We start from the raw sequence: 57,671 nt of genomic DNA, 5'->3' as shown, positions 1-57,671 counted from the left end.
AACGGAGGATTTTCTTACGGTAGACAGGGTCGTGGGGACCAACCGGTTTCATGTCCAGCTGGTAGTGCCTGCGATTATTGGCCCTGGCATAGTTAAAGGAGGCACCGTTGACCTGACCATTTAAGGTCGGAGTCTCATCCAAAATCAAGGCAAAGTTCCCCTTTTCATCCAAAATAAACTCACTGTGAAAATGGATGAGGACCTTGATGTTGAGGGGCAGGCTCTGTGTTAATTTTTCCCTGCGAAAGAGTTGCTTGTTGTGGAGGCGGGCAGATTGCCGCAACTGGTAACTCCGGCGTGGCAAAGTAGACAGATAGCTAGTCAAGGCCTGCCAGTCTGATTTCCCCTGCCCGTAGTGCCTGCGGACCCAATCCGCCTGCTGGTAGGAAATCAAGTAACGGAGCTGGTGAACCTGCTTAGGTAGGCTCTCATCAGGGTAAGCTAAGTCAACTAGCCGAGCAAACTCCCGCCAAAAGGCATGATGCGGAGGCAGATTTTGGTCCATCTGTCCCATTAACCAGGTCAGGTGCTTCTGCTCCAATTCCTCTGGAAATTCAAGACTGGCAATAATCTGGTCCACCAACTGAGCAGAGCTTGCCTGGTCCAAGTTTCTTCTCATTTCCTTCAAAGTCTCCGCACAGGCTTGGCTGGCAAAGGTCAACTGGTCTAGTCTCTTAGCTTGAAGAGGAATGCTACAGGTCCGACACTTACGCCAGGGTAAGAAGGGCAGACAGATAAGGACTGCCAATAATAAGACCTGCCAGATCATGATGAACCACACAGCCAATCATAAATTTCTTGGACCGTTCCCAGGGCAAAAAGCTCCTGCTGGACGACCATTTTCTTCAGGTCTTGGTAAATCTGACTGTCCGAAATCTCCCGCTTCTGGGCATCCTTATTAACCCTCATCACCCCATCTGAAATGGTGACAAACTCCAATTCCTGGAAAATCTGAATCATCTTGACCAGCAAGCTGTCCTTAATTTTCAGATAAGCAGCCAAATCCTTGAGTTTATAACGCACATCAAACTCATCAAACTGGTAAATGGTCTTATAGAGCTTGGCAAATTGCTCCCGACTCCCGTATCCATCCAAATAATAGGGCTTGGCTATCTCATTTTTGAAGTAGATAGCCTCGAATTGATGTTCTTGGAAATAGCTGCGCAGTCTTTCTAAATCCTCTGGCAAGCTAGCTAGAGCAACGACAGGCGAACTCGTCTGCTCTGCCATGTCCACCAGAGGAACGCCAGCAGGAATCGGAAGCTGTTTACTGCGAATGTTATAGAGCTGAACACCGTCCACACGCGCGTCCACCAGCATGAGTTGCAGGCTGGTATTACCATTCCATTTGTTGACAGAAAGGGTCACAGCCAGCTCCAGATCCTTGGCCTGAGAAAATTCCAGAGCAAGATTGCCCTTGCCAAAGGCAACGACGTCAAATCCGGCTGCTCCCTTACTAATCCGGAGCTTAAGGTGGGCATTGTTTTGCCCCATAGTCCGGGCAGACTCAACCTGAAAATCCTTGACATAAAAGACCGGTTTTTTGTTGTCCATGCCGTAGGGAGCCAGCTTGTCAAAGGATTTTAAAGTATCCAGGGTCAATTCCTCTAGGTCAAGCTCCTCATCAATAACTAGTGCAGATTTCTGAGACAAGTCCAGTTTATTCTCTTCGATAAAGGTTGCTAAAGTGTTCGCCAGCTGGTCTAATTTATCCACTTCCAGCGTCATTCCAGCAGCTCCAGCGTGACCGCCAAAGGCGATAAAGAGGTCCTGGTGGTCCTTGAGAGCTTGGAAAATATCAACAGCCTCCGGTGACCGGGCAGAGCCCTTGGCCCGCCCTGCCTCAATGGACAGGACAATGACCAGCTGGCCCAGCTCTTCCAAGAGACGGCCTGCAACGATCCCCAGCACACCAGGATTCCAGCCTTCCTTGGCTAGTACCTGTACAGGCCGACTGGTGTCTATCATGGTCTTGGCCTCATCGTAAATAGCCTGGACAATATCCTTGCGTTCCACATTTTTAGCATCAATCATTAGGGCAATTTCATGGGCCTCTTCATCGTCAAAGCCAGTCAAGAGTTCAAGGGCTGGATTGGGGTCATCCAGGCGGCCCAGGGCATTGAGGCGGGGGGCAATTTGAAAACCGACCGTTTCTTCATCAAGGCTATCGAGCTCAATCCCAGCAATCTTCATCAATTCTTGTAGGCCAGCCCGCTCAGTTTGTTTGAGCAGAGAGAGGCCGTATTTGACCATAACCCTATTTTCATCGGTCAGGCTGACCATATCGGCTATGGTTCCAATTGCGACTAGGTCCAATAGGTCTGCATGAACCGTCTCCAAAAGAGCGCATGCCAATTTGAAGGCGACGCCACAGCCAGCCAGGTGCTTAAAGGGATAGTTGCCTTCGGGATGCTCTGGATGAACAATGACATAAGCAGCCGGTAAAGTCGCCTGAAGGGAATGGTGGTCCGTCACAATCACATCAACACCCATCTCTTGGGCATAGGCAATAGCTTCATGACCCGCTACGCCATTGTCAACCGTAACAATGAGAGAAATCCCCTGCTGCTCAATAAAATACTTGTAGACAGACTGGTTGGGGCCATAGCCATCGGTAAAGCGGTTGGGCAGGTAGACCTGGACCTCCGCCCCTAACTCCTCCAAGGTCTCCTTCAAAATCGAAGCCGATGTCATGCCGTCCGCATCGTAATCACCGTAGATCAGAATCTGCTCGTAGTCCTCAATGGCCCGACGAATCCGCTCAACGGCCTTGTCCATGTCATGCAGTAGATAAGGATTATGCAGGTCTTCAAGGCTGGGCTGCAAAAATTTCTGCAAATCCTCTGCTGTCTGGATGCCCCGCTCGTAGAGGAGCTTGGCTGCGATAGGGTCCAGCCCTTCTTTCTTTGCCAATTTGACAAATGTTTCATCAGAAAAACCGGTCATCAATTGCCAGTCATATTGTGGTTTAATCACACTTTTTTCTCCTTAGCATCTATCTTTCCATTATACCATGTTCAAAGGAAAAAACGACAGGGAAAATCTGTCGTTTTCTATAATAAGGGGGCAATAATGCGCATAATGGCTCCGGCCAGTCGTTTGTTCCACGAATAGGTTGTGATAAAGGGCAGGAGCTTGATTTGCTGGGATTTCTTGAAGGACTGGTCAAAGTCTTCCTTGATTGCTGCTAGAACACCTGAATGGTTGTAGATATAAAGACCACACTCGAAGTTTAGATAGAAAGAACGGAAATCCATGTTGACCGTCCCCACCGTTGCCTTTTTGTCATCCACCAAGACCACCTTAGAATGGACAAAACCTGGCTGGTATTCGTAAATTTCGATGCCTGATTCTAGGTAGGTCGGAAAATCTGTCCGAGCAGCCAACATGGCTGATTTTTTATCATAGATATGAGGCAGGAGTAACTTGACCTTGACGCCGCGTTTAGCCGCGTAGGTTAGATTGTCAATCATCTCGTCATCCAAGACCAGGTAGGGCGTCATGATGTAAATGTAATCTGTCGCAGACTGAATCATGTCCAGATAGACACGCTTGGCCACCTCATCTCCATCAAAGGGATTTTCTCCGTAGGGCAGGAAGAAACCTTCGCCATCAATGGTCTCTGTCTCCAAGTCCTTGTGGGATTTGAGGTACTTGAGGTCCTCAGTCTCCCCTTTTTCGTCATAGTTCCACATCTGCAGGAACATGAGGGTAAAGTTGGCAACCGCCTCCCCCCTAATCATGATAGCAGCATCCTTCCAGTAGCCAAACCGAACGATTTTATTGATATATTCGTCCGCAATATTGACCCCACCTGTAAAGGCGACTGTTCCGTCAATGATGGCAATTTTGCGGTGATCGCGGTTGTTTTGAATAGTGGAAAGGGCCGGGATAATCTGCGAGAATACCTTGGCCTTGATTCCAAAGGTCCGCAGCTGCTTATAGTAGGAATAGGGCAGATTGGTCAGAGAATTGGTCCCGTCGTACATAAAGCGCACTTCCACTCCCTGCTCTGCTTTTTCCTTCAAAACGGCCAGAATAGAGTCCCACATATAGCCCTGGTCCACAATGAAGTATTCCATGAAAATGTAGTTTTCTGCCTTTTTCAATTCCTCCAAAAGAGCTTCAAACTTGGCCTCTCCACTGGAAAAATACACCGCATCCGTATTAGTATGCAGGGCATAGCCGACATAGTCACTCATATAGTTGGCTAGCTTGAGCTGCTCCTTATCCTCCTTGGCCAGTGCCTTCATGACCTTGTCAGAAGTGCTGGAGAATTCGCGCAAGCGCTCAGCCTGTTTATAGAAATTCTTCCGATAACGCCTCGTTTCAATATTGGACTGGAGAATGAAATAAAAGAGGGCTCCAAAAATGGGAATGCCACTGACACAGATAATCCAGGTCAGCTTAAAACTAGTAGTCATTGGACGATTGATAATGGAAATGGCCACCAGAATAGAAAAAATCTGCATAATGGACCAAAATGCCGGCATATAATTGGTCGCCTCAACCACAAACCAAAAAATCAGAAAGACCGTCAGAGCAAGCAGGCTAATGACAATAAAAGTCCTCGAATAAATAATCTTCCACAGTTTTTCCATAGTCGTCTCCTAAATCTTTATACCAGTATATCACAAATCCCCTAGATTGAAAATACTAAGGGAAAAGAAGGACTGACTTACCCAGCCTGATTGGGCACGTTTTTCATACCTACCGCTGGGTTGGTATGGCTACACGAAATATGACAATCGTCAAAATAATCAGAATATATAACGGATTCGACGCTTGATGCACATTCTAGGTCTACGTTCCATTATCAGAAGAGCCAAGGGGTAGTGTACTAAGACTAGCTTTGTCAATGTAGAGGACAACATTCTCAATCGTAATTTTACAGCTACTGCTCCCAATCAGAAATGGTGTACAGATGTGACTTTCTTGAAGTACGGCTTCAGCTGTAAAGCCTATTTGAGTGCTATTAAGGACCTATACGACGGCTCAATTGTCGCATATGTGGTTGGTCTGTTTAATAATAACGAATTGGTATTGGAAACACTTCGTAAAGTACAAAAAGCTAATCCTAATACGACACCATTAATTCACAGCGACCGAGGCTCGCAATATACTTCGAAAGATTATTACCGTTTAACTACCCAGTATCAGATGACCCGCTCCATGTCTCGTGTTGGTAAGTGTATTGACAAGGCACCAATGGAAAGTTTCTTTGGGCACTTTAAGACGGAGTGCAATGATTTGAAGAAATATAAGACTTTTGAGGAGCTAGTTTCAGATATTGATGCCTACATCTATTTTTACAATCATCAACGTTTTCAAAAGCGCAACAACGACCTTGCCCCTCTTGAAATGAGGAACAAGGCCGTCGCCTAATCTTTTATTATTTCATTGTCCACTTGACAGGGAGCTGTTCAAATCTCTAGTATAAGAAGCAATTTCTTCTTCGGTGTCCGCGTCCACAAAGGTTAGCCGATCAAGGTTGGCGATTGACTCAAAAATCGAATCACGATTTTTCTCTAATTCTTGCCCAGCAGAAGCAGAAGGGTTTGAAACCTTTAGGAAAACACGCAATCCATAAGGTCTTTCATCAGACTGAATCTCTATATGGTCATACTGATAAGCCGTTGGATAATCTTGTAAACTGGCAATTTTAACTACCTTGTTATTGTCACCGACATATTCTGTTCGATAGTCTTCGATCGATTCGCCACTATCTTTAGCCGTGGACTGGCAAGCTGTTAAGCTGAAGATCGATAAGCCAGCTACTAGAAAAACAAATAATCGCATACCTCTCATGTGACGCTCCTCCATTTTTTGTTATACAAATATATTTTACACAAAAACGATGGAAAGCAAGGATTAGGCTCCATAACTATGACCGCTTTACAGACAAATTAGCCAGATAATCTGGGCCAAATTGGGACAGGCGATTGCGGCTGTCTTTGGATTCATATAAATCAATCATGGCAAAACCAGCTCGTAATTGTCCAGCAATTTGTTCTTCTAAGGTGTGGCTAAATTCATAGCCATATTCTGGATTGATGCTGACCTGGCCAGCTTCTTCTAATTTCCGTGAATTGAAAGGCAGGCTATATTTGGGAACCAAAGTCTCTTCTGGACGATCCCAAACATCATCCCCGTCAAATATGTAAATCCAAGGGTTCATGTAGCCCACCATGAGTAGTCCACCCTTTTTCAAAACCCGATAAGATTCCTGCCACATATTTGTCAAATCTTCGATGTAAACATTTGAAACTGGACAAAAGATGATGTCAAAACTCTCGTCTTCAAAAGGAAAGGCTTGTGTCATACCTGCCTGGACCGTTTGCAAATCCAGATTTTCCCGCTCCGCAACCAAGCAATCCTTATCCAGCTGTTCCTTGGAAAAGTCCATAATGGTCGTTTTGTAACCATGAGCCGCAAAAATTGGTCCCTGTTGACCACCACCGCATGCTAGACCCAGCAATTTCTTGCCTTGGGCTTTTTCAAACCAGTCAAGCGGTACTGTCTTTCCAACCGTCAAAGAAACGGATAAGGGCTTATCTTTGGCAACAAGAAATTCCTCATGACTGAGCGGAATCGTATAGCCATTTCCTTGTCGAGCTGAAACCCGATTCCAACGTTCTTGATTGTAGTTTACATAATCTGTCATTTTTTTCCTCGCTTGAGGCCTAGCCAATATGACCTCGTTCTGTTTTTTTCATGATTTCCCCCCTTTACTATGCTCATTCTATTATGGCATAAAGAAAGAGAAAAAGCTACCTATCGATAGCTTTTAGTCTACGTCAAGTCGTTAAAATCCCAGACATCGTCAACCCAACCTTCATAGAAATCAGGCTCATGGCAGACCATGAGAATTGAGCCCTTGTAGGCTTGAAGGGCACGTTTGAGTTCGTCCTTGGCATCCACATCCAAGTGGTTGGTCGGCTCGTCAAGAACCAGGACATTGTTTTCACGGTTCATAAGCAAGCAGAAACGAACTTTTGCCTGCTCACCACCCGAAAGAACTTGAATCTGGCTTTCGATATGCTTGGAAGTCAGACCGCAACGAGCCAAGGCAGCTCTTACTTCTGCTTGGTTGAGGGCTGGAAAGGCATCCCAAACAGCTTCCAGAGGGGTCTGACGATTTCCACCAGCAACTTCCTGTTCAAAATAACCGAGTTCTAGATACTCCCCACGCTCCACAGAACCACCGAGCGGTGGGATAATACCTAGAAGACTCTTGAGCAGTGTTGACTTACCGATACCGTTGGCACCAACAATGGCAATCTTTTGGTTGCGTTCAAAGGTTAAATTGAGCGGTTTACGCGTCAAGACACGGTCGTAACCAATCTCTAAATCAGTCGTCTGGAAAATAAAGCGGCTTGGTGTCCGAGCCATCTTGAAATCAAAGCTCGGTTTTGGTTTTTCAGCTTGGAGCTCGATAATTTCCATCTTGTCCAATTTCTTCTGGCGGGACATGGCCATATTCCGTGTGGCCACACGGGCCTTATTGCGGTTTACAAAATCCTGCAAATCTGCAATTTCCTTCTGCTGACGCTCGTAAGCTGCTTCTAACTGGGCTCGTTTCATAGCGTGTACTTCTTGGAACTGGTAATAGTCACCTGTGTAACGGGTCAATAGCTGATTTTCCACATGGTAGACAATGTTAATCACGTCATTCAAGAATGGAATGTCGTGCGAAATTAAGACAAAGGCATTTTCATAGTTCTGCAAGTAGCGTTTGAGCCAGTCAATATGCTCTGCATCCAAGTAGTTGGTCGGCTCGTCAAGGAGCAGGATATCTGGCTTTTCCAGAAGCAATTTAGCCAAAAGAATCTTGGTCCGCTGGCCACCGGAAAGTTCAGTCACATCCTTGTCCATGCCATAGTCCATGACACCAAGAGCACGCGCTACTTCGTCAATTTTTGCGTCCAGCGTATAGAAATCACGACTTTCCAGACGGTCTTGTAGCTCCCCGACTTCCTCCATGAGGGCATCCATATCCGCTCCCTCATCCGCCATGGACATGTAGATATCATTGATACGCGCCTCTGTCTTGAAGAGCTCATCAAAGGCTGTCCGCAAGACATCACGGACCGAATTACCTTTTTCTAGCTTGGCATGCTGGTCCAAATAGCCTGCGGTCACATAGCGAGACCACTCCACCTTACCTTCATCTGGCTGGAGCTGACCGGTCACGATGGACATGAAGGTCGATTTCCCTTCACCGTTGGCACCGATAAGTCCGATATGCTCACCCTTGAGCAGGCGGAAGGAGACATTCTCAAAAATGGCGCGGTCACCAAACCCATGACTTAAATTTTTTACTTCTAAAATACTCATATTTCCTCACAACATCAAAGAACTGGAGTAACCAAACTCCAGTTTTTACTTTTATTCTCGCAGTCTTGAGTGGAACTTCTTCGCCTATCAGCTGTGAAATTCCTACTCAACCTTGCGGGGGTTAGACAACGAAATCAAACTCTACGAGTTACTGATTTCTGTCTAACTCCCAATCTCTGCACGGACCACATCTGCAATGGTATCTACATAGTAGTCCACTTCTGCATCCGTTGGCGCCTCAGCCATGACACGGAGGAGCGGCTCGGTACCGCTGGGACGGACAAGAATACGGCCGTTGCCTGCCATTTCAGCCTCCATTTTCTCGATAATAGCTGCTATAGCTGGTACTTCCATAGCCTTATCCTTCATGCTGTTTTCCACACGGATATTGACCAATTTCTGTGGATAGATAGTAACTTCTGCTGCCAATTCAGACAGTGTTTTGCCTGTTTCTTTCATGACTTTTGTCAATTGCACAGCGGTCAGCTGGCCGTCTCCTGTGGTGTTATAATCCATCAGAATAACATGTCCTGACTGCTCACCGCCGACATTGTAGCCACCCTTGCGCATTTCCTCCACCACATAACGGTCGCCAACTGCGGTTACAGCTTTTTCTATGCCTTCACGCTCCAAAGCCTTATGGAAACCAAGGTTGGACATCACAGTTGTCACAATAGTATTTCTAGCTAGCAATCCCTTATCTGCCAAATATTTGCCAACGATGTACATGATACGGTCGCCATCAACCAAGTCACCATTTTCATCGACAGCAATTAAGCGGTCACTATCACCATCAAAGGCAAGACCAATCTGGCTACCTGTCTCCTTGACCAATTCCTGCAGCTGATCTGGGTGGGTCGAACCAACGCCTTCGTTGATGTTGAGACCGTCTGGCTGCTCGGCCATAACCGTCAGGTCTGCCCCTAAGTCAACAAAGATTTGGCGGGCTGAAGTCGCCGCAGCACCATTTGCTGTATCGAGGGCAACTTTCATGCCTTCTAGGTCAACACCTGTGGACACCAAGAATTGTTGGTACTTGCGCAAGCCTTCTGGATAGTCGACTACGTCGCCCAAACCTTTGGCAGACGGGCGAGGAAGTGTGTCCTCTTCAGCATCCAAGAGCGCTTCGATTTCTGCTTCCAAGGCATCGTCCAATTTGAAACCGTCACCTGCGAAGAACTTGATACCGTTGTCTTGGGCTGGATTGTGACTGGCAGAAATCATAACTCCAGCACTCGCTTTTTCCGTACGTACTAGATAAGCGACGCCAGGTGTTGCCAGAACACCCAGCTTGTAAACGTGAATCCCTACTGATAGAAGTCCGGCTACCAGTGCAGCTTCCAACATCTGTCCAGAAATACGCGTATCACGCGCCACAAAGACACGTGGCGTATCCGTTTCGTGTTGACTGAGAACATAGCCACCAAAACGACCCAACTTGAAAGCCAACTCTGGTGTCAATTCTACGTTTGCTTCACCACGGACACCGTCCGTACCAAAATATTTACCCATTTTTCAATTTCCTCAATATGTATTTGATTTATTTCGTTTCTTTTACAGTTACTTGAATATTTGTCGTTCGTTCTGACAGAACAACCGGCAATACATTGCCGTCGGCGTCAACAGCCTGAATGGTTGCCTTGCCACTGTAGTCCTTGTCAAGCTCTGCCAAGTCCATGACCACTGCTTCTATGTGGTCGATTTGTGCCAAGGTATCGGCATCAGACGTGACCTTAACCGAGTCTAGGGTCACAGACACCTTGTCTATAGCATAACCTGTTTTGAGCTGATTGCTATAAACCTTTCCTTCAACTGTATAACTCCGGCTAACCTTGTAGCCAATTTTCACCTTCATCTCAGCCGGAGAAAGAGTGGCATTCAAACCAGAAGGCAGGTTGGTCACCTGCAGCTCTACCGCCCGTTGACCAATCTCAAGATTATTTAAATCTGCTGTTACATGGAAGGTCCTGGTCAGTGGATCAGATTCCCGTTGCAAAATAACCCGGTCTGAGCCAGTCAACTCTACCGTCACACTGGGCGAAAAGCCTGAAATAAAATATTTATCACTGTCATAGCTAATATCAATCGGCACATTGGCTAGTGTATAAGTGTAGGTTTCTGACTCTTTCTGCGTTGTTGCACTAGTAGCGACTAAATTATTCTTATAATTGGTAGTGGTAGCATAGAAGAAGAGCAACAAAGACAGGAGGATAGACAGGACCAAATGTCCAATTTGCTTATATTTTTCGTGCATCATCGTCCACCTAACCTCCTCAACCAAGATTTTTTGGCCGCAACTGTCGGCACAAATAGGTCACGCAATTCCTGCTCAAATTCTTCCAGGCTCAGATTATGCCTGAAAATACCATTATGGGCCGTCGAGATGCCACCTGTTTCCTCTGAAACCACGAAAACAAAGGCATCAGAAGCCTCTGAAAGGCCGATAGCAGCCCTGTGTCGCGTACCAAATTCTTTTGAAATACCCGCACTTTCCGTCAATGGCAAGTAGGCACATGCCACAGCTACCTTTTCGTCTTTAATAATGACAGCACCGTCATGCAGAGGGGTATTGGGAATAAAGATATTGATGAGCAATTCCCGCGAAACATCCGCATCCAGAGGAATGCCTGTTGACTTGTACTCTTGCAAGGTTTGGGTCCTCTCGACAGCTACCAGGGCTCCGATTTTTCGAGGAGACATGTAGGCAACTGCCTGGACATAGGCCTGAACCAGGCTTTCTTCTGTGCTAAGATTGGCAGAAGAAAACAGCTGGGTGGTTCGACCCAATTTTTCCAATACTGAACGTAATTCCGGAGCAAAAATGATAACCGCTGCGATTACCCCATAGGTGATAACCTGGTTCATGAGCCAAGAAATAGTCTGAAGCCCAAGCAAGCTTGCAACAAGCTGGGCGACAATGAACAGGAATACCCCTCGAATAAGGGTCATAATCTTGGTCCCTGCGATCGCCTTGCTAAAATTATAAATCAAATAGAGAACGATACTAATATCGATGAGATGCAAGGCTGCAGTCCAAGGACTGGCTATCAAACTTGACCAATACCCAACATCAAATAATTGGTTTAAGTTTAACATGGATTCCTCAATACTTTCTTTCTTATTTTCTTTTTCAAATGGAAACTAGTATTTCTATTGTACCATATTTTTCGGTCTCTTCCCGTGATTAGCTACGCCCTGTCTCTGACTATTCTCCATTCTAGAAAATCCCGACACTTTGTGTTACAATAAATCCATGAAAATAAGTACATTACTCGGCATTGCCGCAGGAAAAACCAGCCAGTTTGTTCTCAACAACCTCGGACGTGGAACCACTCTTCCCGGCAAAATTGCCTTAACATTCGACAAAGATATTTTAGATAGTTTGGCCAAGGACTACGAAATTGTCGTCGTCACTGGAACCAACGGAAAAACCCTGACCACTGCTCTAACGGTCGGTATTTTGGAAGAAGCTTTTGGGGCGGTCACAACCAATACCAGCGGTGCCAATATGATTACAGGTATTACAGCGACTTTTCTGTCTGCCAAGAAAAATAAAAAGGGCAAGAAAATTGCGGTGCTAGAAATCGACGAGGCCAGCCTCAGCAAGGTCACAGACTATATCAAGCCAAGTCTGATTGTCTTTACCAATATTTTCCGTGACCAGATGGACCGCTATGGTGAGATTTATACGACCTACCAGATGATTTTGGATGGTGCTGCAAAAGCTCCTCAGGCAACCATTTTAGCAAACGGAGATAGTCCCCTCTTCAACTCGACGGCAGTGGTCAATCCGGTCAAGTATTACGGATTCGCGACTCAAGAACACGAACCGCGTCTGGCCCACTACAATACCGAAGGTGTTCTCTGCCCACATTGCCATCACATTATCCAGTATAAGCTCAATACCTACGCCAATCTGGGTAGCTATATCTGCCTCAATTGTGGATTTAAGCGACCTGAGCTGGACTATAAATTGACAGAACTCAAGGGCATTACCAATACTTCTTCGACCTTTGTCATTGACGGGCAGGATTACAAAATCAATATCGGTGGTCTTTACAATATTTACAACGCTCTGGCTGCCGTCAGCGTTGCGGAGTTCTTCGGTGTCGCTCCTGAAACTATCAAGGCAGGATTTGACAAGTCCAAGGCTGTTTTCGGTCGGCAGGAAACCTTCAAGGTCGGCGATAAAGATTGTACCCTTGTCCTCATTAAAAATCCAGTCGGTGCTACTCAGGCTATCGAAATGATGAAATTAGCTCCATACGATTTCAGCCTATCCGTCCTGCTCAACGCCAACTATGCAGACGGCATTGATACCAGCTGGATTTGGGATGCTGATTTTGAGCAAATCAATCAGATGGATATCCCTCAGATTTTTGCCGGTGGTGTTCGCGCCTCAGAAATCGCCCGTCGTCTGCGGGTCACTGGCTATCCAGAGGAGCACATTACGGAAACCAAAAAACTGGAAGATATTTTGACCTTGATTGAGCAGTCCAGCAGTAAACACGCCTATATTTTGGCGACCTATACGGCTATGTTGGAATTCCGTGATTTGCTAGCCCAACGCCAAGCTGTCGGAAAGGAGATGAAATAATGGTCTACACTTCATTGAAAAGTCCTGAAAAAGACTATGCCTACGACCTCAATATTGCCCATCTCTACGGCGATTTGATGAATACCTACGGTGATAATGGCAATATTCTCATGCTCAAATACGTGGCTGAAAAGTTGGGAGCCCGAGTTCAGGTGGACATCGTTTCTTTGACAGATGATTTTGACAAGGACTTCTATGACATTGCCTTCTTCGGTGGTGGTCAGGACTACGAGCAATCTATTCTGGCCAGTGATTTGCCTAATAAAAAAGAGAACTTGACCGATTTCATTGAAAATGACGGCGTCATGTTGGCCATCTGTGGCGGTTTCCAACTCTTGGGTCAATATTATATCGAGGCCAGTGGTCGTCGGATTGACGGACTGGGCATTCTGGGACATTATACCCTCAACCAGACCAATAACCGCTACATTGGTGATATCAAAATCCACAATGAAGAATTTGACGAAACCTACTACGGTTTTGAAAATCACCAAGGTCGAACTTTCCTTGCCGACAATCAAAAACCGCTGGGCAAGGTCATCTACGGCAATGGCAATAATAAGGAGGACGGCGGCGAAGGCCTACACTATAAAAACACCTTCGGCAGCTACTTCCACGGACCAATCTTATCCCGCAATGCCAACCTGGCCTACCGCCTGGTCACTACTGCCCTCCGTAAAAAATATGGACAAGACATCCAACTTGCCAGCTACGCTGACATCCTCAGTAAAGAAGTCGCTGAAGAATACGGCGATGTAAAGAGCAAGGCAGAATTTGAGAAATAAAGCAAAACCGCTTCTGAAATCAGAGGCGGTTTTCATCTCGCCAAAAAATCGGCTCTATAATTTCTGTAGTGGGTAAAACCACCGTGGAGATTATGGAGCTTTTTAAGTATATACAAAAAGTCCCATATGACCTATAATGAAAAGCAACCAAACTCACATTAGAAAGGCTCATATGGAACAACTAAATTTTATCACAAATTTTCTCAGAATTAAAGACAAAAATATCCTTATCACTGATGAATATGATATGGGAACTCACTTAGAACTACATGGTCACTTGGATTACACAGCCCCTAAATGTCCTTCTTGTAAGGGACAAATGGCTAAATACGATTTCCAAAAAGCCTCCAAAATCCCCTACCTAGAAACTGCTGGTTATCCACTCCTCATCCGCCTTAAAAAGCGTCGGTTCAAGTGTAAAGATTGCGGAAAAATGGCTGTCGCTGAAACTCCTCTTGTCAAGAAGAACCACCAAATCTCTGTCGCTGTTAACCAGAAAATCGCCCAGTTACTCATCGAAAATCAAGCAATGACACATATTGCACACAGGCTATCTATCTCAACATCATCAGTTAGTCGAAAGCTTAATGAGTTCAAGTTTGAAACAGATTGGAATATCTTACCTGAGGTGATGAGCTGGGATGAATATGGCTTTAAGAAGGGGAAGATGAGCTTTATCGCACAAGATTTCAACTCCCTAAACGTCATTACTATCCTTGACGGAAGAACTCAAGCAACCATCCGAAACCACTTTCTACGCTATCCTAGAAAGGTTAGAAACCGCGTTAAAGTCATCACTATGGACATGTATAGCCCATACTACCAATTGGCTAAACAGCTTTTTCCGCATGCCAAAATCGTCCTTGATCGCTTTCATATCGTACAACACCTTAGCCGTGCTATGAACCGTGTCCGTATTCAAATTATGAATCAATTCGACAGAAAATCGCACGAATACCGTGCTTTGAAACGCTACTGGAAATTGATACAACAAGATAGCCGTAAAATCAATGATAAACGATTTTATCGCCCTATGTTTCGCATGCATTTGACTAATAAGGAAATCCTAGAAAAACTACTGTCTTTTTCAGAGGAACTACGACAACACTATCAACTCTATCAATTTCTCTTGTTCCATTTCCAAGAGAAAAACTCAGATCATTTCTTCAGTCTCATCGAACAGGAAATAGCCACTGTTAATCCTATTTTCCAGACGGTATTTAAGACATTTCTAAAGGATAAAGACAAGGTTTTGAATGCCCTAGAATTGCCTTATTCCAACGCCAAACTGGAAGCTACCAATAATCTCATCAAAGTCATTAAGAGAAATGCCTTTGGTTTCAGGAACTTTGAAAACTTTAAAAAACGAATTTTGATTGCTTTGAACATAAAGAAAGAGAGAACGAAGTTCGTCCTCTCTAGGTGTTAGCTTTTCATCTACCCACTACAGTTGACAAAGAGCCAAAAAATCCCCCCTTGTCATATACAAGAGGGGATTTCAGATAGTCTAATGACTTCCTAACCTGGAGAACAAGTAAATTTCTTTACAACCACGTAGAGATTTCTTGAGGTAATATGCAGGTAGGTTGGTAAGGGACTATCTTATTCTTCATCTTCTTCGCGTTTTCTTACCATTGCTGCTGCACCTGCTGCCATGAGCAAGAATGCGGCCATGCTGATGAGGCTAGAGCTTGCCTCCTCACCTGTATTTGGCAATACTTTACCAGAAGAAGTTGAAGCTGATGTTGTTGTCGAACCTGCTGTAGTTCCACTTGTTGTTGTGCTAGCAACGGTTGAGTTATCACTTGTTGATGATGTTCCTCCCGCTGGGCGAACAAGATCCTTACCTGGAATCACATCTGTCGAACCATCTGGGTACTTGATAGTAGCTGTACCGTCTTTATCAACGGTGATGGTTGTGCCATCTGGAAGGTTTGGATTAGATTCTTTAATCGCATCTTCTACAGCTTTCTTCTCGTCGTCTGTCAGGTTGTTTGGATCCTTAGCTGGAACCTTGTCAGTTGGAACTACTGGAGTAGTCTGATCTGCATCTGTTGCTGGACGAACAAGATCCTTACCTGGAATCACATCTGTCGAGCCATCTGGGTACTTGATGGTAGCTGTACCGTCTTTATCAACGGTGATGGTTGTGCCATCTGGAAGGTTTGGATTTGCTTCCTTGATCGCATCTTCTACAGCTTTCTTCTCGTCATCTGTCAGGTTGTTTGGATCCTTAGCTGGAACCTTGTCAGTTGGAACTACTGGAGTAGTCTGATCTGCATCTGTTGCTGGACGAACAAGATCCTTACCTGGAATCACATCTGTCGAGCCATCTGGGTACTTGATGGTAGCTGTACCGTCTTTATCAACGGTGATGGTTGTGCCATCTGGAAGGTTTGGATTAGATTCTTTAATCGCATCTTCTACAGCTTTCTTCTCGTCGTCTGTCAGGTTGTTTGGATCCTTAGCTGGAACCTTATCAGTTGGAACTACTGGAGTAGTCTTATCTGCATCAGTGGCTGGACGAACAAGATCCTTACCTGGAATCACATCTGTCGAGCCATCTGGGTACTTGATGGTAGCTGTACCGTCTTTATCAACGGTGATGGTTGTGCCATCTGGAAGGGTTGGATTCGCTTCCTTGATCGCATCTTCTACAGCTTTCTTCTCGTCGTCTGTCAAGTTATTGACGTCACCTACAGGAACCTTGTCAGTTGGAACTACTGGTGTAGTCTTATCTGCATCAGTTGCTGGACGAACAAGGTCTGAACCTGGGATAGTGTCTGTTGAACCATCTGGGTAAGTGAGCGTTGCGTTACCTTGAGGGTCTACCGCAATCACTGTACCTGCTGGAAGGTCTGGGTTAGCTTCGCGGATTGCCGCTTCAACCGCATCACGTTCTGCTGGTGTCAAGTTGTTCACATCGTCAACTGGCACTTTCTCAGAAGGAAGAGCTACATCGTAGTCGTCTGAGATTGGAGTAGTCGCTGTTACCTTAACTGGTACAGATACTTCATCCTTAGATCCGTCTGGGTAAGTTACCACTACAACCGCTGTGTAATCGCCTGCCTTATCAGTCGCTGGCTTGCTTACAACTGCCGCAGTTGTGCCTTCTGGAAGGCCTGTCAAGTCAACCTTGTCAAGGATGGCATCGTCTTTCAACTCTGCACCTTGAGCCACTTCAACTGTACCTGTTACCTTCGGTGTATTGGCTTCTGCCTGGCTTGAACCGTCGCCTGTTACGTTGATGGTAACAGCCACTTCGTCTTTCGAACCATCTGGGTAAGTCACTACAACTGTCGCTGACTTCGCACCTGCAGTAGTGGTATCAACTGGCAACTTGAAGCTGTAAGTTGTACCTGCTGGCAATTCAGAAGCGTTCGCGATAGAAGCCTTGGCATCTGGTGTACCGTTGAGGGCAACAGATTGGTCTTGGCCAACTGGTGTGTACTTGCTTGCATCTGTAGCTGGTTCTGTGATCACAACTGGTACAGTCACGATATCTTTCGAACCATCTGGGTAGGTCACTTCCACAGTCGCTGTGTAGTTACCTGGTGTGTCAGTAGAAGGTTTAGAGATAACCGCTACTGTTGTACCTTCTGGAAGAGTTGAAGTATCAACCTTATCAGTGATAGCTGAGTCTGGAAGTTCTGCACCTTTCTCAGCGGTTACAGTACCGGTCACAGTTGGTGTGTACTGGTCTGCTTGGCTTTCAGGTTGACCTGCAGGAGTCTTCACGTTAACGGTTACAGGAACCTTCTCACTTGTTCCGTCTGGGTAAGTCACGACTACAACCGCTGCTTTCGTACCTGCAGTAGTGGTATCCACTGGGCTTTCGAAGGCATAAGTTGTGCCTGCAGGAAGGTCAGCTGTGTTCAAGATAGACTTAGCTGGGTCTACGCTTGCACCTTTCTCAACTTCTTGGTAAGCACCAACTGGTGTGTACTTCTCAGCCGCAGTCTTCGGACGAACGAGGTCTGAACCTGGGATGGTGTCTGTTGAACCATCTGGGTAAGTCAACGTTGCGTTACCTTGTGGGTCTACCGCAATCACTGTACCTGCTGGAAGGTCTGGGTTGGCTTCGCGGATTGCCGCTTCAACCGCATCACGTTCTGCTGGTGTCAAGTTGTTCACATCGTCAACTGGTACTTTCTCAGATGGAAGAGCTACATCGTAGCCGTCTGCGATTGGAGCAGTTTCTGTTACCTTAACTGGTACAGATACTTCATCCTTAGATCCGTCTGGGTAAGTTACCACTACAACCGCTGTGTAATCGCCTGCCTTATCAGTCGCTGGCTTGCTTACAACTGCCGCAGTTGTGCCTTCTGGAAGGCCGGTCAAGTCAACCTTGCCAAGGATGGCATCGTCTTTCAACTCTGCACCTTGAGCCACTTCAACTGTACCTGTTACCTTCGGTGTGTTGGTTTCTGCCTGGCTTGAACCGTCGCCTGTTACGTTGATCGTAACGGCCACTTCGTCCTTAGAACCATCTGGGTAAGTCACAACAACTGTCGCTGACTTGGCACCTGCAGTCGTCGTATCAACTGGCAACTTGAAGCTGTAAGTTGTACCTGCTGGCAATTCAGAAGCGTTTGCGATAGAAGCTTGAGCATCTGGTGTACCATTGAGGGCCACAGACTGGTCTTGACCAACTGGTGTGTACTTGCTTGCATCTGTAGCTGGTTCTGTGATCACAACTGGTACAGTCACGATATCTTTCGAACCATCTGGGTAGGTCACTTCCACAGTCGCTGTGTAGTTACCTGGTGTGTCAGTAGAAGGTTTAGAGATAACCGCTACTGTTGTACCTTCTGGAAGAGTTGAAGTATCAACCTTATCAGTGATAGCTGAGTCTGGAAGTTCTGCACCTTTCTCAGCTGTGACAGTACCGGTCACAGTTGGTGTGTACTGGTCTGCTTGGCTTTCAGGTTGACCTGCAGGAGTCTTCACGTTAACGGTTACAGGAACCTTCTCACTTGTTCCGTCTGGGTAAGTCACGACTACAACCGCTGCTTTCGTACCTGCAGTAGTGGTATCCACTGGGCTTTCGAAGGCATAAGTTGTGCCTGCAGGAAGGTCAGCTGTGTTCAAGATAGACTTAGCTGGGTCTACGCTTGCACCTTTCTCAACTTCTTGGTAAGCACCAACTGGTGTGTACTTCTCAGCCGCAGTCTTCGGACGAACGAGGTCTGAACCTGGGATGGTGTCTGTTGAACCATCTGGGTAAGTCAACGTTGCGTTACCTTGTGGGTCTACCGCAATCACTGTACCTGCTGGAAGGTCTGGGTTGGCTTCGCGGATTGCCGCTTCAACCGCATCACGTTCTGCTGGTGTCAAGTTGTTCACATCGTCAACTGGTACTTTCTCAGATGGAAGAGCTACATCGTAGCCGTCTGCGATTGGAGCAGTTTCTGTTACCTTAACTGGTACAGATACTTCATCCTTAGATCCGTCTGGGTAAGTTACCACTACAACCGCTGTGTAATCGCCTGCCTTATCAGTCGCTGGCTTGCTTACAACTGCCGCAGTTGTGCCTTCTGGAAGGCCGGTCAAGTCAACCTTGCCAAGGATGGCATCGTCTTTCAACTCTGCACCTTGAGCCACTTCAACTGTACCTGTTACCTTCGGTGTGTTGGTTTCTGCCTGGCTTGAACCGTCGCCTGTTACGTTGATGGTAACGGCCACTTCGTCCTTCGAACCATCTGGGTAAGTCACAACAACTGTCGCTGACTTGGCACCTGCAGTCGTCGTATCAACTGGCAACTTGAAGCTGTAAGTTGTACCTGCTGGCAATTCAGAAGCGTTTGCGATAGAAGCCTTGGCATCTGGTGTACCGTTGAGAGCCACTGATTGGTCTTGGCCAACTGGTGTGTACTTGCTTGCATCTGTAGCTGGTTCTGTAATCACAACTGGAACAGTCACGATATCTTTCGAACCATCTGGGTAGGTTACTTCCACTGTCGCTGTGTAGTTACCTGGTGTGTCAGTAGATGGCTTGTCAACCACCGCTACTGTTGTACCTTCTGGAAGAGTTGAAGTATCAACCTTGTCAGTAATAGCTGAGTCTGGAAGTTCTGCACCTTTCTCAGCGGTTACAGTACCGGTTACAGTTGGTGTGTACTGGTCTGCTTGGCTTTCAGGTTGACCTGCAGGAGTCTTCACGTTAACAGTTACAGGAACCTTCTCGCTTGTTCCATCTGGGTAAGTCACAACAACAACTGCTGCTTTCGTACCTGCAGTAGTCGTATCCACTGGGCTTTCGAAGGCGTAAGTTGTGCCTGCTGGAAGGTCAGCTGTGTTCAAGATAGACTTAGCTGGGTCTACGCTTGCACCTTTTTCAACTTCTTGGTAAGCACCAACTGGTGTATACTTCTCAGCTGCTGTCTTAGGACGAACAAGGTCTGAACCTGGGATAGTGTCTGTTGAACCATCTGGGTAAGTGAGCGTTGCGTTACCTTGAGGGTCTACCGCAATCACTGTACCTGCAGGAAGATCTGGGTTGGCTTCGCGGATAGCCGCTTCAACCGCATCACGTTCTGCTGGTGTCAAGTTGTTCACATCATCAACTGGCAATTTCTCTGCCGGAAGAGCAACATCGTAGCCCTCTGCGATTGGTGCAGTTTCTGTTACCTTAACTGGTACAGAGACTTCATCTTTCGAGCCGTCTGGGTAAGTCACAACGACAACAGCTGTGTAATCGCCTGCCTTATCTGTAGCTGGCTTGCTTACAACAGCCGCAGTAGTACCTTCTGGAAGGCCTGTCAAGTCAACCTTGTCAAGGATGGCATCGTCTTTCAACTCTGCACCTTGAGCCACTTCAACTGTACCTGTTACCTTCGGTGTATTGGCTTCTGCCTGGCTTGAACCGTCGCCTGTTACGTTGATGGTAACAGCCACTTCGTCTTTCGAACCATCTGGGTAAGTCACTACAACTGTCGCTGACTTCGCACCTGCAGTCGTCGTATCAACTGGCAACTTGAAGCTGTAAGTTGTACCTGCTGGCAATTCAGAAGCGTTCGCGATAGAAGCCTTGGCATCTGGTGTACCGTTGAGGGCAACAGATTGGTCTTGGCCAACTGGTGTGTACTTGCTTGCATCTGTAGCTGGTTCTGTGATCACAACTGGTACAGTCACGATATCTTTCGAACCATCTGGGTAGGTCACTTCCACAGTCGCTGTGTAGTTTCCTGGTGTGTCAGTAGTTGGTTTATCAATCACCGCTACTGTTGTACCTTCTGGAAGAGTTGAGGTATCAACCTTATCAGTGATAGCCGCATCTGGAAGCTCGGCACCTTTCTCAGCTGTGACAGTACCGGTCACTGTTGGGGTGTACTGGTCTGCTTGGCTTTCAGGTTGACCTGCAGGAGTCTTCACGTTAACGGTTACAGGAACCTTCTCACTTGTTCCGTCTGGGTAAGTCACGACTACAACCGCTGCTTTCGTACCTGCAGTAGTGGTATCCACTGGGCTTTCGAAGGCATAAGTTGTGCCTGCAGGAAGGTCAGCTGTGTTCAAGATAGACTTAGCTGGGTCTACGCTTGCACCTTTTTCAACTTCTTGGTAAGCACCAACTGGTGTATACTTCTCAGCTGCTGTCTTAGGTGTAACCGTCTGCTCAGGTGTCAAGTTATCAACTGAGCCATCTGGGTAAGTCACTGCTGTAGCACCATTGTCCGCAACCGTTACAGTCGTACCTGCTGGTAGGTCTGGGTTGGCTTCGCGAACGGCTGCTTCAACCGCTGCTTTCTCAGCTGGTGTCAAGTTGTACTTGTTGTCTACCTTGGTCAATTCTGGTGCAACTAGGTCAGTCTTCTCAGCTTGAGTTGGTGCAACAGTTGTAGTTGCTGGTGCACTTGGAAGTTTGCCATCTTCTGTCTGGGTAACCGTGATTGGGTCATTAGCTTCCAATGAAGCTGGAGCTGGAGCTTCCCATGTACCGTCTGGTTTCACAACTGTTGAAACGGTTGTGCCATCTGGAAGAGCGATATCAATGGTTGCACCTGGTGTACCTGTACCTGTAATGACTGGATCATCACTATCAACTGGGTTCACAGTCGGAGCATCACTGGTATCCTTTTGGGTAACCGTCTTATCTGGTGTAATCGTATCAACTGACTGATCTGGGTAAGTAATGGTTACCGTACCGTCTGGAGCTACGTCTACACGTGTACCTGCAGGAAGATCTGGGTTCGCAGCTACAACTGCATCCTTCACAGCTTCCTTCTCATCTGGAGTCAAATTCGTCAAGTCTGCAACTGGTGTCAAAGCTGGATCATTCGGTGCAACTTTGTCAGCTGTTGTATCCACAACAACCTTGTTACGGACATCACTGGTTTGCTTGTCTGGCTCGGTTTGAGTTGCCGATACTGTTTGGTTTGCGGCAAGTGGGCTAGTCAATGGAAGACTCCACTGACCTTCCTCATCAACAAGGACATCGGTGGTCGTACCATCTGGAAGGGTTACATGAACAGTGGCACCTTCTACACCAGTACCGGTAATCACAAGATCATCTGTATCAATCTTGTTAATAACTGGACGAGCAGATACGCCTTTAACCGTCACAGTAATAACCACTTCTTCGCTCGTACCGTCTGGATAGGTCACAACAACTGTTCCTACCTTATCACCTGTCGTTGTCGTATCAACTGGTGTCTTCCAAGCATAGGTTGTACCTTCTGGAAGGGCATCCTTGTTGGCAATACCGTCTGCAGCTACTGGTGAGCTATCACGGGCAACTGTCAAGTTTTGACCAGTTGGGGTGTAGGTTTGTGCTTGTGACACAACCTTGACAACAACCGCTACTTCTTCACTAGTACCATCTGGGTAGCTAACAACCACGATGGCATTCTTGTCACCTGTTGTAGTCGTATCAACGGCAGTCTTATAAGCATAGGTCGTTCCTGCTGGAAGGTCTGCTGTGTTGGCAATAGAGGCTTTGGCATCTGGTGTTTCTCTCAAACCAACGGTTTGGGTTTGACCTGTTGGGGTGTACTTCTGGGCATCTGTACGGTCGTCAATCACCGTCACATTGACCGTCACTTCATCGGTCGTGCCGTCTGGGTAAACCACCAAAACAGTCGCAGGGAAGGTACCTGTTTGAGTCGTATCAACTGGCGTCTTCCATGAGTAGGTCGTACCAGTTGGAAGGGTACTTGCATTCGTAATAGCCGTTGCAGCGTTCGGACTTGAGTTGAGACCAGTAGTGATATTTGTACCTGTTGGAGTGTACTTCTGGGCATCCGTACGGCTATCCACAACCTTAACCACTGCGGCTACTTCTTCACTGCTTCCGTCTGGGTAGCTAACTACTACAATGGCATTCTTATCGCCAACTGTTGAGGTATTGACAGCTGTCTTATAAGCATAGGTCGTTCCTGCTGGAAGAGCTGCACTGTTAGAGATAGAAGCCTTAGCATCCGGAGTCGCATTGAGTTCAACTGTCTGAGTTTGAGCGGTTGGGGTGTAGATTTGTGCTTGGTTACGGCTGTCTACAACCTTAACTGGTACAAGAACTTCATCCGTTGTTCCATCTGGGTAGGTTACCAGAACAGTACCAAGTTTATCACCCGTTGTATCTGTATTTGGAGCAATCTTCCAGCTGTAAGTTGTACCAGTTGGAAGAGTATCCTTATTGGCAATACCATCAGCAGCATTTGGAGTCATGCCAAGCTCTGTTGTGATTGGTGTTGCGGTAGGAGTGTATTTCTCATTGTCCTTACGGCTGTCCACAACCTTAACGACTACAGCTACTTCATCTGTTGTGTTATCTGGATACGTTACAACGACAATTGCATTCTTATCGCCAGTGCTTGAAGTATCTACAGGGGTCTTGTATGCATAGCGAGTAAGAATCGGCATATCTGCACTGTTGGCGATCGAAGCCTTAGCATCTGGTGTAGCATTGAGTTCAACTGTCTGAGTTTGACCTGTTGGAGTGTACTTATCTGTCTCTGTTATCAGTTTATACACATAGGTAACAGTCAAATCTGTAGCACCAGTGACACCGCTAGCAGGAGCTGAATCGTCCGCCATTTTAACAAACTCATAGTTTGGATACTGAGCTGCATCCAGTCCAGCAGTTGTATAGTTAGTGCCAAGCTTTGCATCGTCTAGGAGCAAGGACTTGGTTGTACCTGGAATCAGAGTTCCTGCTTCATCCACATATTGTACATAAACATCAGCCTTTGGAATCTCTACTGCAGAGGAGTCCGTAACAGAACCTGAAAGATTAAATGAAGTATTGTTTGTAATCGCTACTTCATCAGGATTACCTTTATTAATTGTAGAAGTTACTATTGCTCCTGAGATTGTTTTTGTATTGAAGTCAATTGTATCTGTACTTGTAAGAATGTATGGGACAGATCCAACTAAATACATATCATTTTGACTTGAGAGACTAAGAACCTCGTAAACGACACTAGTAGTAGTTGCTGATTTAACTCTCAATACGGCATCATTATTGGTAGAAATATAAGTATTATTTCCATTCAGTGTAGATAATAACTCATCCTTAGGAGTAGCTAATGCTCCTACAGAAAGTGTTGAACTCGATTTATTAAATCGAATTGGGCTACTTTCTGCAATATCAATAGTAATCGTATCTCCAACAGAAAGTGGCTGTTCTGCTGCTTGAGTTAGAGCGTACGAAACTCCGCCCTGAATTAACTTACTTGCTTCATCATATGATGCACTAAGGGGTAGTGCAGAAGCTTGAGTAAGGACAGGATCCTGAATTGGTTGACCAGGCATCGCAGTATCCTTGCTAAGTAATACGCCATCTTCATTTGAAATAGTTGACGTCAGTGTCCAAGGATTATTTGAACCAGAGGTTGCCATCTCAACATTATCTACACCGAAAGTATATCGTACGTTTGATAAACCAGCGATGGCATCCGTAAAGGTAACTCGAATTACCCCAGATTCACCTCCAAGCTGTGCAGCTTGTTGAACAGCAGGATCGGTACTAAAGGAATTATTTCTTTCACTGTTTGTAATAGTTGTAGAAATTGTACCAATTTGTACTCCTTTGTGTAGTACGGATTGACCATTTAATAAGCTAACTGGTAAGTTTGTAAAGTTATATTCAACATAGTCACCAGCTTGGGCCGGAGCATCCAGCGTCGTATTGACATGGAAAGACATTCGTGTCGACAAGTAGTAATAATTATCTGTCGATTCAATGACTGCTTCGGAACCATTAGCAATTGGTGCTGGATTAGCAGTGCTCGCCATCACAGTCTCCGCTGTACGGAGGGCTGTTGTTCCCTCAGTTGCTGGTGCTTCTTCCAAGCCTGAAAGGGCTACAGACAGGTTGTCTGTTGCTGTGTTCACCTGGTCTTGGGTCGCTGCCTGATCCGCTTCGACTGTACGAGCTTCCGTCAGACTAGCATCAAGATTAGCTACTGACTCAGCGGTCTTAGTCGTCGTATCAACAGCTGTTGCTTCTTGGATCGTCGCCTGAAGGGCTGTCTTGTCAACCGCTTGTGATGCCTCTACTACTGGTGTAGTCGCTGGAGCTACAGCTGCTTCTGGAGTTTCTTCTACGACTTGCTCTACCAAGCCTGAAAGAGCTGTTGAGAGGTCAGCTGTTGCTTGATTGACAGCCTCTTGGCTAGCAGTTGAATCCGCTAGGACTTGACGAGCTGCTTCCAAGGCACTGGTAAGGGCTGCTGCACTGTCAGCTGTCTTGGTAGATAGGTCTACCAGTTCTGCTTCCGCAACTGCCGCAGACAAAAGGCTAGTATCGACTGTAACCAGGCTACTGTCGGCTTCCTCGTCGCTTGCGGATGCTTCCTCTGTGCCAGTTCCCTGCTCTACAGCTACCACTTCTGAACTGTTGGCTGCTGTCGCAATCTCTTCGGCAGATGCTACGGGTGTACCGAAGACAACCATACCGGCTGCCACGGCTACTGATGCTGCACCGAAGTTGAACTTACGAATGGAGAAACGTAGATAGCGTTCCGTTCGTTGCTTTCTACGTACTCTGCGTGGTTGATAATTCATTGTTTTTCTTTCCTCCTATGGTTTATTTAGAACAATGGTTTGTTTTCTGGTCTTGTTCTACCTCCCACTTTTTAAAACTAATTGCATGGTGGAAGGGGTTGGGGTGAATAATCCTCAAGGTAAGTGATTCCACCATACAATCCTATCCTTAGTGTATCATGTTTACTAAAAAAAAAAAGCATTTTGGTGCTCAAAAAACAATTTAATCATCAAACTAGACCAAGAGAGTGCTAGCAGTCTATTTTGATAGAAGAAAGTAAAGAATAGAGGCCTTCATTTTGTATTCTTTTTACATATTTATTTGAAGTTTTTAGACTAGTTTGCGTCCGTTTTTCACTTCTTCGTTTTATAAAACACTGGCATTCCTAGTTTCCAAGACAAGCATAAGATATTGGTTTAACGGAGATAGCTGAAGACATTTTTCAGGAAAATAGAGGAGGAAGCAGGGGAAAATCTATTTTTCCCTTCCCCAAGTCTAAAAAATTTCTTTCTAGTTCATTGGGCAGATAAAAAGAGCCCTCCTAAAAATAGAAAACTGGGGACTCTTTTATATTCTTTATAGACTTCACTTGAACAATCGCATATAGTCGCTTTTAGTCGAGAAGAGATAGTTGATATTAACAACTAAGTTTTCTTCATCAATGTCATAGAGGACCAGATAATCTTTTTTCAAGGTTATTCCTCTTGTTGTCGTATTTTTGCTAAATTTGCGGCCATATTTTTCATCCGCATTAAAGCCAACTTCTGGAAACGTTTTGAGGATTGAAATCCCTTCGATCATATCATCTATACGCTTATTTGCAATCTTTTCAGACTGTGATAGCTCCAATATGTAAACTTTTATTGCTCTCAATTCAGCAAGGACTTCCGGAGCGTATTTGAGTTTATATTTTTGGGAACTATATACCAGTTTACACCACCAACAACATATTGTATTTATGAGAATATCAAAAAAGGCTATTTCCGTTTTGGAAGTCGCCTTTTCAATTTTAATAGTTGTTCCCTTTTGAAGAGTTGTGCTTTTTACATAATAGTTGGCAATTTTCAGGGACAGTTTTTCCACCTAAAGACCACGGTGTAATATGGTCGCCTGCTAGTTCTTTAAGAGCATACTCTCTGTTGTTTCCTTCATCCACACAATAAACGCAGTGATGGCTCTGTTCTTCATATTTTTGCTTGATGGTTTTATCATCAAAAGCTCTAAGTTGGAGATATTTGGAATCTCCGTAAATGATGTACTGATAAATCCCTTTCATTTTAGTTGTGACTTCATCATCATTTACCAACTCTGCAATTTTTTCGTTAATGACAGAAGCACTATTTTTGATGATATTGTTGTCTAACTGTCCTAATTGATACTCTTTGTAGATTGTTCCCCAATCCATCCCTTTCAAACTGTTTTGATAGCTTATAAACTTTCCACGAACCCATTCAATTATGGCAGAAAAATTTTGCCATAATTCAGAAGCATCTGCATCTCCTTGATGCTTCAACATATAATCTTCGATTGTATTTGTACTATCGTCATTATCATTTTGTGAAGCCCATTTAATAGCAGTTTGTAGATACTCTTGTCTATTCCAATTACCATTTAATAGTGGTTCTGCTTTATCGTTATTCGGATTCTCGTCAGCGAGTACAACGCCACGTCCAGTCTTTGTTGAAAATCTTTGTTTAGCATCAGAAAGCCAAGTTCCTGTATAAGCAGAGTTTCTTAATTCTTGCTCATTTAATGGTTCGCCTGCTGTATTGATAACATGAAACCATTTCATTTTTTCGGAAGCAGTTCCTTCACAAACATATATGTCTAACTCATAATCAAGAATTTGTTCTGCTAAGTCAGTTAGGTTCATCTGAAGATTTGGGAAATCTTGTTGTGGAGCACTGGATGGAAATTTACTTGATTTTACAGAGTAATTCCCCATAACATAATTACAAATAGCTAAAATACGTTGTTGACCATCGAGAACTTCATATTGTCCGTTTCCTAAATCAACCCAGTACATAATACCTAAAGGACACTCATCTAAAACGGTTTGAATTACAGCTTGTCTCTTATCTTCGTTATATACGCTATTTCTCTGATAAGAAGGACGAATATTCAAGTTACCATTATATCCTTTTACAGCGTCAGTAGTAGCACCATCATCATTATTGGTATACCCACTAGCTAAATCTCTGATAGTGAATGGCCTATCAAGTATATCTCTTAATCTTCTTACTTTCATTTTATTCTCCTTTTATCAATATCCCTTATCTTCATCACGACTAATTGGATTTAGATTTCTAACTAAAATTCTGAAATATGGAGGTTTCCCATCTATTGTTAAATCTTTATCGTCATCTCCTTTTCTGAATTTAATAATCTCGAATTCAGTTGGATTGAAATAATTGATAAAAGTTATTGGTACTCCCATTACACCATCATAATCAATTGGAATGTCTTTAACATTATCTACATTTATTGCATCGTAGTTATCGTATTTAGGGTATTTACTCTCAAACCCTTCGTAATATTTATGAGCTTTTGTTTGGTCAAATACATCACCTACATGCCATAAACCATCATGTCGTTTTTGTAAATCTAAGTTAGTAAACCAACAACCCATTATATGCTTTACTTTTTTTCCATCTTCATCCAATTTTTCATAATCAGCTCCCTCTGGAACGTACAACCAAAAGTCTGAATTCATACTTCTAGCACCAATCCAAATTTGGTTATTCTGAATAAGTGGAAAAATTTCCTTATATGTTACAGAGTTTTTGTTTCCGATAACGATAAATTTTTTTTGATGTTCCATTAATTGAGAAATATATTCTCTAAACAAACTGAACGGAGGATTAGTCACAACAATATCAGCTTCTTTCAGATAGTTTATACTGTCCTCGCTCCGGAAATCTCCAGCGGTATACTCATCATCTCCATAAATAGTTTCAATATTTCCAGCTTCCATATTGAAGTCATCGCCACCTTCATAAATCAGAGCATACGAAGGTTCGCTATCTTCTTGAAAATGTGTTGCTATCAGTTTTTTAATACCCAAACTAGCAAAATTGTTATGAAAATAACGCCAAAAATTTGATTGTGTTGGGTCATCACAATTACAGTAGATAACCTTATCTCTAAAGTGTTCTCTATAATGCCCCATTTCCTCAGCAATATCTTTATAACGAGTATAAAACTCATCGTTTTTGGCTTTTTTAGCGTTGTGGAGTGAGCCAGCCATTATGCCACCCCACTTTCGTAGGGAGCATAAAAGGCTTCCTCACAAAAATGTGAAAAAGCCTGTTTTAGAGCTTGACAAAAAACACGTCCGATTACATAATCAGCGTGAGCTGTGAGCTGTGAGCTGTGAGCTGTGAGCTGTGAGCTGTGAGCTGTGAGCTGTGAGCTGTGAGCTGTGAGCTGTGAGCTGTGAGCTGTGAGCTGTGAGCTGTGAGCTGTGAGCTGTGAGCTGTGAGCTGTGAGCTGTGAGCTGTGAGCTGTGAGCTGTGAGCTGTGAGCTGTGAGCTGTGAGCTGTGAGCTGTGAGCTGTGAGCTGTGAGCTGTGAGCTGTGAGCTGTGAGCTGTGAGCTGTGAGCTGTGAGCTGTGAGCTGTGAGCTGTGAGCTGTGAGCTGTGAGCTGTGAGCTGTGAGCTGTGAGCTGTGAGCTGTGAGCTGTGAGCTGTGAGCTGTGAGCTGTGAGCTGTGAGCTGTGAGCTGTGAGCTGTGAGCTGTGAGCTGTGAGCTGTGAGCTGTGAGCTGTGAGCTGTGAGCTGTGAGCTGTGAGCTGTGAGCTGTGAGCTGTGAGCTGTGAGCTGTGAGCTGTGAGCTGTGAGCTGTGAGCTGTGAGCTGTGAGCTGTGAGCTGTGAGCTGTGAGCTGTGAGCTGTGAGCTGTGAGCTGTGAGCTGTGAGCTGTGAGCTGTGAGCTGTGAGCTGTGAGCTGTGAGCTGTGAGCTGTGAGTGCGTTCATAATGCTTAATTTCCTTTATTTTTGATACTTCTATTATATCAAAATTCTGGCTTTTTGCATAGTAGAAGTTTACATTTTTGTTGACAATCATTCTTATTTTCGATATAATACAATCAAGAAGTAAGGAGTACCAGTTATGAAGTTTGAGTTTAAATCATTATTTGATTTACAATCTGCTTTTCCAGACGAACAGTCATGTATTGACCATTTAGAAAATATGATTTGGGGCGATGTGATTATCAGCCCTTTTGATGCTACCTCAAAGGTCTACAAATGTAAAGGTAACAAATACCGTTGTAAAAATACTGGAAAATACTTCAATGTTAAGACTGGTACTCTTTTTGATAATACTAAAATTGAACTTCGTAAATGGTTTATGGCAATTTGGCTTGTGACTTCTCACAAAAAAGGAATCTCATCTGTACAATTATCAAAAGATATTGGTGTTACGCAAAAAACAGCTTGGTTCATGCTGGAACGTATCCGTAAGTGTTTTAGTTCTGAAAACAACAATAGTCTTGATGATGTTGTGGAAGTTGATGAAACCTACATAGGTGGTAAAAACAAGAACCGTCATAACTCCAAAAAAGTCAAAAATGCTCAAGGGCGTTCATTGAAAGACAAATCTGCTGTAGTAGGCATGGTACAACGTCAAGGTAAAGTTAATGCTCATCATGTTCCAGATACAAAGACGAAAACATTGACTGAACAGATTGTCAAATACGTAAAGGAAACAGCTCAACTTTACACTGATGAATGGCTGGGTTATAATAAAGTGGCTAAGATGTATAATCATGACTTTGTTAATCATGGAATTAGTGAGTATGTGCAAGGTGATGTTTATACCAACACGATTGAAGGCTTTTGGGCTGGATTGAAACGTGGAGTATTAGGAATTTATCACTCATGGTCCAAGAAATATCTTCAAGACTATGTAGATGAATTTGTTTTCCGTTATAACACTCGTGATTATTCGGATAGTCAGCGTTTTAATCTCTTACTTTCAAATGCCTGTGTCCGTACTAAATATAGGGAGCTGATTTATGGCTACTAATACACTAAATGATTTACATTTTGAATTGGAAAGGTCTATTTCTCGAAAAGTTGATAGTAAACTAATTGGGTATCAGGTTAGTCTTTCTGATAAATTTTATGACAAGTATACGAAATTCTGGAACAAGAAGTACAGTTTTGATTTTGTTACTAACCATCGTTCTTTTTACGCTCAACTAACAAAGACTTGTGTTTACGATGCGTTGAAAGAAAGCCTCAAAAAAGTAGATAGAAAAGCAATCGCTAAACACATGGCAGAGCTGGAAGCCTTGATTGATGTCGCAGAGAATAAAGAGGAGTTTCAAAACTTTTTTGAGAAAAAGTATCGTCTCAAATTCCCTGATTTGAATGACTGCGTTTATCCAAAGAAAAAAGAACTATCTGATTTTGATAAGAAACTCTGGATAGCCATGCACTATAATCCTAGAGAAGATAAGGGGGAAGAATAATGACAACATGGTATGATTACATGGTAAGAGCCAGCAAACATGCTGGAAGTGATGGCGATTTATGGTTTCGTTACCTTTATAAGGTTATTCAAGACGAAGAGACCAAGCTGACAGCTGAAGATATTGAACAGTTATTAAAAAATCCTACCCTGTCACCTTTTCAAAAGACAACCCTTCAAGATGCCTTAACAGACGGTACGCATACAAGGGAACACGTCTTACAAGCCAATCGTAAGAGCCAACCAAAAGATATTCTGAAGCTGTTTAGAGAGGGGAATTATGGATAAGAAAGTTTTATTTGAAGCTCTCAACACAGAATTATCCAAGGAAAATATAGACCTTGAAATCATTTGTGTTGGTGGTTTTGTCCTTGAGTATTATAATCTTCGAGGAACACAGGATGTCGATGCTTTTTATCAAGAAGATGCTAAAATCAGAAGTATTATTGCAAAAGTTGGTGATGATTTTGGTGTGAATGAACCTGATGAATTATGGCTGAACAACAATGTTGCAAATTTGAATAAAATACCGCCACGGTCTATTTGTGAGAAGGCATTTAACTATTCAAATCTAACGATTCTTGTACCACCACTATCTTACATTCTCGGAATGAAGCTAGAAAGTGGACGAGATAGGGATAGACAAGATGCTGGGGAAATTATTAAACTAGTGAAAATTCGTTCTATAAAAGATGTTATCAATAAACTCAAAGAATACGGATTTCAACCTGATATTTCAATGGTTTTAGAAGTGTTTGAAATAGCCTATGGTATGGAATGGTTGGCAGAGTATATGACCGAACATCCAGAAGAATTTAGACATTATTAAAAGACGATTTCTGCTTGGAAGTCGCCTTTTTTAATATTATCGGAAATACTATATATTGTGGTTGGTGTAAACTGGTATATAGTTCCCTAATTTTAAAACAAGCAAAATCCTTTCGTCCCTCTTGATATAACTTAGAAACAACTCTATCTATATGAGAGGACGTGTGTCTCCCCTTGGACTTCAAACGAATATGTTTCAACTTATACATCTGAGTTCTTACTGCTCATTTCCCAAAATTTATACGGAATTTCTAGTGAGGAGAATTGTGTTTGAGAAGTTAAGTCCTTAAATCTAAACCGCACATATGGCTCTACGATTTCAAATAAGGCAAAATTATGATCTCTATCCTTAATATTGAAGTTTCCATCTAAACTAGTAAAATCTATTTGATGAGATAACTTGAACAAAGCATCACCGTTTTCAAAATCGCCATCTATCAACATGAAAGTAACGACAGCTCTAAAGTTGCCTTGATCGTCTTTTTTAAAGTCCTCAATCGTCACACCGAGTTGAATCTCAATCTCAATATTTGTTTGCAGTTTTTCTTCCAATTTTTTTAGACTAAAAGCTATTTCTGTTGGATAAATTGAATCGATTGATTTTATCAACTTCATGATATGTCTCCTTTGGTAGTGAAATCACCACATTCTTAAATTCAACCTCTGATTGAGGTTCTTTATTATAATTGTTTTCAAATTGTTGATGGATTTCTTGCAATTTGCTCAGTAATTTGTCGTTACTATTATGCAAAATATTGACAGCATTCTCTAGACTACTATTGCTTTGTAAGAAGGCAGCTTCCTCTAACAGTGTGTCGTTATAAAATGTAAAAAATTTCATCAATTCCTGAGCATATTTTTTTTGCAATACTTTATCCGAAGAAACCGTATCTAAAACAGATATTTTTATATGTTCTGAAGAAATTGCAGAAAAATAGTGTTTGAGTTCAGCATTGTTATCTACACGTCTTTCAATTTCTGAACTAAACCGCTTGAAATTTTTCCTATAGGTTGAAATCATATTTTGTACTCGATTAACTCGGGTGTCACAATGCACAATCGTATTCTGAAACAACTATTTCACCTCCTAAACTAGTATATTATATACTATTTTTACTATATTTACAAGTATCGAACGCTTTTATATTATAGTTATCCTTGAAAATCAACCCTACTCCCCTCCCAAAACTCTACTTTTCGGAGATCGTCCAAAAAGAAAAACAAGCTCCTTGGAACTTGTTTGAGAACCACCCCTTGCTCTAGCCTAGCAGAAGGGCTACATTTTCCCCACCAACAAGAGCCCCTCAACTGTAATCTCCGTTAATTGCCCCAAATCCAACTTGGACTGGTCCACTTGGAAAAAGAGGGGTGTCATGTCTGCCAAGACTTGGGCATGGGCGACAGTTATGGGCAAGGTCCGGCTAACCAGCACTTGCTCCACCTGTCCCAGGTAAGACTTGAAATGGTCTACGATATCTTGGTTGTCATAGGAGTCCTTACGGAGTTGGTCTTTGGCTAAATGGCGGAGCTCCTTGAGGTGATCGGGGCCTGGGACCAGCTTGAGAATAGCCCCACCAGCTTTCAGCACTCTGGCAAACTCCTGATAATTAGCTGGGGAGAAAATGTCCAAGATTCCGTCAATCGTCTGGTCTTGAATGGGTAACTTGGTCAAGTCACCGACAAACCATTTGACCGACTTGGTCCTGTCTGTTTTGGCTGCCAGGAGGATGGAATCCTTGGAAATATCAAAAGCAAGAATGTCCAAGTTCATTTTCTCGGCTAATTTGCGAGAATAAAAGCCCTCTCCACAGCCGATGTCCAAGACCGACTGCAAGCCCAGCTCTGCTATTTTCCCCTCCAAAGCCGCATAGAGATGATCGTAATAGCCCGCCTCTAAAAAGGCCTGGCGGTTTTCAAAGCTAGACTTGTGGTAGTTGGAAGACTGCTTGACTTGAGGGGCGAGATTGACATAGCCCTGCTTGGCGATGTCGAAGGTGTGGCGGTTTGCGCAGCGAAGACTGCTCTGGTCAAGACCAAGAGCCTGCCCACAATGTGGACAGGCGAAAAATTGGTCGCTATTAAGGAAACGTGTGTGTTTGGTCATCTTACTTATTTTCTTTTCTAAAGCGGTGCAGGGCTAGTCCTGATAGGAGCGTGGCAAGGGCTCCTGTAAAGACCAGCAAGTAGCCGACTGGAATGAGATAAAAATTTTCATGCAGAATTCCCTTAGCATCGACATATTCGACGGAGTTGGCCTTGATGACAAAGCAGACGAAGCCGAGTAGCATGAGAAAACTACCGATAATGGTAATGGTCAGGTGCATCTGGGTGCGGCGGCCTTCACGACCGTCTTTTACAAGTTTTTCTGTCATGTTGTTCATGTCAGTTCCTCCTAAGATAAGTTGATCTAAGGAGATCGAAAAGACAGAGGACATGAGAATCAAGAGTTCCAAGTCGGGCAGGTTTTTGTCATTTTCCCAGTTGGAAACAGCCTGCCGTGTCACATTGAGTTTGAGGGCAAACTGCTCCTGAGTCAAACCTTCCTTCTTACGTAAGTCCTTGATTTGTTGTCCAAAGTTCATTTCTTTCCCCTTTTCGGATCCTGTCTGGCAGGTCCTAAACTTATCTTAGCTTGTCGGTCGATGTTTTCCAAGAAAAGCTGGCTTGCTCTGGACTTTTTTAGCGAAAGGTGGTCTTGCTAACTCCGCAAGACTGGCTTGCAAGCTTGTTCTATCAAGGGTTTGAGCCTCTTGTCAACTCCCTGTCAACCTAGCCCATCTGCTCGGATAAGTCTTCCCATTCTACCATGAGGCTATCATGTTGGGCAGTCAGTTGGTCGATTTCTTTCTGGTAATCGGTCAGCTGGCCGATGTCGTTGGTTTCTAGCATGGCTTGGTTGAGCTCGCTCAGGCGGTTCTCAATAGTCTCGATTTCTACCTCGATTTGCTCGATGCGGCGGGCCAATTTACGTTGCTCTTTGAGATTTTCCTTTTGGGCTTGGTAGTCCATGGCTCCGGCTGATTGGTTAGCCATTTCTATCTGGTCAGGCAGGGCTTCTGCTTCCAGCTCTGCCTTTTTCTCCAAATAATAATCGTAGTCGCCCAAATAGAGCGTGGAGCCAGTTTCCGAGATTTCCAGTACCTTGGTGGCGACGCGGTTGATGAAATAACGATCGTGGCTGACAAAGAGGAGGGTGCCATCAAAGTCGATGAGGGCATTTTCCAAGACCTCCTTGCTGTCGATATCCAAGTGGTTGGTCGGCTCATCAAGGATGAGGAAGTTGTTGTTTTCCATGGACAGCTTGGCGAGGAGCAGGCGGGCTTTTTCCCCACCAGACAGCATGGAGACGGACTTTTTGACGTCATCGCCTGAGAAGAGGAAGGCTCCAAGGCGGTTGCGGATTTCCACTTCAGGTGTGGTCGGAAAGGCTGACCAGAGCTCCTCCAAGACCGTGTTGGAGGGCGTCAGTGCCGACTGGGTCTGGTCATAGTAGCCCACTTCCACATTGGCACCTAGCTTAGCTTCCCCTTTGATAAATGGCAGAGCTCCGATGATGGACTTGAGCAGGGTTGTTTTTCCGATTCCATTCGGGCCGACTATGGCAATGGCATCCAGCTTTCGTTGGTCAATGGAAATGGGCTGAGAAAGTATTTCTCCATCGTAGCCCACCGCAGCATTTTCCACTGTCAAAACAATATTGCCAGAAGACTTGTCCGACTGGAAGGTCATATTAGCAGATTTTTTACCAGTTGTCGGCTTGTCCAGTCGCTCCATCTTCTCCAACTGCTTGCGTCTAGCCTGGGCACGCTTGGTGGTCGAAGCTCGAACGATATTTTTTTGGACAAAGTCTTCTAACTTGGCAATTTCCTTTTGTTGTTTCTCATAGTTTTGCAACTCGGTCTGCAGTTTCTGCTCTTTGAGCTCGACAAACTGAGAATAATTGCCCACATAGCGATCCAAGGAATGCTTGGTCAAATCCAGTGTCAGTGTCGCCACCTTGTCCAAGAAATAGCGGTCGTGGCTGACGATAATCAAAGCTCCCTTGTAATGCACTAGGTAGTTTTCCAGCCAAGCAATCGTGTCAATGTCCAGGTGGTTGGTTGGCTCATCCAGTACCAATAACTCTGGACTTTCAAGCAGCATCTTTGCCAGTGCAAGTCGCGTATTTTGACCCCCAGAGAGCTCAGAGATTTTCATATCCCACATGGTCTGGTCAAACTTAAAGCCGTTCAAAATAGCACGAATATCCGCCTCATAGCTAAAACCACCTGCCAGACGAAATTCCTCTGACAGACTATCATAGGTCTTCATGAGCTGGTCGAGTTCACTACCAGACAAACTGCCCATCTGCTCTTCCATAGATCGCAGGCGTTTCTCTGTCATCCGCAGGTCGTCAAAGACATGGAGCATTTCATTGTAGATAGTATTTTCTGATTCAAAACGACTGTCCTGAGCCAAATAGGAAAGGGATAAATCACGCTTGGTTGAAATTTCACCGCTGGTCGCAGTCTCTTCTCCGACAAGAATTTTAAGAAGAGTTGACTTACCCGCACCATTTTTTCCAACAAGGGCAATCCGGTCCCGCTCGTCGACTTGAATGTTGATATTGTTAAATAAAACCTCGTCCGCAAAAGAGCGTTCAATCTTGTTTCCGTTCAATATAATCATACTCAATATTTTACCATAAAACACTCAAAAACTCCCCACCGAAAAAGTAGAGGAGTTCCAATAAAAGGGAAGTTCACCATACTTCTATGAACTAATGTCTAGAAATAAGTCTTAAGAAACATTATTCTAGCGACAGTGAATCTTCACCAGTAAGAGAACGGACTAACCGAAGTAAATAACTCCAATCAACCTTAAAATGATTAAATCGACTTCTCTGACTTTAAACTTGTTTCAACTGATTTTGTATAGAAGATAAAAAACATAACTAACCGTTGATAAACTCCAAACAAAACCCAAAATTGGAGTAAATCCTCAGGAATTTTCACATCTAATCGTTCAAGAAGGGCCTTAATAATTTGCGAATGTGCCAAAATTCTATTTTTACTACGAAGTGAACTATAATTATTGTCCCAAACTCGATAATATAACAACTTCGCTGATAAAATCTCCACCGCCAAAGACTGATCCATGAGGCAGAATCTTGTCCAAAATTCATCATCTTCTGCTCCATCAAATATGGGGGATTCTGAATAGTAAAAGCCATACTTATCAAATACCTTTTGAACTGATACTGTTCGAAACATTGTCGTTGAATTCGCTATAGAGCTATTGCAATTTAATAATCCCGCAATAATTTGAGGTTTCTAGAACTTGACTGTTATAGCGTCAGAAATATTTACCAATTTGAGTGGTTCGGTGTCATCAATATAATCAACCATAGACCCTACTATCATACAATCCCTGTGTTTTTCCAAATAATCAATCTGAATTGCAAAACGATCTGGGTGAGCGATATCGTCCGAATCCATACGGGATCCATATGGGCAACAAATTCAGTTTTAACCTCACTCAAAGCTAGATTCATACTAGTAGAAATACCTAGTTTTTTATCACTTTTTATCAAATATATCCTAGGGCCCCGATAAGACTTTATGATATCTGCAGTCTTATCCTCACTACCATCATCAACAATAAGGAACTTAAAATCTTGGTCGCTTTGACAGAGGATACTATCAATTGCTTCCTTAATAACAGTGTCCCTATTATAGACTGGCATAATTACAGTTAGCTTTGCCATTATTTCTCCAAAATATTTCCCACTTAATTAATAGTAACATTATTTTTACAATTATAGTAGCAAAAAATCCAGCTCTGGACTGGATTGGATTTCATCAATTCACAAAGCCTTGCAAGAGTTCCCAATGTTGCCAAACAAGGTATAGCCCGCCTCCGATAATGATAAGCAAAATCAGGAATTTTATCAAGCCTTTGACAAAGCGGACGATAAGCATCAAAATCATGGACACAATCAACCAGCCCCAGGCCGATGAATTGAGTAGATTATCCATACCAATCAGGCTTGAGCCTGCCATTGCTCGCAAGGGAGCTGGAATTTTCTCTAGCCAGTCGGTGGTCAGACCAAGCTGGCGGACAATGACTGAGCTGGTTGACTGCAGCCAGACAAAGATACCAGCATTGTAGAGCAAGAGAAAAACTTGTTCGGGGTAACGCTTAATGAACTTAATCAAAATAAATCCTTTCTAGTTGTTTGCATAAAGCTGAATGACCGCATCCACATCTTCCTGCTGAATGCCTGTATAGGACCCTGCAGACTCCATGACAGAAGCTCTGCTATCTTCATGACCTAAGCCAAGGGCATGCCCCAGCTCATGCTCAGCCGTGTGCAGGATTCGGTCAAATTCATAACCATATTGGGGATTTAAAAGATAGTAACGATTGAGTTTCACCGTCACACTGGTATAAAAATTGGTCAGAAGATTAGTCGTCGAATTGGCCTCCCCAGCAGCCTGGGTAGCACTATCATTGACATCTGTCGCAATAATATCTGCTGCCTCCGGGCTATCGACCAACTCAAACGTAAAGGCACCTGTCTGGTTCCAATTGGCAATGGCCTGCACGTAGGCCTGGCGTAAAATTGGCTCCTGGCTCTCAATATACACCGTAGCGCGATTGCTTTCCCACCGTCCATGGTCGCCTGTGTTGACAGTATCCGTAGCTAGATGCTTGATAGTATCGACACCCTCTTGTAGCTTGACTGGGGACTGTCCTTTGACAATCAGCTCCGCCTCCTGCAGAACCCTATCCAAGGTTTGGTAGGCATTTTCCCTCTGAAAAACAAAGAGCAAAGCCAGGGCCAGGGCTGTGATTAAAACAGTCGACCAGATAAAATTCCAAATCAAGCTGACCAACCAAGTAAGAATTCTTAGGAAAAATCCAAGGACACTTTTTATTAGTTTCATAGACTATACCTCTTTCTGGAGATGGTCAACAGTATAGCAAATAAAGCTAAAATTTACCTTAAAGCAGCTTAGGATAGTCTTTCCTCCAACTCAAAGTCAATCGGCAGCCATTGGAGGACGTACTCGATTTGCTGGTTCCAATAGTACCACTCGTGCTTACCAGGTCCCTTACTAGCCTCGATGTCCAAGCCCATCTTTTTCAAATCAGCAATAGCCTTCTCATGACCTGCAAAAAGAAAATCTTCCTCTCCACACCAAGCGTAAAACTTGGTTTTCTTATCTGACTGCTTGGCAATCTCTGTCAAATTATTTGGATTCTTAGCATTATGAATGTCTCCGAACACACCCGTCCAGTAGGCTAGATTTCCCAAATCAGCCGTCCCTTCATTGTCAAAATCAAAGGACAGGGCACCAGAAAGCGAGGCCGCGTATGAAAAACAGTTGGTAGACAGGGCAATCTTGAAGGCACCATAGCCGCCCATAGACAGCCCTGCGATGAAATTCTTCTCCCGCTTGCTGGACATATTTGGGAAGAATCGTTTGAGAACCTGCGACAACTCAAGCGCAATCGCATCATAATAATTCATGCCGTAGGTCGTATTAGTGTACCAGCCCTTGTCCGTATTAACCATGACAACGATGAGATTGGTATAGCGTACCAATCGTTCTATGGTCGAACGATTGAGCCAGGAATCCTGATTGCCACCCATCCCATGCAAGAGGTAGAGGACTGGGATGTCCTTATCATCAGGATTAGGAATACGATTGCGGTCTGGATAAATGACATTAACCTGCCGTGACATATCCAAGGCCTCCGAATGATATTCAATTTTCATAATAGCCATCTGCTTTCTCCTATTCTAAAGAGCCAGTTTGGACTGGCTCTCATCACTTATTTTCTCTTATTTTACTTCCATAATCACCGGCAAAATAGCTGGGCGACGTTTGGTTTGGTCAAAGAGGAATTTTGCCAGGTCATCGCGGACGGTTGCCTTCAGTTCTGACCAGTCAAAGCTATCCTTGGTAAAGTAGTTTTCCACGCTGGCATTGACCAAATCAGATGCCTCACGCAGGATGTCCTTGCTCTTCTTGACATAGACAAAGCCACGGGTATTGACCCTCGCCTTAGAAATAATGCGTTTCTCACGGCGATTGACCGTCAGAGCCACGATGAAAATACCGTCCTCTGATAGGATTTTACGGTCACGGAGGACCACATTTCCCACATCTCCCATGGCATTACCATCAATCATGATATCCCCTGCTGGAACGGCCCCACTGTGGACAAAATCACCATCCTCATAGGCCATAACATCACCACGTTTGACGATGATAATATTTTCTGGATACATGCCAATTTCCAGCGCAGCCTTGGCGTGAGCGTTGAGCTGGCGATACTCACCTTGAATCGGGAAGAGATACTTGGGTTTCATGATATTAAGCATGAGCTGCAAATCACGCGCATTGCCGTGACCAGACACATGCAGGTTCTTGGCCACAGACTTGACGGTGCCCCCCGCCTTATAAATCATGTTTTCCACACGAGCTACAACCGCTTCCTTAGAAATACTTGGTGTCGTTACAATGTAGACCAAATCTCCATCCTTGATTTCCACATAGCGGTGGCGACCGATTGACATCTTACGCAGACCATTGAGGGGCTCACCCATACGACCAGTTTCAAGAATAATCAGCTCATGGTCCTCATACTTGTTCATGTCCTTAGGCTTGACCAAGAGACGCTCGCTGACCAACTTCAATTTTTTCAGGGAAATAGCTGTGCGGACAATATTTTCCACGTCATGACCAGTCAGAACGACACGACGACCTGTCTTGTCAGCTGCATCGAAAATTTGCTGGATACGGGTAATATTGCTGGCCACTGCTGCTACAATGATACGACCTTCCCAGTCGGAAATGGTATTGTAAATTTCATTGGCCACCTCTTTCATGCTGGCCAGCTGAACCTTACTATCCGCATTGGCAGAATCAGAAAGCAGGGCCAAGACACCCTCATTACCAATCTCAGCCAAGCGACCAAAATCCGTCTGGTAGAGCTTATCAGCTGCCTGGTCAAACTTGAAATCACCAGTATAGACGATATTGCCCTGGTCAGTCTTGATGACCACACCCAAACTCTCAGGAATGGAGTGGGTTGTCTGGAAGAAGGATACCACCGCATCACCAAAATCAATCTCCGTATCTGCATCGATGACATGGAAATCATTGAATTTTTTGGTAGAATTATTGTTTTTTACAATCAATTTTGCCAATTCCACCGTCAAGTGTGAACCGAAAACCGGTACCTTCACTTTTTCCAGCAGATAAGGCAGGGCACCAATGGCATCCGCATGCCCGTGGGACAAGAAAACGCCAGCCACACGCTGTTTGTTTTCTTCCAAATAATCAAAGTTTGGCACGACCACGTCCACACCCAGCTGTTCATTTTCAGGATATTTGGCTCCAGCGTCCAATACAAAAATATGCTCATTGACTTCAGCGATGTAGAGATTTTTTCCGTTCTCACGTACACCACCGAGCGCCATGATTTTTATGCTACTCATCTTTTCTCCTTTGGGGCAATCATACCTGCCCAGTTTATTTTTTCATACCAACGGTCCTTGCCTCCTCACAGTTCAGACGCAAGTCGAATTACAGTCTGCTACACATGTAGCTGTCGTTTCTATTATACAATTTTTCAGGAAAATTTACAAAAAACTCTGCCGATTTGTTGACAGAGCTTTATTATCCTATGGCAGGTCGACGATATGGATATCAAAACCCAAACTTTCTACAAAAGCAAGAACATCCTGGGTTGCCACAAAAATTGTCTTGGTATTTATATTTGGATGAAATGTCAGAATCTTTTCCGTCAAGATTTCCCTATCAAAATAGACTTCAATATCTTTTTGGGGATTATTGAGCAAACCAAAGATGGAAACTGTCTTCGCAGGCAACCGCATTTTTTCCCAGAGACTGTCGCTTGCATCCATGCGAATGCGGTTGGCACCAACCATTTCCTTAAAGCCTCCATGTCCAGCTGTTTCTGGTCGTCCATAATCAAGAGATAAAAGGCCGTCTTTTTCCTATTGGTCAAAAACATGGACTTGGTCCGCACACCTTCCATTCCTTCAATATAATAATCAGCCTCCTGGGTTGTCAGGGCAGTAGGATGCTCAACCATATCATAAGAAATTCCCAACTGCTTTAATTTTTAAACCAGTTCTTCATACATAAGGACACCTCTTTTTCTCTATATTGATATTCTATTAGAGAGTATGTTTTAATTCAGTAATAAGAAAAAGAGAATCAAATCGATTCCCTTAATCATGAATATTAGATTTCATCGCGTTTCTTTTTTGCGAGTCCAAAAGTAAGTCCCATTGACATCATACCAACAACTGCCATGATATCTGAATTTACTGATGATGTTTTTGGCAATGTTTTTTCAGATTCTGACTTAGCAGAATTTGATTGGCTTGTGCCTTGAGCAGGAGCAACACCCGCACTCAAAGAAGTAAGGTTAACAGTTCCAGCTGAACCATTTGCACCCGCAGCACCGGCACCACCAGCAGCTGCAACTCCTGAATCTTGAGGAATATTTGAGCCTTCCGTTGGTGTGTTTCCTAGATTTGTAGGAGATACTAGAGTAGTAAGAATAGGAAGTTCACCTTCTGGCAATGCGTCAGCTGTAGGAGCTACCGCTGGTACAGCAACAATTGTTCCATCAGGAAGCTGGAAGACATTGTTCCCAGTTGCCAAGCGGTACAAGTTGAGCAGACGAAGATACTCTTCTTTTGCTTCAACAGTCAGAGCAGTTTTATCCTTAAGGATATCATATTGTTCAACCAAGTCTGCTTTTTGCTTCAACAAGAGACCAGCCAAAATAGATTTCTGTGTCTCTAGTCGCTCTTTATCTGCAATCAAGGTTGTTGCATTTGCAACCAATTTCTCTGTCTCAGTAATTTTCTCTTTCAAGCCAGCAATTCTAGCATGAATTTTGACTAATTTGTCTTTGGCAGCCGTTTCAGCTTCTACTGCCTTGTCATAGTCTTCTTGAGCTTGAGCAACTTTTGCCACCTCTGCTTTTTGAGCCACAAGCGCTTTAGCAAGTGCTGTTTGAGCTTGTCCTTGTTTCGTTAGGAGTTGTTGGTTCTGTGCAGTAAGCGAAGCTAAATTCTTCTGAGCAACTGTCAACTGATACTGAGTCTGCTCAAGTGTAGTCTTCGCTGTTGCCAAGTTATCCTTAGTTGTTTGCAAACGATTTTTAGCTGTACGAAGTGTTTGATTCGCTGCAACAACAATAGATGCAGATTCCAAGTTAGTACTTTTCAAGTTAGACAATGTTGTCTCGAGAGTTTTAATTTCTGCCTTGAGCTTGTTAATCGCATTTGTGTTGTCAACTGTTGTGCTAGTAGTACCAGTAATTGGCGTCTGACTAAAGTTTGAACTTACAATATTCGACGAAGGAATCATGTAAATTTGAGTCTGCGTAGCCTTGGTACTGCGGAATTGACTTGAGGCAACTCGTGATGTGGCACCAAGATAATAAGTATCATTGCCTGAATTTTGCAGGAGCGAAATCGTATGACCGAAGCTAGAACCTTCATCGTTAAAGAGCATATAAACCAATGAGTTGTAGAAGAGCCCTTTTAACTGATCGACTGTTGTAGCATGTCCAAAGTCCCCCAAGGACTCGTAGCCACGATTATCCAAAGATTTAAGACCACTTGCTGTTGCTGCGGAACCAATAGCTATGAAATCATGGTTAAGTGTACTTAAACCTTTGCTATTGTAAGCACTTGCAACACGCTTAGCAAAATCTTGGGCTGAACTTGTCACAGCAACTGATGCTAAACCCAGTTGTGTACGAACCCCATTCAATATCTCTGCTGTAAACTGTGCAATCTCATTTTGAACTTCCTTGGTAAGGTTAGCCGGGTCAATTGTACGAGTTTTATCTGCTGCAATTGATTGGTAGGTGTTCACACCGCTTCCGCCCCATTGAATACCATAAGTTCCTTGTTGACTGGCAACTACAATTTTTGATTTATTTTGATTTACAACACTAGTGAAAGCTGGAGAGCCTGTATAACCAGCATTCTCAATTTGTTTAAGAGCAGGGTAGGCTGTGTTGATGTAAGAGCTTGGCAAGGTAATCTTATTGCTACCAACTACAGATTTAACCGTATTTGTTGTCGTCGTAGTTGTTGCTGGTGTATTTGCCAACTCCGTCTTCTTAGCTGACAATTTTGCATTGACTTGACTGATTTCTTTATCTAAGTCTTGCTTAGCAGTTGTTTGTGCTGAAGTCAGCGCCTTTTCAGCATTTGTAACAGCAGTTTCATTTACTTTGACAGCGTTCTCAAGGCTTGAAACTTGCTGAATCTGCTTTGCTTCAGTTGTTTTGAGATTGTCTACTGCTGTTTGAGCACTTTCAAGACCAACTTCAGCTAAGTCTGCTTTAACATCAGCAAGAGCTGTTTCAGCATCTGCCACTACTTGATTAGCTGCTACTTCGCCAGCTTTAGCTGTTGCCAAATCAGTTGCCTCAGTCGCCACAAGTGATTCTGCGGTTGCAATAGCTGTTTCAGCAGGAGTAATCGTTGCTTCCTCGCTAGCAATTTTTGATTCAGTTTGCTCGATAATCTGAGGAGCATTCTCAATTATCGTTTGAGCACTGTCAATTGCAGCAATCTCACTATCAATCTGGTCCAATTGTGCCTGAGTGCTGTCCATTTCCGCAGTTGCAGTTGCCACAACTTCTTCTTGGGCTACTTGCTCAGCTTCAGCTGCCTTATAAACGTCTTCAGCAGCGATAACCTCTTCCTCTGTTACTGGAGAAGCTGTTTCACTACTTGTAGAATCGGTAGTGGTTGTTGCATCTGTTGCTTCTGTAGTTAATACCTGATCAGCTACTGGCTCTGCCGGCACGACTACTTCACTAGCTTCTACTGCTTGTTGTCCTAGGACGGCCAATGTTGTTGCAGCAGCAAAACCTGCTGTTTTTGCAATCTTCTTCGTCATTCGTTTCTCCTACATTCTTAGCATGAGTTTAATATAAAAACATATTACAGGTGAGTCATTATTATACTCGCTTCTCTATTCTAACCTTATTTGATAGCATTTGCAAGCTCCGACAGGTATGATTTTCCTTATTTTTATTTGCTTTTTTTAAGCTAACTTCATCAAGTCCTTTACCCGCTTGGATTTCTTCAAAACATTAAGTTTTTGTTACAGATTTGTCAAAAATATTTCTAGCAAAAATAGAGAAATTTTCCTGATTATTTTTTGGATTCTTCCACTATTGATTCCGACTTTTTTCAATTTATGCTATACTAATATCAGAACTATACGGAGGTGACTATGATTAAACTAATCGCCCTTGATATGGACGGAACCCTGCTTAATGAGAAGAAGGAATTGACCCAGCCACAGATTGATACCATCCACCAGGCTGTTGCTGCTGGTGTGACCGTCGTACTCTGCACAGGTCGTCCCCTGGTCGGTGTCAAGCCTTTTGTGGAACAGCTGGGCTTTGACCAAGAAGACGAGTACATCATCGTCAACAACGGTTGCTCGACCCATTTGACCAAGGATTGGAGTCTGATCGACTGGGAGGAGCTGACTCAGACAGACTTGGACTACCTTGACACATTTACAAATACTGATGAGGTTCAACTCACACTCTTCGACGAAGACCATTTCTTTGTCGTTGCACAAAAAGCAAATGAAACCGTTGTTCATGATGCCAGCCTGGTCGGGATGACACCTATTTCCATCAACCTAGAAGAAGCAAAATCTGGCAAACACCGCTTCTTTGAAGCCATGTTTGTCGGTGAAAAAGAGGCCATTGATGCTTTTGAAAATACCCACAATCCTGTCCTCAGCCAGAAATATTCGACCGTTCGCAGTCAAGAATACCTGCTGGAAATCCTACCAAACGGTGCCAGCAAGGCCTCTGGGCTGAAAAAATTGGCTGACCGTCTAGGAATATTGCCTGAGGAAATCATGGCTGTTGGCGATGCCAATAATGACTTGGAAATGATTGCCTTTGCAGGACTGGGCATTGCCATGGGAAATGCGAATGAGCAAGTCAAGGCCATTGCCCAAGATATCACCGACAGCAATGAAAACAACGGTGTGGCCAAGGCCATTGAAAAATACATTTTGAACAAGTAAGGAGACCACATGAAATACCCAACACTACTCGAACGATTTTTAGTCTACGTCAAAGAAAATACCCGCTCTGATGAGAACTCAACCACCACTCCATCTACTCAAAACCAGGTCGAATTTGCCCAGAACATCCTCCTGCCTGAGATGAAACGCATCGGTCTGCAGGATGTCCGCTACCTACCTAACGGCTTTGCGGTGGGAACCCTACCTGCCAACGATCCTAGCCTGACCCGTAAAATCGGCTTTATTGCCCACATGGATACGGCGGATTTCAATGCTGAAGGGGTCAATCCTCAAATCATTGAAAATTATGACGGAAATCCGATTGCGCTTGGAACTTCTGGCTATGAACTCCATCCAAAAGATTTCCCACAACTGGGCAACTACCACGGTCAGACCTTGATTACCACTGACGGTACAACCTTGTTGGGTTCAGATGATAAGTCTGGTATTGCTGAAATCATGACGGCCATTGAATTTTTGGTTAACAATCCAGATATCAAGCACTGTGAAATCCGTGTCGGCTTTGGACCAGATGAAGAAATTGGTGTCGGTGCCGATAAATTTGACGTTGAAGACTTTGACGTGGACTTTGCCTATACTATGGACGGTGGTGCCCTTGGCGAGCTCCAGTACGAGACCTTCTCGGCTGCTGCTGCTAAGATTGACTTCCTAGGCCGAAATGTCCATCCGGGAACTGCCAAAGACCAGATGATCAACGCCTTCCAGCTAGCCATTGATTTCCACAATACCCTACCAGAGGCAGACCGTCCTGAACTTACGGAGGGCTATCAGGGATTCTTCCACCTCATGAATATGGAAGGTAGTGTAGATACTGCGTCTACCACATACATTATCCGCGATTTTGAGGAAGAGGATTTCCAGGCCCGCAAGCAGCTCATGCTGGATATTGCGGACAAGATGAATGCCAGCTTTGATACGCCACGCATCATCGTCAACCTCCAGGACCAGTACTACAACATGAAGAAAATCATCGAGAAGGATATGACACCGATTACCATCGCCAAAGAAGTAATGGAAAACTTGGGCATCACTCCTATTATCGAGCCAGTTCGTGGAGGAACAGACGGCTCTAAGATTTCCTTCATGGGCATTCCAACGCCAAATATCTTCGCAGGTGGTGAAAACATGCACGGCCGCTTCGAGTTCGTTAGCCTGCAAACCATGGAAAAAGCTGTTGATGTGATTTTAGGTATTGTAGCTTACAAATAAGAAGGAAAAGTAGGTTTTCTGAAAAAATCTACTTTTTTGAAAGTTGTTCGATATAACTATTGTATTATTCAAATAATACTGTTATAATAGAACCATCAAAAAGAAATGGAGTTTTATTATGACAGAAGAAACATTTGCACAAGGTATTTTAGTTGGGCTTTGGGGAGTCGGTATGATTTTTTCACTCATTTGGTATGTCCTCCTTGCCGTTTCCAACTTCATCCTCTTTAAAAAAGCTGGCTATGCTGGTTGGAAATCCCTCATTCCTTTCTACAACCTTTATGTCCAACAATGTATCACATTCGGCGAAGACAAGGGCTGGTTTATCCTATTCCTACTCATCCCACTTGCTGGACCACTTTATGGTATTTATTTGACTTACTGCTATGGTAAAGCATTTGGTTTGTCTGATATTCAAGCCATCTTCTATGTCTTGTTTACACCACTTTTCAATGTCTACTTCGCCTTCAATGACGAAAGCCGTTACCAAGGTCCACAAACTTTCTTTATCGACTAATATCAAATGAAGCAACTTTTTCTAGCTGGAAGGGTTGCTTTTACTTTTTTTAAAAAATATATAAAAAATTTATATAATTACTTGACTTTAGGAAATGATGGGTATATTATTTATATATAAAATATTTACATAACAAAAGGAGGGAGCTTATGTACTACCCCGTTTCCTCTATCTTGATAGAATTTCTGATTTTGGCCATGCTGGAAAAGCAGGATTCCTACGGATATGAAATCAGTCAAACCATCAAGATAGTGGCCGATATAAAAGAGTCCACGCTCTATCCCATTCTGAAAAAACTGGAAAAGGCCGGCTATGTAACCACTTACAGCCAGGAATTTCAAGGACGCAAACGCAAATACTACACCATTACTCCTGCCGGCCGCAACCACATTCCCTTCCTCAAGGGAGAATGGACAGCCTACAAGGACAATATCGACGGAATTATAGAAGGGAGCCTACGAAAATGACACGCGCAGATTATTTAATACAACTTGAACAAGCACTCAACAAACTCAATCCAACCGCCAAACAAGAGGCCCTGGACTATTTCCAAGAATACTTCGACGACCGAAATGATGACCAGGCGACTATCGCAGAGCTAGGTGATCCGAGCTCTGCTGCCCAGGAAATCATAGCCAACCTGCCTGAAGATGCCCTGATAGAGAACCAGGAGCCACCACGTGTTGATTTGACCTGGGACTGGAAGAATTTTTTCAAGAACTTCAGCTTCAAGGACACCAAGCCCCTCGACTTTGAGACTGTGGAGACCCCTTTGCCAAACTTCCAACGCCTTAACCTCCTGCTGGAGGACCAAACCTTGATAATTGAGAGCTGGGACAAGGACTCCGCCAGCCTCCTCTCCCCTGCCTCTCTTGATGGCAACTACCAGCCCTTTACCTTCTGCCTGGATGGCGACACACTCCTCCTTTCTTCTATGGAGATACCAAAGGACTTTAGGATGGCTTACTCAGACAGCAGACAAAAAACTGTCCTCAAACTTCCCCAGAAACCTGCCCTGCACACAGCTGATGTTCGTTTGACCGATGCCAATCTGGTTATCAACAACCTGACTGTGGACCGCTTAATAGTAACAGAAACCAGCGACAGCAATCTCTCCTTCAAGCACATCACTGCCCAAAACTGGACCATGGAGACAGAAGATATCAACCTTACGTGCAAGGATTCTAGTTGTTCAACCCTTGACTGGCAGACAGCAGATTGCAACCTCATGTTGACCGGTCTGAACCTCGGCAAGGGGCATGTGGAGATTACGGATTGTCACCTTTCAATGAACCAATCCACCTGGCAGGGAGAACTTGCCCTTGAAATCGAAGATTCTGTGGTCACCTTGGGCATGTCCCAAAAGAGCAATCTTCTAGCGGAAACAGACGATAGCCTGCTCCATTTGCCCCAGGAAATTGCTGCTCACCTAGAACGTGACGATGATTGGCTCCACCTGGAATACCTGTTGGAGGGCATCACCCCTACTCTGATTTTGGACGCAAGCGATTCCAGTATTACTGTCAAATAAGGAGAAAATGATGATACGTGCAGACTATATGAACCAATTGGCTGGCTATCTCAAACGCCTGCCACAAGAAGATTTCCATGATGCTATGGAACATTTTAATGAATACTTTGACGAGGCTGGACCTGAGAACGAAGACCAGGTCATCGCAGAATTGGGCAGTCCCAAGCAAGCTGCTAGTGATATTTTAGCCAATCTCTATGAGAAAGAAGTCAGTGGAGAAAAGCCTAGTACCAGCAACCGTCTACTTCTGGTAACCCTGTCTATCATGGCTGCTCCCATGGGCTTGATTCTGGGTCTGGTGGTCTTGGCTCTCTTTGTGAGCCTCATCCTCCTCGTCCTAGCCCTGGTTCTAGCCATGGCCAGCCTCTGTATTGCCCTGATTAGCCTAGGAATTTCCGGCTTTCTATCAGCCTTTGAACTCTTTACCACTGCTATCAGCTCAGGCATCCTGGTCACCGGCCTATCCTTGATTGGAATAGCTCTGGGAATTTTGGGCATCAAGGCGACCATTTTTATCGGCCACAAGCTCCTGCAGGCCAGCCTTCACTTTATTCAACAATTATTGCCGAAAGGAGACCGCTATGAAACAGCTTAAATCCAGCACACGCTACACTCTCATTACCCTAGCAACTGGCCTCCTTCTGTCCTTGCTGGGTCTCCTACTAGGTGGCTGGCAGGAAATCGGAAATCACCTAGAAAATTCCTACCAGGTCCAGCAGGTTGAATTTGACAACTTGCAAAAAATCAATAGCTCCACCAATCTCACAATCTCTACAAGTGATGTCGAAAAACCGACCCTCTATTTTCAAGTCAGCAAGAAACACGGCAGTCCTATTGTCTACGAGCTGATAAATGGCAGTCTAACCATTGAAGACAATAACGACCAGGGTTTTCGCTATGACGGTTTCCTAGAAGGGATAAAAATGCTCCAAGAGAACCAAACCCAAACCTACACCACACCGACCCTGCTCTTGCCAGCCGGTAGCCACTTGGATGAATTGGCCGGCGGACTCTTTGATGGAAATGCCAATCTTGAAGATATGACCGTTGACAAACTAGATATTTCTATCAACAACGGTAACTTCTTGGCCAAGAAAACCACCATTCACTCAACTAACATCGTAGTCTGGGATGGAGATATTGATTTGCAGGAAGTAAAACTAGAAGATGTGGAAGACTCAAGTAGTGACCAGCTCAACCATTTGACCGTAGAAAATGGCAACATTCGCGCCACTGGGCTGCAAGTCATCGGCAACTATGATGTCTTGGCCTACGACGGTGACATTGACCTGACCATTCATAAGGAAAGCCTGAAGAATCTTGCAATCGAAGAACTTTCTGCTGATGAAGATAGCGAACAAACCACTCTTGGCAATCCAAATGCAAAAAACAAGTTGACCCTGCATAGCCAAAATGGCGACATTTATGTTCGGTAAGAGTACACGAAAAGCCCCCCAGCTCGGAGGCTTTTTGACTACTTAAATAACAAAAGTGACAAGAGGGTCAAAATGGCTGGACCTCCTTGAGTCAGGATAATTTTAAGGTTTGAAGTAATCGCACCATAAGCAGCTGCGCCGATAACAAAGAGAACAAATATGGTCACAATTTCAAGATTGCCAGTCACAATTCCGTAAAGTAGGAAAAGGGCCAGCAAACCATTGTAGATTCCCTGGTTTTTGAACAGGGTGGTTACAGACTTGCGCTTCAGCTCGTCCTTGGCCATATTAAAGACACGGCTGGTCGAGTCCGAATGAGTAGCAAAAGTTTCCAAATACATAATGTACAAGTGTTCCAAAGCTACGATGGTAGCTAAAATAGTTGTAAAAATAGACATGCTATATTTCCTTTAGAATAGTTATAGAGGGAGGTCTTTCAAGCCTGCACTTAGCTTGGTCAGAATCTGCTGAAATTGCTCCACTTGGTCAGCTGTTAGGATATGTTCCATAGCCCGTTTGACCACCACATGCTGGTTGGGCGGGCTATCAATCAAATCCTTCTGCGCTTTCTTGGTCGGGTAAACCAAAATTTCCTTCTGATTGTCAGGGTTTCGCTCACGACGGATGTAGGCCGCCTCTTCCAAAATTTTCAGATGCCGGCTAATGGCTGCGCGGTCAATTCCAAGCCTCTCCTGCAAGGCTGTTTGGTGAAGCGGTGCCTCCTCTAGCAAAATCTGAAGAATCCGATAACGGGTCAGGGAAATCCCCAACCGCTTTTCAAATAGATTGGTAATGGCCTCTTCGGTAATTTTCAGCTGGTAAAGTACCTCTTCCATGCTTGACATGACTTCTCCTCTTTGTTGATTTGTCAATTGTTGACTGGTCAATTATACTACAATCCGAATATTTTTCAACTATTTTGCTCATTATTTATAAAAATCCTTCTTCCCAGAGCTGATTTTGATATAATAAACTAAAATACCAAGGAAAGAGCTAGGGATGAAATGAAACAAAAAGAGCAAGACCTGGTCATTGACGTGCTTATGCTGGCCGGTAGCATCTTACTCCAAAGCGGGGCGGAAATTCATCGGGTGGAGGATACCATGATTCGCATCGCCCATTCTCAAGGGATAATGGATGCCAATGTGCTGGCCATTCCAGCGGCCATTTTCTTTTCCATTGACCACACCAACATTTCCCGGATGAAGAGAATTGTCTCCTCCAGCTACAATATGCAGAAGGTCTGCGATGTCAATCAGGTCTCTCGCTCTCTTGCCAATGAAGAAATAAGTTTGGAAGAAGCTTGGCAACAGTTAAATAGAATTAAACAACAAAAACCACCATATAATAATATCCAAGTAACCTTGGCCGCAGTGGTCGCTGCTCCTTTTTTTACCATTATGTTTGGTGGATCGCTTTTAGATGCTGCAGGCGCTGTCCTTGCCACTGCCCTAGCTTTTCCTCTCTCTCTCATTGTAGATCGCTATATTGGAATTGACTTTGTCACAACTTTTGTCGGCGCTTTTGTGTTCTCACTCACATCCTACATACTAAGTACCCATACAAACCTTACCATCAATCCAAACCTGATTAACGCTGGTGCGGTCATGCCATTTGTACCTGGTATTGCATTCACAAATGCTGTGAGGGACCTGATGACCAACCATATTAATACTGGAATGACCAAGTTCTTTCAAACTGCGCTGATTATTTTATCACTTGGTGCTGGAACTACAGTCGCCCTGATGCTTGTGAGGTAAGGTATGACTTCCATTAATTTTTTATTTCAGGCGATTGCATCTTACATCGCTATTGCTGCTTTTTTAGTTGTTCTCAATGTACAAAAGAAAATGTTGATTCCGGGTGGTCTCCTAGGAATGCTTGTTTGGCTTATTTATCTTTTACTATTGGAACCAACAAATGTCTTGATTGCTACCTTTTTCGCAGCAATTATCGGATCCTGTGTCAGTCAAATCATGAGTATTTGGTTAAAAACACCCTCCGTCATCTTTTCATTGGCTATACTTGCACCACTTGTTCCCGGCTACCGTGCATACATGTCTACTACCTATTTTGTTTCAGGCGAATATGCTCAAGCCCTCACCAATATTACAACCGTATTGACACTAGCTTTGGTTATCCCAATTGGTATGGCAAGTGGCACTATCTTATTACGCCTTTATAAGGTCATGAATGCTCATAAAAATTCAGTCTAACCCCTTGAAAATAGGGGGGCTTTTTGTTACAATGAAAACTTATTAAAGGAGATGCCATGAACCAAACTGTTTCCAATCTAAAGCTTGCTGAACGTGGAGCCTTACTATCAATAGGGACCTACATTGTCTTGTCAATTATCAAACTGACTGCAGGTCAAGTCTTTCATTCCGATGCACTTCGAGCCGACGCCTTCAACAACCTCTCTGATATCATCGGAAATGTGGCCGTGCTGATCGGCTTGAAAATGGCCCAAAAACCTGCTGACACCGACCATAAATTCGGACATTGGAAAATGGAAGACCTCGCTAGTTTGTTGACTTCTTTCATCATGTTCGTCGTTGGTTTTCAAGTCCTCTATGATACCTTACAAAAAATAATTAGTAATTCTCCAGTCGAGGTAGACATCCTAGGGGCAATAGTAGGTATTTTCTCCGCACTCGTTATGTTGGCCGTATATTTTTATAATAATCGCCTAGCGAAAAGAGTTCATTCTAAAGCACTTGAAGCTGCTGCCAAGGACAATCTATCTGACGCTGTTACCTCCATTGGAACCTCTATCGCAATCTTTGCTGCTGCCTTTAACTTCCCAATTGTTGATAAAATTGCTGCTATCATCATCACCTTTTTCATTCTAAAAACTGCATATGATATTTTTATGGAGAGCTTTTTCACACTCTCAGATGGTTTTGATGAAAACTTATTGAAAAAATACGAAGAAGATATTCTCAAACTTCCTAAAATTGTTTCTGTCAAGTCACAACGTGGTCGCACCTATGGTGCCAATATCTATCTAGATATTGTCCTCGAAATGAATCCGGATCTGTCCGTTTATGAAAGTCATGAAATAACCGAACAGGTTGAGCAACTCCTAACACTCAAACATGGTGTTTTTGATGTAGATATACACGTAGAACCATCTGAAATTCCACACGATGAGATGTATGAACACGTTTATGATAAACTCTTCCGATTTGAAACAGAGATACAAGCACATGCTACTGGATATGAGACTTTAATTGATGAGAACTACCTTCTCATCGATGCCAAAGGACGTTATCATGACAAGGATGGCATGCTGGAACAGCACCAGGTCCAGTCCACCTACTTATCCAACTATCAGATGACATCTGTCAGTCAAAAATCCAAACTGGTCACCTTTGAAATTGGTGACTATGTCCACACCTCTCTCTGGCGCCGCCACGAAGAATGGACAGCCGTCTTCCATCAGATTTCTAAAAAACTAAGCAAATAAAAATTCTCAGCCAAATGACGGTTGAGAATTTTTATTTGCTTAGTTTTTCACAGCATCAGTTGCCACATCGTCTCCGAACCATTTTTCAGAGATTTCCTGGAACTTACCTTCTTTATAAAGCTCTGTAAAGGCATTGTTGATATTGTCTACCAAGGTCTTGTCTGACTTACGAACACCAACACCGAAGGCCTCGTTAGCATAGCCAGCATCAATGATATTGTAGTCATCAATGATACCTTCTTTTTGCAGATAGTAATTGGCATACACACGGTCAATCAAGAGCCCGTCGATACGGTCATTTTTCAAGTCGATAAGGGCCTCGTTGAAGGTCGCATACTGACTAGCATCACCGTCTTTTACCAGGTCCTTAAGAATTTCAGGCTGAGATGTAAATGCATAATAACCTGCAGAACCTGCTTGAGCACCGAGAACCTTGTCCTTCATGCCAGCTGGATCAGCAATAGAAGAGGATTTCTTGGTCACCAAAACTTGCTGGTTATCCATGTATTCATCAGAGAAAAGAACTTTTTCCTTGCGTTCATCTGTAATGGAATAGCCATTCCAAATCATATCAATATTGCCGTTATTGAGCTCCGTCTCTTTCAAGTCCCAGTCAATCGGTTGCCAATCAATCGTAATACCGTATTTTTCAAAAACAGCTGTTGCTAATTCGATGTCAAAACCAGTGTATTGACCGTCTTTTTCTTCAAATCCCATTGGGACAAAGGTCTTATCAAAACCAATGGTCACTGACTTGTCTTTTTCATAAGTAGACCAATTGTCTGACTCTGTAGTAGAACTGCCTGAGCCACAGGCTGCAAGGGCCAAACTTGTTACAAGAGCTGTTGCTCCAAGAATTATGTTTTTCATTTTCATCATGTCTTACCTCTTTAATGTTTCGGTTCAATCTTGATAATTTCATCTGCGATATTTTCAGCAAACTGCATATCGTGGGTTACCACAATCTGCGTGATTCCTGTCGCACGGTTTTCCAAAATCAGCTTTTCAACTTCTTTTCGCAGCTCAGGATCCAATGCCGAAGTCGGCTCATCGTAGCCGATAATCTCAGGATCAATCATCATGGCCCGAGCCAGGGCCACACGCTGCTTCTGCCCTCCTGATAGAGAATAAGGATAGGCTGCTGCGTGGTTGGCCAGGCCTAGTGTTTCCAGAAGTTTACGGGCCTTGTCTTCCGCTTCTATAGCCGACATATTTTGTGTCTTAATAGGGGAGAGGACCAAATTTTCCAATACTGAAAGGTGGGGGAAAAGCTGGAAATCTTGGAAAACAAAGCCCAGCAAATGTCGTTTCTCCAATTCCTCGACTGGCAGTTCTTGACCATTGTAAATCAGAGTACCTTCATCAATGGTCTCCAAACCTGCCAGCATACGGAGAAGCGTAGTCTTACCACCACCGGATTGACCAACAATGGCGACAATTTTCCCCTCCGGGATGATCAAATCATAGTTGGAGAAAATCTGCTTGTTGTCAAATCGTTTGGATAGATTGCGTAATTCTAACATGACTTCCTCCTATTTGTAGTAATCAAATTTCTTTTCAACCTGTTTAGAAACCAGCGTAACCGCTCCAATCATGAGCAGGTAAATGGCCCCTGCAATAAACATAGGTGCTAGACTAGCATCACGGTTGGCAGCAGTTCGACTGGCCAAGAGCAAGTCACTGACTCCCAGGGCGTAGACCAAAGAGGTATCCTTGACCAGGGTCATGACTTCATTGAAGACACTTGGTAGGACAATCTTGACAACCTGGGGCAAGACGATGTAGCGAATAGTCTGAAGAGGTGTAAATTTCAAGACCTTAGCCGCCTCATACTGACCAGCTGGGATAGCCTCAATTCCTCCACGGAAAATCTCAGAGAAATAAGCCGCATAGTTGAAGGTAAAGGCGGTAATCACCGCTGGCATCCTGTCAAATGTAATCCCCACACTCGGCAAGACGTAGTAGACAAAAATCAATTGCAGGAGCAAAGGGGTCCCTCGCATAATAAGTACATAAAAATGCAAGAGCCACTGCAAGGGCTTGAATTTGATTTGCATGAGGAAGGCAAAGACAGCTCCCAAAGGCAAGGACAAGACTAATACTAAAACAAATACTTGTAAGGAGACTAAAGCACCATCCACCAAGGGGGGCAAGACTTCCAAAATATAATCCATAAACATCTCCCAAAAGAGTTATTATCTTATCTAGTATAGCAGAAAATTGGGCGATTTGAAAGAAATTTGTCAGAATTTTTCATAAATTTCACACAAAAATCGAATATTCATGCAAAAATCCACCAAATTTACAGGTGGATTTGCAAGCTTATTCAACTGTTACTGATTTCGCCAGGTTACGCGGTTTGTCCACATCCAGACCACGTTGGAGCGTCGCATAGTAGGCAATCAACTGGGTTGGTACAACCATAGCAATGGTAGACAAGAATGGGTGAACACTAGTCACTATGAAGTCATCTTCTTCCTTGGCAATGGCCTCATCAACGATGGTCATGACATGGGCACCACGCGCCACCACTTCCTGGATATTTCCACGGGTGTGGCTGGCCAGATGAGGATTATTTGAAATCAAGGCCAAAACCGGCACACCGTCTTCGATCAGGGAAATGGTACCATGCTTGAGCTCTCCAGCAGCAAAACCTTCACACTGGATATAGGAAATTTCCTTGAGCTTGAGAGCCGCTTCCATAGAAACGTAATAGTCGCTGCCACGTCCGATATAGAAGGCATTTCGAGTTGTACCAAGCAGTTTCTCCACTTTCTCAGCAATAATATCTTTTTCTGATAAAGTAGCCTCGATAGACTGGGCAACAATGGACAATTCGTGTACCAAATCAAATTCCTTGGCATAGGTATTTCCATTGGCATCCCCAACAGCCTTGGCCAAGAAAGCTAGAGTTGCAATCTGAGCAGTGTAGGCCTTGGTCGAAGCAACAGAGATTTCTGGACCAGCATGGAGCAACATGGTGTAGTTGGCCTCACGAGACAGGGTAGAGCCTGGAACGTTTGTCACCGTCAAACTTGGAATGCCCATTTCATTGGCCTTAACCAAAACCTGACGGCTATCCGCTGTCTCACCAGACTGGCTGATGAAGATAAAGAGGGGCTTTTGGCTCAAGAGCGGCATATTATAACCCCATTCAGAAGAAATCCCCAGCTCAACTGGTGTATCCGTCAACTTCTCCATGAAGTCTTTTGCTGCAAATCCTGCGTGATAGGAAGTACCAGCTGCTAGGATATAGATACGATCAGCATCTTGTACTGCCTTGACAATCTCCGCATCAACTGTTACTTGTTCATCAGTATTTGTGTATGCGCCAATCAATTTACGCATGACAGCTGGTTGCTCATCAATTTC

The 57,671-nt window shown here is 44.0% G+C and carries 49 protein-coding genes and 2 pseudogenes (2 of these 51 running past the window's edge); 18 read left to right on the top strand and 33 right to left on the bottom strand.

Annotated features, from left to right (window positions below; genetic code table 11):
• The 3 genes from AB1F57_RS06135 to cls all read right to left on the bottom strand — a co-directional run.
• Window positions 1–781, bottom strand: partial view of a DUF3114 domain-containing protein gene (locus AB1F57_RS06135; RefSeq protein ID WP_367986282.1) — the 5' portion only. It extends 218 nt beyond the left edge of the window; 781 of the gene's 999 nt are visible here — the first part of the coding sequence; the start codon lies at window positions 779–781; its stop codon lies beyond the left edge, outside the window.
• On the bottom strand, window positions 766–2,976 hold the full coding sequence (gene recJ, locus AB1F57_RS06130; RefSeq protein ID WP_367986281.1) for a single-stranded-DNA-specific exonuclease RecJ: 2,211 nt from the start codon (window positions 2,974–2,976) through the stop codon (window positions 766–768). Before recJ ends, AB1F57_RS06135 begins: the two co-directional genes overlap by 16 nt.
• 77 nt (window positions 2,977–3,053) lie before the next feature.
• Window positions 3,054–4,601 carry a cardiolipin synthase gene (cls, locus tag AB1F57_RS06125; protein ID WP_367986280.1) on the bottom strand — a complete coding sequence of 516 codons (1,548 nt, stop codon included), beginning with the start codon at window positions 4,599–4,601 and terminating at the stop codon, window positions 3,054–3,056.
• 172 nt (window positions 4,602–4,773) lie between these two features.
• On the opposite strand from cls, the pseudogene AB1F57_RS06120 reads away from it, so the two are divergent.
• Window positions 4,774–5,385, top strand: a pseudogene (locus AB1F57_RS06120) (IS3 family transposase); the annotation flags it as partial.
• 12 nt (window positions 5,386–5,397) lie between these two features.
• Here the strand turns inward: AB1F57_RS06120 and AB1F57_RS06115 are convergent.
• The 6 genes from AB1F57_RS06115 to cdaA form a co-directional block, all read right to left on the bottom strand.
• On the bottom strand, window positions 5,398–5,799 hold the full coding sequence (locus tag AB1F57_RS06115; RefSeq protein WP_167785270.1) for a DUF4825 domain-containing protein: 402 nt from the start codon (window positions 5,797–5,799) through the stop codon (window positions 5,398–5,400).
• Window positions 5,800–5,884: 85 nt separating this feature from the next.
• Window positions 5,885–6,664: a class I SAM-dependent methyltransferase gene (locus AB1F57_RS06110; RefSeq protein WP_367986279.1), complete on the bottom strand. Its 780-nt coding sequence runs from the start codon at window positions 6,662–6,664 to the stop codon at window positions 5,885–5,887.
• A gap of 128 nt (window positions 6,665–6,792) precedes the next feature.
• A complete protein-coding gene (locus tag AB1F57_RS06105) occupies window positions 6,793–8,337 on the bottom strand; it encodes an ABC-F family ATP-binding cassette domain-containing protein (protein ID WP_105137984.1) in 1,545 nt (514 codons plus the stop codon).
• Window positions 8,338–8,499: 162 nt separating this feature from the next.
• On the bottom strand, window positions 8,500–9,849 hold the full coding sequence (gene glmM / locus AB1F57_RS06100) for a phosphoglucosamine mutase (protein ID WP_170239146.1): 1,350 nt from the start codon (window positions 9,847–9,849) through the stop codon (window positions 8,500–8,502).
• A gap of 28 nt (window positions 9,850–9,877) precedes the next feature.
• On the bottom strand, window positions 9,878–10,591 hold the full coding sequence (locus AB1F57_RS06095; protein WP_105138046.1) for a YbbR-like domain-containing protein: 714 nt from the start codon (window positions 10,589–10,591) through the stop codon (window positions 9,878–9,880).
• Complete coding sequence (gene cdaA / locus AB1F57_RS06090) at window positions 10,591–11,433, bottom strand: diadenylate cyclase CdaA (RefSeq protein WP_105137986.1); 843 nt, start codon at window positions 11,431–11,433, stop codon at window positions 10,591–10,593. The genes AB1F57_RS06095 and cdaA overlap by 1 nt, the downstream gene beginning before the upstream one ends.
• Window positions 11,434–11,590: 157 nt before the next feature.
• Between cdaA and murT the strand changes: the two genes are divergently transcribed.
• The 3 genes from murT (at window position 11,591) to AB1F57_RS06075 (ending at window position 15,148) form a co-directional block, all read left to right on the top strand.
• Complete coding sequence (murT, locus tag AB1F57_RS06085; RefSeq protein ID WP_170239147.1) at window positions 11,591–12,934, top strand: lipid II isoglutaminyl synthase subunit MurT; 1,344 nt, start codon at window positions 11,591–11,593, stop codon at window positions 12,932–12,934.
• A complete protein-coding gene (gene gatD / locus AB1F57_RS06080; RefSeq protein ID WP_367986278.1) occupies window positions 12,934–13,719 on the top strand; it encodes a lipid II isoglutaminyl synthase subunit GatD in 786 nt (261 codons plus the stop codon). The genes murT and gatD overlap by 1 nt, the downstream gene beginning before the upstream one ends.
• Window positions 13,720–13,891: 172 nt before the next feature.
• Window positions 13,892–15,148 (top strand): ISL3 family transposase, encoded by a 1,257-nt coding sequence (locus tag AB1F57_RS06075; RefSeq protein WP_167785830.1) that lies wholly within the window; start codon window positions 13,892–13,894, stop codon window positions 15,146–15,148.
• 173 nt (window positions 15,149–15,321) lie between these two features.
• Here the strand turns inward: AB1F57_RS06075 and AB1F57_RS06070 are convergent, their stop codons facing one another.
• The 5 genes from AB1F57_RS06070 to AB1F57_RS06050 form a co-directional block, all read right to left on the bottom strand.
• Window positions 15,322–25,722, bottom strand: a complete 10,401-nt coding sequence (locus AB1F57_RS06070; RefSeq protein ID WP_367986277.1) for a Rib/alpha-like domain-containing protein — start codon at window positions 25,720–25,722, stop codon at window positions 15,322–15,324.
• Window positions 25,723–26,287: 565 nt separating this feature from the next.
• Window positions 26,288–26,632 (bottom strand): type II toxin-antitoxin system RelE/ParE family toxin, encoded by a 345-nt coding sequence (locus AB1F57_RS06065; RefSeq protein ID WP_367986334.1) that lies wholly within the window; start codon window positions 26,630–26,632, stop codon window positions 26,288–26,290.
• Window positions 26,633–26,711: 79 nt separating this feature from the next.
• On the bottom strand, window positions 26,712–27,950 hold the full coding sequence (locus AB1F57_RS06060) for a DUF262 domain-containing protein (protein ID WP_074485112.1): 1,239 nt from the start codon (window positions 27,948–27,950) through the stop codon (window positions 26,712–26,714).
• 15 nt (window positions 27,951–27,965) lie between these two features.
• Window positions 27,966–28,949: an adenine-specific methyltransferase EcoRI family protein gene (locus tag AB1F57_RS06055; protein WP_061852952.1), complete on the bottom strand. Its 984-nt coding sequence runs from the start codon at window positions 28,947–28,949 to the stop codon at window positions 27,966–27,968.
• Window positions 28,949–29,767, bottom strand: coding sequence for a hypothetical protein (locus AB1F57_RS06050; protein ID WP_367986276.1), 819 nt, complete (start codon window positions 29,765–29,767; stop codon window positions 28,949–28,951). The genes AB1F57_RS06055 and AB1F57_RS06050 overlap by 1 nt, the downstream gene beginning before the upstream one ends.
• A 45-nt stretch (window positions 29,768–29,812) precedes the next feature.
• On the opposite strand from AB1F57_RS06050, the gene AB1F57_RS06045 reads away from it, so the two are divergent.
• Genes AB1F57_RS06045 through AB1F57_RS06030 form a run of 4 tightly spaced genes read left to right on the top strand, consistent with a single transcriptional unit; the run spans window position 29,813 to window position 32,006 of the window.
• Entirely contained in the window at window positions 29,813–30,730 is a 918-nt protein-coding gene (locus tag AB1F57_RS06045) for an IS1595 family transposase (protein WP_074485110.1), read from the top strand.
• Complete coding sequence (locus AB1F57_RS06040) at window positions 30,720–31,178, top strand: hypothetical protein (RefSeq protein WP_099833265.1); 459 nt, start codon at window positions 30,720–30,722, stop codon at window positions 31,176–31,178. Before AB1F57_RS06045 ends, AB1F57_RS06040 begins: the two co-directional genes overlap by 11 nt.
• The gene (locus AB1F57_RS06035; RefSeq protein WP_099833264.1) at window positions 31,178–31,465 is read left to right on the top strand and encodes a hypothetical protein; all 288 of its coding nucleotides are present in this window, start codon (window positions 31,178–31,180) and stop codon (window positions 31,463–31,465) included. The genes AB1F57_RS06040 and AB1F57_RS06035 overlap by 1 nt, the downstream gene beginning before the upstream one ends.
• Entirely contained in the window at window positions 31,458–32,006 is a 549-nt protein-coding gene (locus tag AB1F57_RS06030) for a DUF6036 family nucleotidyltransferase (protein WP_074485103.1), read from the top strand. Before AB1F57_RS06035 ends, AB1F57_RS06030 begins: the two co-directional genes overlap by 8 nt.
• Window positions 32,007–32,206: 200 nt before the next feature.
• On the opposite strand, the gene AB1F57_RS06025 is transcribed toward AB1F57_RS06030, so the two are convergent.
• The 13 genes and pseudogenes from AB1F57_RS06025 to AB1F57_RS05965 all read right to left on the bottom strand — a co-directional run bounded on the left by AB1F57_RS06025 (window position 32,207) and on the right by AB1F57_RS05965 (window position 44,961).
• Entirely contained in the window at window positions 32,207–32,620 is a 414-nt protein-coding gene (locus tag AB1F57_RS06025) for a hypothetical protein (protein ID WP_367986275.1), read from the bottom strand.
• Complete coding sequence (locus tag AB1F57_RS06020; protein ID WP_367986273.1) at window positions 32,568–33,026, bottom strand: hypothetical protein; 459 nt, start codon at window positions 33,024–33,026, stop codon at window positions 32,568–32,570. Before AB1F57_RS06020 ends, AB1F57_RS06025 begins: the two co-directional genes overlap by 53 nt.
• A 255-nt stretch (window positions 33,027–33,281) precedes the next feature.
• Window positions 33,282–34,109 (bottom strand): putative RNA methyltransferase, encoded by an 828-nt coding sequence (locus AB1F57_RS06015; RefSeq protein ID WP_367986272.1) that lies wholly within the window; start codon window positions 34,107–34,109, stop codon window positions 33,282–33,284.
• A gap of 1 nt (window position 34,110) precedes the next feature.
• On the bottom strand, window positions 34,111–34,587 hold the full coding sequence (locus AB1F57_RS06010; RefSeq protein ID WP_167785265.1) for a DUF3955 domain-containing protein: 477 nt from the start codon (window positions 34,585–34,587) through the stop codon (window positions 34,111–34,113).
• 187 nt (window positions 34,588–34,774) lie between these two features.
• Window positions 34,775–36,673, bottom strand: a complete 1,899-nt coding sequence (locus AB1F57_RS06005; protein WP_170239149.1) for an ABC-F family ATP-binding cassette domain-containing protein — start codon at window positions 36,671–36,673, stop codon at window positions 34,775–34,777.
• 200 nt (window positions 36,674–36,873) lie between these two features.
• Window positions 36,874–37,257, bottom strand: a complete 384-nt coding sequence (locus AB1F57_RS06000) for a hypothetical protein (RefSeq protein ID WP_367986270.1) — start codon at window positions 37,255–37,257, stop codon at window positions 36,874–36,876.
• 146 nt (window positions 37,258–37,403) lie between these two features.
• Window positions 37,404–37,751, bottom strand: coding sequence for a glycosyltransferase family A protein (locus AB1F57_RS05995; RefSeq protein WP_170239150.1), 348 nt, complete (start codon window positions 37,749–37,751; stop codon window positions 37,404–37,406).
• A 94-nt stretch (window positions 37,752–37,845) separates the two neighbouring features.
• The gene (locus AB1F57_RS05990; RefSeq protein WP_212754836.1) at window positions 37,846–38,202 is read right to left on the bottom strand and encodes a hypothetical protein; all 357 of its coding nucleotides are present in this window, start codon (window positions 38,200–38,202) and stop codon (window positions 37,846–37,848) included.
• Between the two features lie 12 nt (window positions 38,203–38,214).
• Window positions 38,215–38,934, bottom strand: a complete 720-nt coding sequence (locus AB1F57_RS05985; protein WP_170239151.1) for a M57 family metalloprotease — start codon at window positions 38,932–38,934, stop codon at window positions 38,215–38,217.
• A gap of 68 nt (window positions 38,935–39,002) precedes the next feature.
• Window positions 39,003–39,779, bottom strand: coding sequence for an alpha/beta hydrolase (locus AB1F57_RS05980; protein WP_367986269.1), 777 nt, complete (start codon window positions 39,777–39,779; stop codon window positions 39,003–39,005).
• 57 nt (window positions 39,780–39,836) lie between these two features.
• Complete coding sequence (locus AB1F57_RS05975; RefSeq protein ID WP_367986268.1) at window positions 39,837–41,498, bottom strand: ribonuclease J; 1,662 nt, start codon at window positions 41,496–41,498, stop codon at window positions 39,837–39,839.
• 186 nt (window positions 41,499–41,684) lie between these two features.
• Window positions 41,685–42,118: pseudogene (locus tag AB1F57_RS05970) on the bottom strand (YbaK/EbsC family protein).
• Window positions 42,119–42,270: 152 nt separating this feature from the next.
• Window positions 42,271–44,961, bottom strand: coding sequence for an SEC10/PgrA surface exclusion domain-containing protein (locus AB1F57_RS05965; RefSeq protein ID WP_367986267.1), 2,691 nt, complete (start codon window positions 44,959–44,961; stop codon window positions 42,271–42,273).
• 339 nt (window positions 44,962–45,300) lie between these two features.
• Here AB1F57_RS05965 and AB1F57_RS05960 point away from each other — a divergent pair, with 339 nt between their 5' ends.
• The 7 genes from AB1F57_RS05960 (at window position 45,301) to AB1F57_RS05930 (ending at window position 50,830) form a co-directional block, all read left to right on the top strand.
• Window positions 45,301–46,116, top strand: a complete 816-nt coding sequence (locus tag AB1F57_RS05960; RefSeq protein ID WP_367986266.1) for a Cof-type HAD-IIB family hydrolase — start codon at window positions 45,301–45,303, stop codon at window positions 46,114–46,116.
• Window positions 46,117–46,125: 9 nt separating this feature from the next.
• Window positions 46,126–47,346, top strand: a complete 1,221-nt coding sequence (pepT, locus tag AB1F57_RS05955) for a peptidase T (protein ID WP_174853066.1) — start codon at window positions 46,126–46,128, stop codon at window positions 47,344–47,346.
• Between the two features lie 118 nt (window positions 47,347–47,464).
• On the top strand, window positions 47,465–47,863 hold the full coding sequence (locus AB1F57_RS05950) for a DUF5684 domain-containing protein (protein ID WP_367986265.1): 399 nt from the start codon (window positions 47,465–47,467) through the stop codon (window positions 47,861–47,863).
• Between the two features lie 149 nt (window positions 47,864–48,012).
• Complete coding sequence (locus tag AB1F57_RS05945) at window positions 48,013–48,330, top strand: PadR family transcriptional regulator (protein WP_105111841.1); 318 nt, start codon at window positions 48,013–48,015, stop codon at window positions 48,328–48,330.
• Entirely contained in the window at window positions 48,327–49,394 is a 1,068-nt protein-coding gene (locus AB1F57_RS05940; RefSeq protein ID WP_170239154.1) for a DUF4097 family beta strand repeat-containing protein, read from the top strand. Before AB1F57_RS05945 ends, AB1F57_RS05940 begins: the two co-directional genes overlap by 4 nt.
• A 7-nt stretch (window positions 49,395–49,401) precedes the next feature.
• Window positions 49,402–49,989, top strand: a complete 588-nt coding sequence (locus AB1F57_RS05935) for a DUF1700 domain-containing protein (RefSeq protein WP_170239155.1) — start codon at window positions 49,402–49,404, stop codon at window positions 49,987–49,989.
• A complete protein-coding gene (locus AB1F57_RS05930) occupies window positions 49,976–50,830 on the top strand; it encodes a DUF4097 family beta strand repeat-containing protein (RefSeq protein WP_170239156.1) in 855 nt (284 codons plus the stop codon). The genes AB1F57_RS05935 and AB1F57_RS05930 overlap by 14 nt, the downstream gene beginning before the upstream one ends.
• Before the next feature lie 38 nt (window positions 50,831–50,868).
• Here AB1F57_RS05930 and AB1F57_RS05925 read toward each other — a convergent pair whose 3' ends face one another.
• Together AB1F57_RS05925 and AB1F57_RS05920 are read right to left on the bottom strand one after the other, a co-directional pair.
• Window positions 50,869–51,228, bottom strand: a complete 360-nt coding sequence (locus AB1F57_RS05925) for a DUF1304 domain-containing protein (RefSeq protein WP_105138006.1) — start codon at window positions 51,226–51,228, stop codon at window positions 50,869–50,871.
• A gap of 21 nt (window positions 51,229–51,249) precedes the next feature.
• Window positions 51,250–51,675: a MarR family transcriptional regulator gene (locus tag AB1F57_RS05920; protein WP_170239158.1), complete on the bottom strand. Its 426-nt coding sequence runs from the start codon at window positions 51,673–51,675 to the stop codon at window positions 51,250–51,252.
• Between the two features lie 159 nt (window positions 51,676–51,834).
• Between AB1F57_RS05920 and AB1F57_RS05915 the strand changes: the two genes are divergently transcribed.
• Genes AB1F57_RS05915 through AB1F57_RS05905 form a run of 3 tightly spaced genes read left to right on the top strand, consistent with a single transcriptional unit; the run spans window position 51,835 to window position 54,299 of the window.
• Window positions 51,835–52,590 carry a threonine/serine exporter family protein gene (locus AB1F57_RS05915; RefSeq protein ID WP_174853069.1) on the top strand — a complete coding sequence of 252 codons (756 nt, stop codon included), beginning with the start codon at window positions 51,835–51,837 and terminating at the stop codon, window positions 52,588–52,590.
• Between the two features lie 3 nt (window positions 52,591–52,593).
• Window positions 52,594–53,046, top strand: coding sequence for a threonine/serine exporter family protein (locus AB1F57_RS05910; RefSeq protein WP_024392706.1), 453 nt, complete (start codon window positions 52,594–52,596; stop codon window positions 53,044–53,046).
• 56 nt (window positions 53,047–53,102) lie between these two features.
• Window positions 53,103–54,299, top strand: coding sequence for a cation diffusion facilitator family transporter (locus tag AB1F57_RS05905; protein WP_167785252.1), 1,197 nt, complete (start codon window positions 53,103–53,105; stop codon window positions 54,297–54,299).
• Between the two features lie 39 nt (window positions 54,300–54,338).
• Here the strand turns inward: AB1F57_RS05905 and AB1F57_RS05900 are convergent, their stop codons facing one another.
• From AB1F57_RS05900 to glmS, 4 genes are all read right to left on the bottom strand, one after another.
• Complete coding sequence (locus AB1F57_RS05900; RefSeq protein WP_167785358.1) at window positions 54,339–55,175, bottom strand: amino acid ABC transporter substrate-binding protein; 837 nt, start codon at window positions 55,173–55,175, stop codon at window positions 54,339–54,341.
• Window positions 55,176–55,189: 14 nt separating this feature from the next.
• Window positions 55,190–55,822, bottom strand: coding sequence for an amino acid ABC transporter ATP-binding protein (locus tag AB1F57_RS05895; RefSeq protein WP_167785251.1), 633 nt, complete (start codon window positions 55,820–55,822; stop codon window positions 55,190–55,192).
• Between the two features lie 9 nt (window positions 55,823–55,831).
• The gene (locus AB1F57_RS05890) at window positions 55,832–56,473 is read right to left on the bottom strand and encodes an amino acid ABC transporter permease (RefSeq protein ID WP_105111849.1); all 642 of its coding nucleotides are present in this window, start codon (window positions 56,471–56,473) and stop codon (window positions 55,832–55,834) included.
• Between the two features lie 148 nt (window positions 56,474–56,621).
• Window positions 56,622–57,671, bottom strand: the 3' portion of a protein-coding gene (gene glmS / locus AB1F57_RS05885; protein ID WP_367986263.1) for a glutamine--fructose-6-phosphate transaminase (isomerizing). Its footprint extends 762 nt past the window's final position; 1,050 of the gene's 1,812 nt are visible here — the last part of the coding sequence; its start codon lies off the right edge, out of view; its stop codon occupies window positions 56,622–56,624.

Origin of the sequence: Streptococcus nasisuis (assembly GCF_040836615.1) — a bacterium.
Lineage (GTDB): Bacteria > Bacillota > Bacilli > Lactobacillales > Streptococcaceae > Streptococcus > Streptococcus suis_V.
This window is presented reverse-complemented; position numbering and strand designations above follow the sequence as displayed.

Coding starts and splice junctions, on each gene's coding strand:
- AB1F57_RS06035 (WP_099833264.1), top strand. CDS start 31,178: ATGACAACATGGTATGATTACATGGTAAGAGCCAGCAAACATGCTGGA.
- AB1F57_RS05925 (WP_105138006.1), bottom strand. CDS start 51,228: ATGTCTATTTTTACAACTATTTTAGCTACCATCGTAGCTTTGGAACAC.
- AB1F57_RS05940 (WP_170239154.1), top strand. CDS start 48,327: ATGACACGCGCAGATTATTTAATACAACTTGAACAAGCACTCAACAAA.
- AB1F57_RS05910 (WP_024392706.1), top strand. CDS start 52,594: ATGACTTCCATTAATTTTTTATTTCAGGCGATTGCATCTTACATCGCT.
- glmM (WP_170239146.1), bottom strand. CDS start 9,849: ATGGGTAAATATTTTGGTACGGACGGTGTCCGTGGTGAAGCAAACGTA.
- AB1F57_RS06030 (WP_074485103.1), top strand. CDS start 31,458: ATGGATAAGAAAGTTTTATTTGAAGCTCTCAACACAGAATTATCCAAG.
- AB1F57_RS06000 (WP_367986270.1), bottom strand. CDS start 37,257: ATGTTTCGAACAGTATCAGTTCAAAAGGTATTTGATAAGTATGGCTTT.
- AB1F57_RS06005 (WP_170239149.1), bottom strand. CDS start 36,673: ATGATTATATTGAACGGAAACAAGATTGAACGCTCTTTTGCGGACGAG.
- AB1F57_RS05975 (WP_367986268.1), bottom strand. CDS start 41,498: ATGAGTAGCATAAAAATCATGGCGCTCGGTGGTGTACGTGAGAACGGA.
- AB1F57_RS05930 (WP_170239156.1), top strand. CDS start 49,976: ATGAAACAGCTTAAATCCAGCACACGCTACACTCTCATTACCCTAGCA.
- AB1F57_RS05995 (WP_170239150.1), bottom strand. CDS start 37,751: ATGGCAAAGCTAACTGTAATTATGCCAGTCTATAATAGGGACACTGTT.
- AB1F57_RS06015 (WP_367986272.1), bottom strand. CDS start 34,109: ATGACCAAACACACACGTTTCCTTAATAGCGACCAATTTTTCGCCTGT.
- pepT (WP_174853066.1), top strand. CDS start 46,126: ATGAAATACCCAACACTACTCGAACGATTTTTAGTCTACGTCAAAGAA.
- AB1F57_RS06075 (WP_167785830.1), top strand. CDS start 13,892: ATGGAACAACTAAATTTTATCACAAATTTTCTCAGAATTAAAGACAAA.
- AB1F57_RS06025 (WP_367986275.1), bottom strand. CDS start 32,620: ATGAAGTTGATAAAATCAATCGATTCAATTTATCCAACAGAAATAGCT.
- AB1F57_RS06110 (WP_367986279.1), bottom strand. CDS start 6,664: ATGACAGATTATGTAAACTACAATCAAGAACGTTGGAATCGGGTTTCA.
- cls (WP_367986280.1), bottom strand. CDS start 4,601: ATGGAAAAACTGTGGAAGATTATTTATTCGAGGACTTTTATTGTCATT.
- AB1F57_RS06040 (WP_099833265.1), top strand. CDS start 30,720: ATGGCTACTAATACACTAAATGATTTACATTTTGAATTGGAAAGGTCT.
- AB1F57_RS06105 (WP_105137984.1), bottom strand. CDS start 8,337: ATGAGTATTTTAGAAGTAAAAAATTTAAGTCATGGGTTTGGTGACCGC.
- AB1F57_RS06115 (WP_167785270.1), bottom strand. CDS start 5,799: ATGCGATTATTTGTTTTTCTAGTAGCTGGCTTATCGATCTTCAGCTTA.
- AB1F57_RS05965 (WP_367986267.1), bottom strand. CDS start 44,961: ATGACGAAGAAGATTGCAAAAACAGCAGGTTTTGCTGCTGCAACAACA.
- AB1F57_RS06070 (WP_367986277.1), bottom strand. CDS start 25,722: ATGAATTATCAACCACGCAGAGTACGTAGAAAGCAACGAACGGAACGC.
- cdaA (WP_105137986.1), bottom strand. CDS start 11,433: ATGTTAAACTTAAACCAATTATTTGATGTTGGGTATTGGTCAAGTTTG.
- AB1F57_RS06055 (WP_061852952.1), bottom strand. CDS start 28,949: ATGGCTGGCTCACTCCACAACGCTAAAAAAGCCAAAAACGATGAGTTT.
- AB1F57_RS06050 (WP_367986276.1), bottom strand. CDS start 29,767: ATGATTGTCAACAAAAATGTAAACTTCTACTATGCAAAAAGCCAGAAT.
- AB1F57_RS06010 (WP_167785265.1), bottom strand. CDS start 34,587: ATGAACTTTGGACAACAAATCAAGGACTTACGTAAGAAGGAAGGTTTG.
- AB1F57_RS05915 (WP_174853069.1), top strand. CDS start 51,835: ATGAAACAAAAAGAGCAAGACCTGGTCATTGACGTGCTTATGCTGGCC.
- gatD (WP_367986278.1), top strand. CDS start 12,934: ATGGTCTACACTTCATTGAAAAGTCCTGAAAAAGACTATGCCTACGAC.
- AB1F57_RS05945 (WP_105111841.1), top strand. CDS start 48,013: ATGTACTACCCCGTTTCCTCTATCTTGATAGAATTTCTGATTTTGGCC.
- AB1F57_RS05935 (WP_170239155.1), top strand. CDS start 49,402: ATGATGATACGTGCAGACTATATGAACCAATTGGCTGGCTATCTCAAA.
- AB1F57_RS05980 (WP_367986269.1), bottom strand. CDS start 39,779: ATGGCTATTATGAAAATTGAATATCATTCGGAGGCCTTGGATATGTCA.
- AB1F57_RS05900 (WP_167785358.1), bottom strand. CDS start 55,175: ATGAAAATGAAAAACATAATTCTTGGAGCAACAGCTCTTGTAACAAGT.
- AB1F57_RS05905 (WP_167785252.1), top strand. CDS start 53,103: ATGAACCAAACTGTTTCCAATCTAAAGCTTGCTGAACGTGGAGCCTTA.
- AB1F57_RS05920 (WP_170239158.1), bottom strand. CDS start 51,675: ATGTCAAGCATGGAAGAGGTACTTTACCAGCTGAAAATTACCGAAGAG.
- AB1F57_RS06020 (WP_367986273.1), bottom strand. CDS start 33,026: ATGATTTCAACCTATAGGAAAAATTTCAAGCGGTTTAGTTCAGAAATT.
- AB1F57_RS06095 (WP_105138046.1), bottom strand. CDS start 10,591: ATGCACGAAAAATATAAGCAAATTGGACATTTGGTCCTGTCTATCCTC.
- AB1F57_RS05950 (WP_367986265.1), top strand. CDS start 47,465: ATGACAGAAGAAACATTTGCACAAGGTATTTTAGTTGGGCTTTGGGGA.
- AB1F57_RS05985 (WP_170239151.1), bottom strand. CDS start 38,934: ATGAAACTAATAAAAAGTGTCCTTGGATTTTTCCTAAGAATTCTTACT.
- AB1F57_RS05890 (WP_105111849.1), bottom strand. CDS start 56,473: ATGGATTATATTTTGGAAGTCTTGCCCCCCTTGGTGGATGGTGCTTTA.
- AB1F57_RS05960 (WP_367986266.1), top strand. CDS start 45,301: ATGATTAAACTAATCGCCCTTGATATGGACGGAACCCTGCTTAATGAG.
- AB1F57_RS06045 (WP_074485110.1), top strand. CDS start 29,813: ATGAAGTTTGAGTTTAAATCATTATTTGATTTACAATCTGCTTTTCCA.
- murT (WP_170239147.1), top strand. CDS start 11,591: ATGAAAATAAGTACATTACTCGGCATTGCCGCAGGAAAAACCAGCCAG.
- AB1F57_RS05895 (WP_167785251.1), bottom strand. CDS start 55,822: ATGTTAGAATTACGCAATCTATCCAAACGATTTGACAACAAGCAGATT.
- AB1F57_RS06060 (WP_074485112.1), bottom strand. CDS start 27,950: ATGAAAGTAAGAAGATTAAGAGATATACTTGATAGGCCATTCACTATC.